Here is a 41877-nt window from a genome sequence, read left to right as displayed (position 1 = left end):
CGGGCTGCTCGGTGCCTTTGCCCGCGGGCTGCGGCGCGATCAGGCAGCCGTCGCCGCGGCGCTTCGGGAACCATGGTCGAACGGGCAGACTGAAGGGCAGATTAACCGCCTCAAGACGCTCAAACGCCAGATGTATGGAAGGGCGAACATCGACCTGCTCAAAGCGCGGCTCGTTCAAGCGCTCTGATCTGAGGGAGGCCGAAGTTGCACCAAAACTGAGTCAGAGCCAATTTTGCACGCCGATTCACAGGATGAGCATTGAAACCGCCCTGCGGCGCGACGCCGCCAGGGAAGGGCATTCAGATCAATATCGACGACCGCGCGGTCACATTGACCGGGCGAGTGCGCACCGAGGCCGAACGGGATGCCGCCCGACGAGCTGCCTGGGCGGTGCCTGGCGTCAGCAGCGTAGTCGACGGTCTCAGCGTGGAACCGTGATCTGCCCAACTCAGAGAAGGTTCGCACAATGAACCGCGCCCATTGGCAGGACTGCGTGAGTTTCACTGCTGGCCTCTGGCTTTTACTGGCACCGCTTGCCTTCCGCATCGACTGGCCTGTCGGCCTTGACCTTACGCATATCGCCATGAACTCCCTGGCATCCGGTCTAGCGGCAGCGGCACTGGCCATGCTGGAAATGTTTGTCTTTCTCAGATGGCTGGAACTGGCCATCATGCTGCTTGGGCTTTGGGTAATCTGGGCGCCTTGGATGCTCGGTTTCTATCTGGTTCCCGCCGCACTGGCCCAATCACTGGTCTGCGGCTCTGTGCTGGCGCTGATGGGAGGCTTATCACTGCAGCAACCTTCTTGGGACGACATGCCCTGACCCTTTTCGCCATCGGGCAGCGGGCCATGGGAGACAATAGCCCGATCAGTCTTGTCAGCAGTCAATGCGCGCTTCGCAAAACCGTTCAAAATAGTTCTGGAGAGGCGAACAGCGAGGATGCCATGCCCGCACCGGACACGATAACCGCACAACATTGACGGGCGTCAACGGCGGAAGCTTCCCGCCTAGAAATATCCCCGTTTCCGCTTATAGCCTCGGCTCAGCCGCGCCGCCATTGACGGCTATCAATGGCCGGTCGCGGGGCGCTTTCCCATCCCGCCATACTGCTTGCGCCAGCGGTAATAAGTCTGCTCGGTGATGCGCACTTCGCGGATCGCATCCACCCGCGCCATCCCTTGCCCGACAAGGGGTCTGTTCCGGTAAGGGGCAGAATAGTACGATAAGACCCAAATTTTCTTGAGTGAAATCCGAAGGAAGTTGCTGCCAACCACCTATCGTTTGGCTACCACTTTGTAGCTCTCCCCCGCTACGCTCAATCACCTACACAACATAGTTGCATGGAGCTCTCTTCTGGCATAGTTTTGAAACATTCGGTACAAAATGGTTGATAACTATGAGGCCAAGAGAATTTGATGAGGGCGCGGTAGTTGACGCAGTCATGCGCACATTCTGGCGCAATGGCTATGCTGCGACTTCCATGAATGATCTGGTGGAAGCAACCGGCCTGTCCCGCAGCACGATTTACAATTCCTTTGGGGGCAAGAAAACGCTTTTTGCGCTTGCACTTAAAGAATATCGACGGGTAACCACCGAGAATGTCGCGATGATCTCCCGGACCGCTGATGTGCGGGGCAGCCTCCGCGCACTGTTGCTGTCCATCGTTGACGACGAGTTGAGCGACCACGAGGGCTTTGGCTGTTTTGCCGCCAACAGCAGCCTGGAGATTTCCGGCCGGGATCCGGAACTCAGTGCGCTGGTCGCGCAGCATTTCGAGCGGTTGGAAAGCGGGTTGCTGCGCCTTTTGAAGTACGGCCAAAAGGGTGGCGAAATTTCGCCTGATCGAGACTGCCAAATGCTATCCAGGTATTTTGTTGCTGTAATACAAGGCCTTAGAGTTGTTAGTAAAGGGCTTCCAGCGGCCTGCCGCAAGCCCTATCTGCACAGTATCGTCGAAGCCTCCATCGAAACGGTGTAACATCAACATGAAGATCTCCCTTTGGTTGTTGACTATTGTGGAATGATTGGTCCACAAGTAGTTTCAGATGCCAACCGTCCAAGTGGATTTGACACTACAGCGGTCGCTTTGACCCAGAAAACAGAGGTTTAACATGACAACTGACGCAATTTTGCCGCCGTCCCGCCCCGTACTACACGTGGCAGTTCTGGGGACTGGACTGATGGGAGGCCCAATGGCCCGCAATATCGCTGCGGCTGGTTGCCAAGTCAGTGTATGGAACCGCTCCCCCGACAAGGCGTTTTCATTGGCAGGGCCAGGTATCACCCCGGCTGCGGACCCCGCCGAGGCAGTTCAGAATGCCAGTGTCATTGTGACCATGCTGAAAGACGCAGGGGCCATTGCCGAAGCCATGTCAGTACTGCCGGATGCGGAGAGCGTGCCCGGGGCACCTGTCTGCTGGCTGCAGATGAGCACAGTCGGGCCGGCCGACATGCCCGGACTGGAGACGTTGGCGGCCCGCAAGGGGCTCACCCTGATCGACGCGCCGGTGCTTGGCACTCGCCAACCGGCAGAGGCGGGCCAGCTTCTCGTGCTGGCGGCCGGACCGGACAGCACCAAGGAAGTTGTGCAGCCGGTGCTGGATGCGGTCGGCAAAGCCACCCGCTGGCTGGACACTGCCCCCGGGATGGCGACCCGGCTGAAACTGGCCTTGAACAGCTGGGTCTTCGCTTTGACACACGGAGCGGCAGAGAGCCTGGCGCTGGCTCGCGGCCTGGGACTGGATCCGGAGCTAGTGGCGGACACTCTGCGTGGCGGGCCATTGGATACCCCTTTCTTTCAAATGAAAGCCCAAGCTATGGCCTCGGGCGATTTCGCTCCAGCATTCACCATCGATAATGCGGTCAAGGACAGTGCTTTGATCGTTGACGCCGCACTGAAAGCCGGGGTGAAGCTGGATTTGGCCGAGGCAGGCCTGAACCGCTACAGGCGGGTGCAGGACCAAGGCCATGGCGGCGCCGATATGGCCGCCACGTTTCTTGCCTAGCAGCACAGCTGCGCCCCAAGCCATTGATCGAAAATTTCAAAATTACAGGATTTAGTCATGAGTAATTTTCTGGGAAAACGGCTGCGCGTCGGTGTCGCCATTCCATCGACTAACACTTCGGCTCAGCCAGAGATGGAGGCCATGCGCCCCTTTGGCGTTACAAACCACATCGGCAGGATGATCATCGACGATGATTCCCTGACCCATGAGGAGGGCTTCAATCGGGTCATTGAAAATATCCGCAGCTCCACCCCGGACGCCATCCGCAGCCTGCGCCATTGCGGCACCGGGGCGATTATTGTTGCGGTATCTCCAGATGGATATTGGGAAGGCCACTCTGCGCATGAGGCTTTGCATGGCCGCCTTGCGAAAGCTGCAGGCGGTGCAAAGATCATCATGAGCGCAGACGCAATCCTGGCAGCGCTAAAAGCGCTTGGCGGTATCCGGAGAATTGGCCTGATTTCTCCTTACCTGGAACTGGGAGATGAACCGGTTTCGCGGTTCTTCACCGATAGCGGGATCGAGGTTGCGGCCATGCATGGTCTTGGCGGACGGACGCCGTCAAACATCTCCGACGTTACCCCAACAAACCTGCGTGACGCTGTGCTGGACGTTGACCGCCCGGAAGTGGAAGCCATTGTCCAAGTGGGGACCAATGTTCCCATGGCGGATTTTGCCGCTGCTGCCGAAACCTGGGTTGGCAAACCGGTGCTGTCGAACAATGCGGTTCTTTACTGGCACGCGCTGCGCAGCTGCGGTGTGACCGACCCGATCTCCGGTCGCGGTCTTCTTTACGAAAACCACTGACTCAGCCCGTAGCGGGCATACCTGCTGCTGGCATCTTTCTGAATAGCAACATACTCACTGTCGGCCTGCTCCGGCGGTGAGTGGCCGCCAGTTTTGTAATGAACATTCCAATACTTGACAGGACATACCATGAGCACCTCAAATTCGCTCCTTTCCAAACCCATTACCAACCGGCCTCAGCAAACCGATATCACCCGCGCGCTGCTGCGCACTGCGTCGGAACGCACCTCGTTGGTTGATATGCTGATGCTACAGGTGCGCTGCCGCGGCGAAGAAATCGCTGTATGCGACGATACCAGCGCGCTGCGCTATAGCGATCTGGCCGAATACGCCGCTCGCCTGGCCGCTCGCCTGAAACGTGCTGGTGTCGGCGCGGGCAGTCGTGTGGGGCTGTTCGCGGACTCCTCCGCCGAGATGATGGCGGGCCTCTGGGGTATTCTGTTCTCGGGCGGTGCCTATCTGCCGCTGGGCACCGATTATCCAGTGGACCGGCTCACTTACATGATCCGTGATGCCGGTATTGAAGTGATCGTCACCCAGGACAAGCTGCAGGGCCGCCTGGCTGAGATGATCCTGCCGGAAGTTACCGTGATTACTTTGGATGCGCTGGATGCGGTTTCTGGCCAGGAAGACAGCGATTGCTTGTGCGGCCCTGCTCTTCTGGAGGACGATCTGGCCTATATGATCTACACTTCCGGCACCACCGGCGCGCCAAAGGGCGTAGGCATTTCCCATGCCGCGATCCTCAACCAGCTGACCTGGCTGCAAACTGAGCAGAAGTTGCGGGTGGGTGAAGTCATTCTGCAGAAAACTCCCGTCAGCTTTGACGCCGCACAGTGGGAACTGCTGGCGGTCTGCTGCGGCGTTCAGGTTGTGATGGGCCGTCCCGGCGTTTACCGTGATCCAGAAGCTCTGATTGAGCAGGTCAAACAGCATGGGGTTACCATGCTGCAGGGGGTGCCAACCTTGCTGCAGGCACTGGTTGACCTCCCGGAATTCGAAAGCTGCACCACCGTCACCAGCCTGTTTAGCGGCGGCGAGGCCCTGACCCGCAAGCTGGCCACCAGGATTTTTGAAGCCCGCCCCGGCTGCCGCTTGGTAAACCTTTACGGGCCGACCGAATGCACCATTAACGCCACCGCCCAGACGGTGGATCCGGCGACGCTGGAAGACGGCCCGGAGATGATCCCGATCGGCCAGCCAGCCGCAAATACAAGCTGCTGGGTGCTGGATGAAAACCTGCAGCCGGTTGCTGAAGGTACGGCGGGCGAACTGTATATTGGCGGCCGCCAGCTGGCAAATGGCTATCACAATCGCGTCGAACTGACTGCCGAACGCTTTATCACCTGGGTCAGCCCGGCTGGCGGCATGCCGCTGCGGCTTTACAAAACCGGAGATATGGTGTGCCAAAATCCCGATGGCACCCTGCAATTCAGGGGCCGCGCCGACAATCAAGTCAAATTCCGCGGCTACCGGATTGAACTGGATGAAATCCGCTTGGCCATCGAGAACCACGACTGGGTCAAGGCTGCGGGTGTATTCATCAAGCCTCATGCCCGCACCGGCCAGCCGGTGCTTGCCGCGGGTATTGAGCTGAACCCGCGCGAAGCACCGCTGATGGATCAGGGCAATGCTGGCACCCATCACCACAGCAAGAAAAGCCGCTTGCAAGTGCGGGCTCAGCTGTCCGGCGCAGGCCTGCGCAGCTCGGCGGAAACCGACGGGCGCAAGACCTATACGCTGACGGGGGGCGATGCGGATGCGGCCCAGCGGAAGCTGGCGTTTGCCCGCAAAACTTACCGTTTCTATGAAGGCGGGGAGGTCTCGGCTCAGGATGTGCTTTCGGTCCTGTCACAGCCGGAACAGCCGGCCTCAGTTGCGGGCGGGCTTGAGGCGCTCAGCACCAGTGATCTGGGTTACCTGCTGCGCTGGCTGGGTCAGTTCACCAGCGAAGAGCGTCTGCTGCCCAAGCATGCCTATGCTTCGCCGGGTGCGCTGAACGCAACGCAGGTCTATGTGGAGCTGGCAAATGTCGCGGGGTTTGAACCAGGCTATTATTATTATCACCCGGCCCGCCATGAACTGGTTCTGACAGCGCCGCGCCTGGCCTCGGCCAAGCCGGTGATGCAGTTGCATTTCGTAGGCAAAATCCCGGCCATCGAGCCGGTCTACAAGAACAACATCCGCGAAGTTCTGGAATTTGAGACCGGCCATATCCTGGGCCTGATGGACCATGTCCTGCCGGCGCATGGGCTGGGCATCGGTACGGGCACTGATGCGCCGGATGCGCTGCCCCATCTGCAGTGCGGCCCGGGTCACATCTATATTGCCGGCTATACGGTCACGGCCCATGCAGACCGGCAGACCGAATTGCCGGTGGACTACTACGTCCAGGCGCATGGCAGCAAGGTCGCGGGGCTGGAGCCGGGGCATTACGCCTACCGTGATGGCGGTTTGCAGCCGTTCTCACGCCACATCATGGAACAGCGCCATGTGATCGCCATCAACCAGCGTGTCTATCAACGGGCCAGCGGCATGCTCTCGATAGTCAGCCGGAACGCAGAGCGCTGGCACGCCTATATCGACCTGGGCCGCAGCCTGCAGCGTATACAGCAGAACAGCTGCCGCATCGGAACCATGTCGTCGGGCTACAGCTCCAAATCCGGTAATGATCTTGTTGCGGCTACCCGCCTCAAGGACATCCTGAACGCGCAGGGCCTCCCCTCTGGCGCTTGCTACAGTGCGGTGTTCGGCAAGATCAGCGCCGAACAGATTGCGCATGAAGGCATGCATGAAGACAGCGTGCATATGGAAGGCCCGGCTGAACTGATCCGCCGCGACCTGCAATCTTCGCTGCCCGACTATATGGTGCCCAGCAAACTGGCACTGGTGCCATCGATGCCCTACAGCGCATCGGGCAAAGTGGATGTGAATGCCCTCAAAGCGTTCCCGGAGTTCGACGATGCCGCAGCCGAGCGCGAAATCATCGCACCCCGCAACAATACGGAAACCCGTCTGGCAGAGATCTGGTGCGCGCAAATGGGCATTGAGGAGGTCTCGGTACGAGACGATTTCTTTGAAATCGGGGGTGACTCGCTGAAAGCCGTCAAACTGGTGCAGGGCATCAACCGGGCCTTTAAAGCCAGCCTGCCGGTTCAGGTGCTGTTCGAAGACACAACAATCGAAGCGCTGGCTAGCCGTTTGGACGGCGGCAGTGCTGGCTCCAGCCTGTCGCGTGCAGTGCCATTGAAGAAAGGCAGGGGCAGCCCGGTATTTTGCTGGCCCGGTCTTGGCGGTTATCCGATGAACCTGCGTCATCTTGCACGGGAACTCGACACGCCCCGTCCCGTCATTGGAGTGCAGGCCTCTGGCGTGAACCTTGGTGAGCAGGTCTGCGGCTCGATCCAGGAAATGGCAGCTCGCGATGCCGAACTGATCCGTCAGGCGCAACCGGAAGGCCCCTACACGCTTTGGGGATATTCCTTTGGCGCGCGGGTGGCTTACGAGACCGCCTATCAGCTGGAGCAGGCAGGCAGTGAGGTGGCGGAGCTGACCCTGATCGCGCCAGGCTCTCCAGAGCTGCCCGGCGGCGATCCCGTGCGCGCGGATAAGCCCGCGCTATTCCGCGACCCGTCCTTCCTGACCATCCTGTATTCGGTCTTTGCCCAGACAATTGCTGCGGACCGGGTGGCTCCGGTGATCGAACAGGTTTCGGATCTGGACAGCTTCGTCGCGTATATCGCCGCCGAAAAGCCGGATCTCGACCCGGGCATGATCGGCCGTATCACCCGGCTGGTGGCACAGACCTATGCGCCCGAATACGGGCTGCAGATGGAACAGCGCCAAGTGGCCGCGCCGGTGCGCCTGTTCAAGGCGGCGGGCGACAATCTCTCCTTCCTGGAGGAAGCCACCCGCATTCTGGCCGCTCCGGCACCAGTCCACACGCTGGCTGCCGACCACTACGAACTTCTCAAACCCGGCGGCGTTGCCGAGCTGGCCGCTGCAATTCGCCGTCACGTTCCGGCATGGCAGCCGGCCCAGCCTGCAATCCGCAACCTGCAACAGACCTGATCCCATGCCCCACGTTATCATCAAGCATTTTGCCGCCACACTGACTGCTGAACAGCACGCAACCCTCTCAGAAGCCATTACCCGGTCGGTCACTCAGGCCTTTGGCTGCTCGGCACATGCGGTCTCAATCGCACTGCGCCCGGTGGCACCGGATGACTGGCACGGCAGCGTCTTTGTTCCGGACATCGAAACCCGGCCCCAAGAACTGATCAAATCGCCGGATTATTCGGCGGTTTGACCTTCCAGACGTCTCATCGAAAGGATTTCCCATGACCACACGCATCGCCAAAGCGTCACCAGCATTACTGCTGGTCGCGATATTCCTGATCTCACTGAACCTGCGCCCTGCAGTTGCTGCCATCGGCCCGCTGGTGTCGCAAATCCTGGGCGAAACCGGCGTCAACTCCACCATCATCGGCTTCCTGACTATGATCCCGGTGTTCCTGATGGGTATTGGCGCCATCTATGTGCGCCAGCTGCGCGCGGCCTTGGGCGAGCGCGGCGGCATCACTCTGGGCGCACTGATCATTGCCGTGTCCTGTGCCGCCCGCATGTGGCTGCCCACAGGTCCCGGCCTCCTCGTCACCGCCGCGGGGGCGGGGATCGGCATTGCCATGGTGCAATCACTGATGCCGGGTTTTGCCAAGCGCAACTTCGGTGCCGCAACCGGCCGGGTGATCGGCCTCTACTCCACCGGGATCGTGGCCGGCGCATCCATTGCAGCGGGCACAGCTGCAGGGCTTGCGTCCTCGCTGGAATGGACCGGCACTCTGGCCGCTTGGAGCCTGCCTGCGGTTCTCGCGGTTCTGATTTGGGCCATGGCTGCGCGCAACGCCGACAGTGAGCGCACAGCGCCTGCCCCCGCGGCGGGCACAACGCCGCCGCAGTTCTGGCGCAGCGCGCGTTGCTGGTCGCTGATGCTGTTTTTCGGGGTCGGCACCGGCGCCTTCATGCTGGTGATGGCCTGGATTCCGCCCTTCTACCTCGAACAGGGGCAGGATCAAGGGACCGCAGGCCTGTTGTTGTCTGCATTGACGGTGATCGAAGCTGTTACGGCCTTGGGCGTTGCAGCCTTTATCCATCATTTCCCGGATCGCCGCGGCCCCCTGGTCTTTGCGCTTGTCCTGACAGCTTTGGGTTTCGGCGTGCTGTACACCGCCCCGATTGATATGTCCTTCCTGGCAATGGCGTTGCTGGGTGTCGGCATTGGCATTCTGTTCCCGCTGTCAATCATCGTGGCCATCGATCACGTGGACGACCCCACAACCGCAGGCAACTTCACCTCTTTCGTGCAGGGCGGCGGCTATATTCTGGCCAGCTTCGTGCCATTGTCCGCTGGCGCCGTGCGGGATGCAATGTCGGACCTTAGCAATGTCTGGCTGGTTATGGCGGCAGGTTCTCTCCTGATGATCTTCCTTGCTGTTCGCTACTCTCCTGAAAGCTACAAACGTTTCTCCACCATGCTGCGCAGCGTTTCCCTGGACCGCGGACTGCGCGCAGCCGGCTAACACCAGTTCCTCCCCAAGCAGGTTCTCTCCTGCCGCGCTATCCCCGTTGCAAAACGGGGATAGCATTTGTTGTGCTAATGCTGATGCTTTATATGTACCTAGATAGAAGGTCAGCTCTGGTACCGCTTCAAGGTTCTGTAGACGGTGGGGCGCGACACTGAGAAAACTTCAGCCAGATCGTTGATCGAGTATTCGCCGGTGCCGTGCATACGGCACAGTTCTTTTTGTTGCCTCTCTGTCAGCTTGGGCTGCTTGCCACGCAGCTTGCCCTTAGCGCGAGCGATGGCCATGCCCTCTCTGGTACGCATGCGGATCAGGTCGGCTTCGAATTCGGCAAAGGTGGCGAGGATATTGAAGAACATCTTGCCCATCGGATCTGTCGGATCATAGACGGATGCGCCGAGGGCTAGCTTGACCCCTTTCTCCTGGAGCTGGTCGGAAATAGCGCGGGCATCGGGCACAGAGCGGGCCAGCCGGTCGAGCTTGGGCACGACAAGGGTGTCGCCTTCCCGCACAGCTGCAATGGCCTGATCCAAACCGGGCCGGGCGCGATTGGTGCCGGTCAAGCCATGATCCGTGTAAATGCGATCCGGGGCCACGCCGAGCTTTTGCAGTGCTTGTTTCTGCGCGGTAAGGTCCTGGCTGTCGGTGGAGCAGCGGGCGTATCCGATAAGTGTGGTGTTCATGGCCGAACTGTACGAATAAGGCCCCTTCATTGCAATTTATATCGTACTGCCTATATGAGACACTCACTCAGTCAGTTTTGTTGAAGGGATGTCGCGGCGGAAAAACGTCCGTTGAACGATCCTCTTACGGACAAGCCCCCCTCACGCATTGGAAACAGAATTGCCAAGACGCCAGATTTTGAGCGACCGACAGCGGGCAGCGTTGTTTGATCTTCCAGCCGATGAAGCAACCTTATTGCGGCACTACACGTTGGCTGATGATGACATCGAACACATTCGATCCCGCCGCCGGTCACACAATCGCTTCGGATTTGCTTTACAACTCTGTGTCTTTCGCTATCCGGGTCGGTTGTTGCAGCCGGGGGAGGTCATTCCATCCGAGATTACAGAGTTTCTGGCGGCACAGTTGGGCATAGCGCCTGAAGACTTGATAGATTACGCGCACCGGGCCGAAACCCGACGCGAACACCTTGCCGATCTGCGAGAGATTTACGGCTACAAGATGTTCTCGGGCCAGGGGGCACGTGATCTGAAAACATGGTTGGTACGGGAAGCGGAAACAGCACGGTCAAATTTGGATTTGGCGCGGCGGCTCGTGGAGCAATGTCGCCAGACGCAAACAATCCTGCCCGGTGTCTCCGTTGTTGAACGGCTTTGCGCTGATGCCCTGGTTGCCGCAGAACGGAAGATCGACAGCCGTATTGCGGAGCGTCTCAATGAACCCATGCAAGCCCAACTGGATTCATTGCTAACGGAACTGGTCGATGAGCGGGTCAGCCGATTTGTCTGGCTGCGTCAGTTTGAGGTCGGAAAAAACTCGTCCGGTGCCAGTCGCCTTCTGGATCGGCTGGAATTCTTGCAGGCGCTCGGAATTCCGAGAGAAGTTCTGGACGATGTGCCACCTCATCGGATTACCCGGTTGCGCAGACAGGGTGAACGGTATTTTGCGGACGGGTTGCGGGACATTTCCAGTGACCGGCGCCTAGCCATTCTGGCGGTTTGCACCGTCGAATGGCAAGCGGCCATCGCTGATGCTGTTGTCGAAACCCATGATCGGATCGTTGGGAAGACATGGCGCGATGCCAAGAGTTTGTGTGATACCCGCGTTGACGACGCAAAGGCCGCTGTGCAGCAAACCCTGCGCTCCTTCACCGAGTTGGGAACCGCCTTGCTTGCTGCACATAGCGATGGTGTATCCCTCGAAACCACTGTTTCGGACACACCCGGATGGACGGCTCTCGAAGAGCTGGTTGCGACATCGGCGCAGCTGACCAAGACCATGGCAGCGGATCCACTTGCTCATGTCATACAAGGACATCGCCGGTTCCGACGCTATGCCCCGCGCATGCTGAAATCGTTGGATATCAAGGCCGCCCCAGTCGCTATTCCCTTGATGAATGCCGCTGAGTTAATTGGCGGAAAAAGCGACCGGGTAAAACCGACAGATTTTCTGCGCAAAAACTCGAAATGGCATCGGCACCTTAAAGCGCAGCCGGAGGATGACCTGCGCCTCTGGGAGGTTGCAGCGCTGTTTCATCTGCGCGATGCCTTCCGATCCGGGGATATCTGGCTGCGGCATTCAAAACGCTGCGCTGATTTGAAGCAGGCCCTTGTGCCAATCTCCGCTGTTCCCGCCATCCCCAGATTGACCATGCCTCTTGATCCGGTCACTTGGCTCTCGGATCGAAAGGCGCGGATCACCGACGGCCTGAACCGTTTAGCACGTGCTACCAGGCACGGAGCCATCCCCGGCGGCTCTATTGAGCACGGCACACTGAAGATCGAGCGCCTAACAACCGTCGTCCCTGACGAGGCGGAGGCTCTCGTCCTCGATCTCTATCGGCAACTACCAGATATCCGCATCACCGACCTGCTTCTGGAAGTGGATGAGGCCACTGGATTCACAGACGCCTTTACCCATCTGCGAACAGGTGCGCCTTGCAAGGACAGGATTGGGCTGCTGAATGTTCTGCTGGCCGAGGGCTTGAACCTTGGACTGAGCAAGATGGCCGAGGCCACCAACACCCACGACTACCTCCAATTGTCCCGCCTGTCCCGATGGCACATCGAAAGCGAGGCCATCAACCGGGCATTGGCCACAGTCATTGACGCACAATCCACATTACCGATGGCAAAGTTCTGGGGTGCTGGTGTCACCGCGTCCAGTGATGGTCAATTCTTCCCGGCGGCGCGTCAGGGCGAGGCGATGAACCTAATCAACGCAAAATATGGCAATGAGCCGGGGTTGAAAGCCTATACCCATGTTTCCGACCAGTTCGGGCCATTCGCCACCCAGAACATTCCGGCGACGGTAAGCGAAGCGCCCTACATCCTCGACGGTTTGCTCATGAATGAAACCGGCAAGCGGATCAAAGAGCAATATGCCGATACGGGCGGCTTCACTGATCATGTCTTTGCTGTTTCGGCTCTGTTGGGCTATCGGTTCATCCCGCGTATTCGGGACCTACCATCCAAACACCTGTATGTGTTCGATCCCTCAACAGCCCCCAAAGAACTGCGCGGCCTGATTGGCGGCAAGGTCCGGGAAAATCTGATCGCCCAGAATTGGCCGGACATATTGCGTGCCGTTGCGACAATGGCGGCTGGTATCATGCCTCCCAGCCAATTGCTGAAAAAGTTCGCGTCATACCCGCGCCAGCATGAACTTGCAGTAGCGCTGCGGGAGATCGGCCGCATCGAGCGCACCCTGTTCATAATCGAATGGTTGCTGGACACCGACATGCAGCGCCGCGCCCAGGTCGGTTTGAACAAGGGTGAAGCGCATCACGCCCTCAAAAATGCTCTGCGTATTGGCAGGCAAGGTGAAATCCGGGACCGCACGGCTGAAGGTCAGCACTACAGGATGGCTGGCCTGAATCTATTGGCCGCGATCATCATCTATTGGAACACGGATCATCTCGGGCGCGCGGTTACGGCAAGATTGCACGATGGTCGAGATTGCCCGCCAGAGCTCCTGTCGCACATCTCACCACTCGGTTGGGCTCATATTCTGTTGACGGGCGAGTATAGGTGGCCAAAACGATGACCACTCCGGCTTAGCGTACTATCCTGCCCCCTACAGGAGCAGACCCCGACAAGCACCTCAACCTGCCGCAGCTTCGTGACAATTTCTTCGGGTTTGTGCCGCTTCGTTCCCATTCTGATCCTCCGTTTTCCTAAACATAACGGCGGACCACTTCACTGGGGGAGGATCACCTTCGCCGAACAGCAACGATCAATGCCCAAAACCTCGATGTCCATCAGACGCTCTTCTCCCCATCTATGCCCGCAACAATAGCGGCGGTTTGGTGGGAAGGCAGTTCAACCCATTAGCTCAACCAAGCACACGGCCCAATTCTCATGGGCGGATTGTCGGGGTGGGCATATTTGGCTAAAGTTGGTAGTCAATAAAACGGCACCCGAAGGTGCCGCAAACTTAAAACTATGAACTTTCGGTAGCCACCACTCACATAACATCGCTACCGGACTGCAGCAGAGATTAAGGAACTCCCCTCAAGTGTCAACATGAGACTTCCTTGATTTCTGTTGCAAGCTTTCAAAAACGAAGCAAGAATTCCAAGCAGTTGAACTTTAACCGGTGCCAAACATGAGTGAAATTTCCAAACTCGCAGAGCTGCGAAAAATGCTGTTGGGGATGGAGCAAGCTCTGGGGTTGGAGAATCTGTCAGCAGTGGAGCGGGATATTTATTATGCCGCCTGCGATATATCAGACAGCCAGGATGATTTTCGCACAATCGGATTACAGAAACATTCGCTAGTCGCCGGGATCTCGCGGCCGACCTTCTTCCGTGCGCTGAAGTCTCTGGTACAAAAAGGGTACCTGTCGCCAAGCGACACCTCCGACCGGGGCAAGTATGTCGTGAAACATCCTTCTGCCAAGAACTGACTTTCCACATGAGTGCCCGGTGGCTGATATGGGTCCGAGAGACCCTCACGGTATCTGGGCTATACATAGCGGCGTTCTGGTTGACCTCTTTGGTTTGGATGCCGATTCAAAATCTGTTCTTTGCAGAGTTCGTTCATTTTGCCAGCCTCTTGTATCTGCCGTTCGGTGTCTATGTTCTGACGGCCTGGTTGTTGGGCTGGCGTTCGGCGCTGGCGATACTGCCGGGTGTAATTTATGCCTTCTGGGTTTTGGGCGGGATGAACATCCTTCTTCCGAGCCGGATTATTTCTATCGTCATTGTTATTTGTGTTGCTCCGGCCGTTTTCCACCTGCTGGCACTAATCGGTTTGGACATTCGCCCGAAGGCGGGCAAACAGTCCTGCTGGATCTGTTTAATGACCGCAGGCATTTTGATCTCTGTCATTAAGTCCGTCCTGGTCAACAACGTATTGGGCAGCACTCCCTCGGAGTATGTTGCCTACATGATTGGCGATGTGTCGGGGCTGTTCTTCTTGATGTTGGCCCTGATGCTGTTCTTCCGCAGCATGCGCTCCGCCGGCCATTGAGGTGGGCACACCGGCACTCGTTGAGCGCTTCGGCAATGGCTCTAAGGGTCATCCCTTGTTTTGGAAGTGGGCGAACATGCTTTGAGACCTCCCGAGCGTTCCGCCGGAACATAAACCTTTCACCAACGAACTTCCTGCATAAAGTAAATGAGCGTCCTGCTGGCAGGCTCTGTGGCGCTCTGTTTCCTTCAGTGTCAGCGGGTGCCTTCGGGCGCCCGCTTTCCTTTTCGCCCCCAAGTCGCGTAATATCCAGTTGACTTCGACATAATACTCGAAGCCGCAGCCCATACTACCGAATGCTGCGTTTGGTCCGAACGGCAGCGGTGTTCGTCAGACCTACAGCATGCCCAGCCTGATCAATCGGCTGGTTGCGTTCACTTTTGCCGTGCAGCATCGTTTCTATCGCAGTTCGTCAAAATGGAACCGATCCGTGATACTTCCTCAATAAGCAGGTCGAGGTCCTCGCGCCTTGTGCGATGGTTGCAAATTGCCGCACGAAGGCAGTGATGTCCGGCAACATAGGTGTCGGAAACCGCGGCGATGCCGGTTTCCTGCATCCGCAGCATGATCTCCGTGTTCAATTCACGCAGCTCGGCCTCTTGCATTCTTCCGGGAGAGTACCGGAAACAGACGATGTTGATTTCCGTTGGCGCCATCAGTTGCAGATCTGGCGCGCGCTCGATCAAGCCACTGAGATAGCGGGCCTGCGCAATGTTTTGGTCTATTAGCCGGCCAAATTTCTCTACGCCATGCTCCTTAAGCGTCAGCCATACTTTCAACGCCCGAAACGCACGGGAGGTTTGGAGATTGTAATCATGCAGATACTCGGTCGCCGCGATACCGCGCGGTTTTTCCTCAAGATACTCTGGATGCACGGCAAACGTATTCCGATGCGTGGTTGCGTCCCGGACCAGCGCACAACCGGCTTCAAAGGGCACGTGCAGCCATTTGTGCGGATCGAGAGCCATTGAATCGGCCACTTCCAGCCCTTTGACCAATTGCCGGTTCTCCGGCGCGATTGCGGCCAGCGCGCCGATACAGCCGTCCACGTGGAACCAAAGTTTCTCAGCTTTGCAAAGGGCGCTGATCGCCGACAGGTCATCAATGGCACCGGTATTCACCGTGCCAGCGGTCGCAATAACGCAGGCAGGACGGTGGCCCGCCTCCCGGTCCTCGGCGATCATCTGCTTCAGAACACTTACATCCATGCGGTAATCCGGCCCTGTGGGCACCCGCCGTAAGGCCTTGTTGCCCAGTCCCAAGAGCTCAACCGCCTTTTGATGGCAGCTGTGTACTTGATCGGAGCCATAAAAACGCAGCTGTTGCGGGATAGCAGCCACCCCTTCGGCCCGAACGTCGACGCTCGCCATTGCGTTGCGCGCGGCAGTCAGCCCGATGATATTGGCCATGGAGCCACCGCTGACCAAAGTCCCCCCTGCGTTCTGAGGAAAGCCCATCATCTGTTTCAGCCAGTCCACGACCTGGCGGTCCATCAAGGCTGCGGCGTTGTTACCGCCGCCAAGATTGGAACCATCAATGGCCGCAATGAACTCAGCCAACGCGCCGCTGAAACTGCCCGCCCCCATGTACCACATCCAAAACCGCGGATGAATGTTGCCCATCGGATAGGGCATCAGCAACTCCTGAAGGTCCCGATAAACTTCGGAAATCGGGTGCGGTTGGTTTGGCAGCGGTGCCGCAAACGCTTCCCTTACGTGAGTGGGCATATCTTTCCAGACCGGACGGTCCCGCACCTCCCGAATATGCGCAATAGCATCGTCAATGACCTGATGTGCTAGCCCTTGCAGCGCCTCCCAGTCGCACGGGTCCAGAGTTTCTTCGGCCGAATCCTGACGTTGAATGTCCATCGCTGCCCCTCCACAGTCGCTAACCAATTTTTTTGTCATCAGTCACAAATCCTTGGATCCAGAATAGCACAATTGCGCGTTATGAGTGCTAGCGGCCAAAATGGCAGTTCAGAAACATTGCGTTCGCTCAGCCCATAGGAGTGAGTGGCGGTTCCTTTTCCTTTCTGAATCCCATTTTCTGCTTTGCAGGGAGCTCACTTTCAACGGTCTGTATCAACCCGGAAAGCTAGGGGCACAGGATCTAACATGAGAAAGTGTGGGCCGTTGTCGGGGCTGGCATGTTGACCCTACTTGCGCTAGAAAATTTCCTGAGGTCAGCGACTTCAGGAGAAACCAGCCACTCGGCCATCCACATTTAGGAGCTGTTTTCATAGATATACTGGGTCATGTGACCGGACATATGAAAACGCGCTCCGGCAGCTTGCTGCGTGGGGTGTGGGACAAATCTGAGGCCTCCGGGCCGAAACCGGCGCTCCAAAGCACCCGGTAAGCCATTCAACAGACTGGCTTTCCCGCCTGCGGTGTGCAGAGCGGATTTGCGCATGGCTGTCTTCCATCTCTGCTTCAGGAAAAATTCCGCGCCGCTTCCCGGGAAGCGGCCAGGAGAAGCAGGGAAGCAGCATATTTCAGGAAGGAAATCCGTGTCACATTCCAGGCGAGCATGCCATTTGATTAACTGCTGGGGCGCAGCGGGATGCCACGGGAAGTCTACCAGAGAGAGTGAAACCAGTTGCGTTTCCCAGGCGGGATGTCTCTCTACCTTTCAATCTCCACGATTAGCAGTGCGGCACGGGATCTACTCGGAATGATCGACCTGCAGCTCAATGTCGGTGATGTAATTGGCGCCCATAAAGCGCCTGAAGCGGTCATGAAACCCCCGGGTGTGCGCATGTGCCAGCGCGTCCGCGCGCTCCACGTCGCGTGCTTCTATTGCGTCAATCATCTCATGATGCTCAGAACCGAGAAGCTCGTCTTCAGTGGACTCCTGAATGTAGTCGAAAAGCATGTGGAGAATGCGCCGCCCTTCATCCAAGAGCATCCCGTAGGACCGGGTGAAATACGGGTTGCGGCCGGCTTCGGCGACGGCCATGTGGAAATCCTTGTTCGTGGCCGACATTTTCAGATGGCCGCCGTTCTTGCAGGCAACGTCAAAAGCTGCCGCCTTTTTCCGCATCCGTTCAATGTCCGCGGGCTGGCGGTGCTGAGCGGCCAACCGCATGGTGATGCGCTGATTAAGATCCAGGGCCTCAACGTAGCGGGGGAAATCCGCGAGGTTCACCGGCGATACTAACGTTGACCGGTTCGACAGCATTTCCACCAGCCCTTCTGCCGACAGGCGTATCAGAGCTTCGCGGATCGGGGCGCGTGACATCGTAAACCGCTGCGCCAGAGAGGTTTCATCCAGGGGCACACCCGGTTTCAGGTCCAGCGAGAGAATCTCCGTCTTGAGCACATCATAGACATGTTTTCCGCCGCCTCCCTTTGCTGGCTTGGCGGGCTGCTTGGCCTCTGCGGCGGTCTTTGCGCTCATGAATCGGCCTTTCTTCAACAGGTTCCGTGGTCCAGCAGATAGCGGAAACGGTGCTTGAAACAAATCTATTGACTTGTCGCCACTGTGTCGACAACAATCATGTCAACAAAATGTCGACAACGGTGGAGGATAGTATGGCGACGAACATGAAATGGCTTGGAGCAGCGGCTGGCGGTGTGTTGACGCTGGCGGCAACCGGTGCGGCCGCGGAAGGCCGCCTTGGCACAGTCCTGGAGAGGGGATCGCTCTTGTGTTCAGGTCACAACGGGTCGTTCCTTGGCTTTGCGGAAGTGGATGACCAAGGCCAGTGGAAGGGGGTCGATATCGACCTTTGCAAAGCTCTGGCAGCCGGACTCTTTGGCAAGTCCGAAGGGCATTTGGAGATTGTGCCAATCAGCTGGGCGCAGCGCTGGCCTGCGCTTCAGTCAGGCGACATCGATGTGGTGATCAAGGTTTCCGGCTGGACCCAAAGCCGGGATACCGAGCTGAACCTTTCTTATTCCACCCCCTACTTCATCGGCGCGTTTCAAGCGATGGCGAAAGCTGACTTGGGGGCGGAACGGATTGCCGACCTCGACGGCGGTTCGCTTTGCGTGGCCGCCGGCACTTCTACCGAGCGCGCGCTGGCGACCTTCCTTGAGACCAACAATATCGAGGCCGAACTGCTGACCTTCGAAAATGGCGACGAACTCCGGAATTCCTACTACGAAGGCCGTTGCGATGCGATGGTGGAGTGGGCGCCCTCGCTTGCCGCAGGCCGGGTCGACGCACCGGACGGTGCCGACAACCACGTTATCCTGCCTGATGTCATCGCGCTGGAAGCTGAGGGCATAATCGTGCCCGAAGGCGACCCGGACTGGCTGGATGTGCAGAACTGGATGCTGTCTTCTCTGTGGTTCGCTGAGGTGGAGGGCATCACTTCCGAAAATGTGGACGAGTTCAAGGCCAACCCGCCGTCGGAAACAGTGGCCAAGTTCCTTGGCAATACGCCTGGCTATGGTGACCGCCTGGGGCTGTCCAACGACTGGGCCTACAACATGATCAAGGAAGTCGGCAACTTCGCCGAGATTTATGACCGCAACATCGGCGAGGGCTCCCCCTACGGACTGCCGCGCGGCGTGAACTCACTCTACAATGCGGGCGGTGTCTTTTATCCGTTCATCATCGACTGATGATCCCCTGGCCCGGCTCACGGCCGGGCCCCCTCCCTTTAATCCGCCGTGTGGAAGGAGCAGGCTATGGCTGCCATCCTCAAGGACAGGCGCGTACGGGAAACCGTGCTGCAAGGCGCCTTTGTCGGATCCATCATCCTGGTTGTAGTTGTTTTCGCCGTGACCGCTCGAGCTAATCTCGAAGCGCAAGGGCTTACTTCGGGCTTCGGGTTTCTCGAGCGCTCGACCGGCTGGCGGATCAGCTTCTCGTTGATCGAATACTCAACCTCCTCGCCTTACTGGAAAGCAATTCTGGTTGGCATACTGAATTCCTTGTTCCTAGGTGCCATCGCTCTGCCCCTGGCTACGATCCTTGGTGTTACCGTCGGTGTGATGCGCACTTCCGGCAATGGAATGGCAGAACTGGTCGGTGCTACTTTTGTTGAGCTGTTCCGAAATGTGCCGCTGATCCTGCAATTGCTTTTCTGGTATGCGCTTCTTCTGGCGCTGCCCTCGCCACGCGACGCCGAGCCGGTGCTGGGAAGTATCGCCCTGACCGGGCGGGGTATTTATGTTCCGGGCCTCAACGTCGCAGGGGGGGCAGTCTTTGCCGCAGCACTTATTCTGCTCCTGGCGTTCGGTCTTTCGCTTTGGCTCAAAGCGAAGCGCTGGCCCAATCTTCACCTTAAAGACGCTGGGCGCGAACGCGGTGGCCTGTGGGTGCTGGCACTGCTGGCCGTGGTTGCAGCTTTTTGGCTGGGCCGCCTTCCTGAAACCCCTTTCCTCAGCGTTCCAGAACCAAAGGGTCTCAACTATCGCGGCGGCATCCGCATCTCTCCGGAGCTCATGGCCTGTGTCATCGCCATTTCGATCTATGGGGCTGCCTATATAGCCGAGATTGTGCGCGCCGGGTTCAATGCCGTCCCTAAGGGGCAAGGCGAAGCCGGGCACGCCTTAGGCCTGACGAACTGGCAGATCTTCAGCCGCATCCGTCTGCCGCTGGCGATCCGTATCGTCATGCCGACGCTGATCAACCAGTATGTATGGCTGTTCAAGGCCACCACGATTGGCATTGCCATCAGCTTCACTGACTTCTTCATGGTGATTTCGACCGCAATCAACCAGTCGGGCCAGACGCTCGAACTGATCGCCATCCTGATGAGCGGCTTCCTGATTATCAACTACTCCATTGCCTGGGTGCTGAATCGCGTCAACGCCGCGATCAAGCTCCGCGGCACCCAGCTGAGGATCTGAGGCCATGCCGGCACATCATCCTGTCATACCCGCCGAACTGCCGCGCCAGAATGTGCTGACCTGGCTTCGCAGCCGCTACTTCGCAACCCGCCGCGACGCCGCTGTTACAATCGTTTTCGCAGCCTTTGTGGCGTGGATCCTTTGGTCGCTGATCGGATGGGCACTGCTTGATGCAACATTTGCGCCGAATGCGGGCGAAGTCTGCCGTGAAGACCTGCATGGAGGTGCCTGCTGGTCGGTCGTTTCCACGCGCTGGCGCATCGTCCTGTTCGGGCTGTACCCGTTCGAAGAACAATGGCGTTCGGCCATCGCCTGTATCGTCATGGTTATCGTTGCTGTCCTGTCCTGCCTGCCGTGGTTCTGGTCGGCCAAGCGCCTGCCTCTGCTTTGGACTGCCGGCTTCGCCATTTTCTATGTGCTGATGCGCGGCGGCTTCTTCGGCTTGGCCGAGGTGACCGAGCAGAACTGGGGCGGACTGTCGCTGACAATCTTCATCTTTGCCGCCGTCAGTCTGCTGGGCATGCCGCTGGCCATCGTTTTCGCACTCCTGCGCCGTTCCAGCCTGCCCTGGATCGCACGGACCATGGCGCTTGTGATCGACGTGATCCGCTCGCTGCCGCTTTTGTCGATCATGTTTACCTTCGCCATCGTGCTGCCCTTTGTGCTGCCGGAGGGGCTGACGGGCGACAAGCTTTACCGTGTTATCGTCGGCTATGCGCTTTTCTTTGCCTGCTACCAGGCTGAAATCATCCGCGGAGGTATGCAGGCGCTGCCCGCCGGTCAGGAGGAGGCCGCAAAGGCGCTGGGGCTCGGTTACTGGCACCGGATTGGCTATATCATACTGCCGCAGGCCTTCCGCAACGCCTTGCCGCCGACGATCAACCAGTTCGTCATAACCTTCAAGGAAACCTCGTTGGTCACCATCATCGGTTTCTTTGACGTGATGGCCTCCGGCCGCGCCGCGTCCGGCACCGCCGATTGGAACTTCGCCGTGGTCGAGATGTACGTCTTCGTCGGCCTGATCTTCTTCGTCTTCGTCTTTTCCCTGTCGCGCTACGGCGCCTATCTCGAACGCCGCCTTGGCGTCGGCCGCCGGTAAAGGAGGCATCCCATGACCGAACCCGCCATCCGCATCGCCAGCATGCATAAATACTACGGCAGCTTTCACGCCCTCAAGGATATCAACCTGGAGATCGCCAAAGGCGAAAAAGTAGTGATCTGCGGACCGTCAGGCTCCGGCAAATCCACCTTGATCCGCTGTATCAACCGGCTGGAAGAACACCACTCCGGCGTCATCGAGGTGAACGGGACACCGCTGGATGACAATGTCGATAATATCGACGAAATCCGCCGCGAGGCCGGCATGGTGTTCCAGAACTTCAACTTGTTCCCGCACATGACCGTTCTGGAAAACTGCACGCTTGCCCCCGTTCTGGCCCGCAAGATCGATCGCGGCGCGGCCGAGGAAACCGCGATGCGCTATCTCGCGCGGGTCAAGATCCCGGAGCAGGCGCACAAATATCCCGGCGAATTGTCCGGCGGTCAGCAGCAGCGGGTGGCGATCGCCCGGGCGCTGTGCATGGCGCCGGAAATCATGCTCTTTGACGAGCCGACCTCGGCATTGGACCCGGAGATGATTTCCGAAGTGCTCGATGTGATGGTCGGGCTGGCAGAGGAAGGCATGACCATGGTCTGCGTCACCCACGAGATGGGCTTTGCCCGCCAAGTTGCTGACCGGGTGATCTTCATGGCCGAGGGGCAAATCATTGAGCAGGCGCCGCCTGATCAGTTTTTCGACAATCCGCAGAACGAGCGGACCCGCACTTTTCTCAGCCAGATCGTGGGGCACTGAAGCCGTGGACAAGCCGAATATCATCCTCTTCATGGTCGATCAGCTCACGTCTTTTGTGCTGAACGCCTATGGCGGCAGCGTTTGCAAGACGCCCAACATCGACGCGCTGGCCGCCCGCGGCACAGTGTTCGAGCACGCCTATTGTCCCTATCCGCTGTGTGCTCCGTCGCGGTTCGGAATGATGGCAGGGCGTCTGCCTTCGCGCATCGGTGCCTATGACAACGGGGCCGAATTCACCGCCTCCACCCCGACCTTCGCCCATTACCTGCGGGCAAACGGCTATTACACCTGTATCTCCGGCAAGATGCATTTTGTCGGCCCCGACCAGTACCACGGGTTCGAAGAGCGCCTGACAACCGAAATCTACCCCGCCGATATGTCCTGGACGCCGGACGCCGATTTCCGCGACTACAATAAGGACGAGGAGCGTACCTATACCTTTGGCGTTTCCACCATCGACACCGTGCGTGATGCCGGACCTGTCGCCCGGTCGATGCAAATCGACTATGACGAGGACGTCATCCATCATGCCGTGCGCGAGCTCCATACCCGCGCGCGCAGCGACGACACCCGCTCCTTCATGATGACGGTCTCACTGACCCATCCGCATGATCCCTATGTCACCACACAGGAATACTGGGACCGCCACCCTGAGGAAGCCATTGACGCCCCGAAGGTGCCGTACATCCCGGTAGAGGAGCGCGACCCCCACAGCCAGTCGCTATTCTACCACTACGGCCAGGATAGATGCGCTCTGGATGACCAGGACTACAGCAACGCGCGGCGCGGCTACTACGGGATGATTGCTTATGTCGATGACCTGTTCGGCCGCCTGATGCAGGCACTGAAGGACAGCGGCTACGCGGATAACACTGTGGTGCTGTTTGCCTCCGACCACGGCGACATGATCGGCGAGCGCGGTATGTGGTTCAAGAAGACCCTGTTCAACCCTGCTATTCAGGTCCCGCTGATCATCGCTCACCCTGAACACGCCCCGGGGCGGGTGGGCGAACCTGTCTCGCTGCTGGATATCTTCCCGACCCTCCTGGACATCGGTGGCATTTCCGGCAGCGCCATCAAGACACCTCTGGACGGCCGCAGCCTGGTGCCCGCCCTGCGCGGAGAAGCCCTAAGCGGCCCGGTCTTCGCCGAACACATCGACGGCGGCACCTCCGCGCCCCGCGTCTGTGTACGTGACGGCGAGAAAAAACTGGTGCTCTCCCGCGCTTACCCGCCGCAGTTTTATGACCTCGCGGCCGACCCCCTGGAGATGGTCAACCTGGCAGGTCAAGGCAGCCAGGATGAGGCCCGCCTGACAGAGCTCGCCGAACAGACCTGGCCGCTCGATACCATGCTGGAAGACGTGATTGCCAGCCAGGTGAAGCGCAAACTGATCGACAGCGCCCTTTCCACCGGCCGCGAAGAAATCTGGGACTTCATACCCCGGCCTCTCACCCAGAACACCAACTATGTGCGCCGCGGCGATGCGTTCCCGGAAGTGGAGCAACGCGGCTATCTCCCCTACAAGAATGGAAGGACCTTCTCATGAGCTACAACGTCAAACTTTCGGGTGTCATGCCGGCCCTCGTTACGCCCTTTGGCGCGGATGGCAAAATCGATTTTACCGCGTTCGAAAAACTGCTGACCCATTTTCGCGAAGCGGGAGTGACCGGATGGGTGCCGAACGGATCGACCGGAGAATACTTCAGCCAGTCCAATGACGAGCGCCGCCAGGTGCTGCAATTCGTCAAGGATTTTTCGAATGACGACGAGATCCTGATTGCAGGCACCAACGCCGCGGCCACCCGCGAAGTGATCGAACAAACCGCCATGGCCAAGGAAATTGGCTATGACAATGTGCTGCTGGCACCACCTTTCTACACCCGCCCGACCCAGGAAGAACTGATCAGGCACTACGAGACAGTTCTGGCAGAGGTCGACGTGAATCTGGTGCTGTACTCCTACCCGGCCAAGGACGGTGCCGACATCAGCTTTGAGCTGATGGATCATTTTGCCGACAATCCGCGGGTTATCGGTATCAAGGAAAGCTCCGGTGTGCTGCAGCGCGCCATCGATATCGCAACGCGGTATGAAGGCAAGATCCAGCTTGTGTCCGGCTCCGACGACATCGCGCTCGACTTCATGCTCTGGGGCGCTGACAGCTGGATCTGCGGTCCGTCCAATTTCCTTGCCAAAGCGTGCTGCGATCTGGATCGTGCTTACAAGGCCGGTGAACTGGACCGCGCCAAGGAAATTATGGCCAAGCTGTATCGTGTCATGAATATCCTGGAATCCGGCAAGTTCGTGCAAAAGATCAAATACGGCTGCGAGCTTCAGGGTCTGCCTGTGGGCGAATGCCGTGCGCCGCTTGGCCCGCTCACGGATGAGGAAAAGGCTGCGTTGAAAGAGGCGCTGGAGCCGGTACTGAATCTGTAATCTCTCCCCGACTGGGGGCGGCCCTGAGGCTGCCCCCGCCTCTTTCGGATGCGACACACATGAACAAGACTGTGATCATAGGCGCGGGGATTATCGGGTCCGCGCTGGCATATGAGCTGCAGAAACGCGGACGCCGTGTCACACTCATCGACCCGGAAGAACCCGGGTCGGGGGCATCGTTTGGCAATATGGCCTCGATCGCGGTGAGTGAGTTTATGCCGGTCGCCCGCCCGGCGGTGTGGCGGCAGATGCCGGGCTGGCTGATGGATCCCGAAGGTCCGATCAGAGTACGTCCTGGTTACATGCCGCATCTGATCCCCTGGTTTGCCAGATTTATGACAGCCAGTCTTCCTTCCCGCGTGCGCGCTTTGGAACAAGCCGGGGCGGCATTGTGCCACCAGTCCTTGTCCGACACGGAGGCACTCTTGTCCGAAATCGGGCTGGCGGGTCACATATCAGAAACGGGCTGCCTGACACTTTATGCCGATGAGGCAGAATTCCGGGCAGATGCCGAGCGGATCGCCATGCTCGACCGCCACGGGTTCGGTTACGAAATTCTGGACAGAAAAGCACTTGAGGCGCTTGAGCCTGCGATTGATGCGAAGATCAGTAAAGCCATCCTTTTACCCGACAACCGCACGGTGCGCGATCCCTTCGCCATCGTCATGCGGTTGATTGAGCGGTTCACAGCGGCAGGCGGGGAGGTTCTGCGCGCCGCTGTAACCGGCTTCGGGCGATCCAGCCGGATCAATTCCGTGCAGCTCGATGACGGCACATCTGTTGCAGCGGATGAGGTGGTGCTTTGCGCAGGCGCTTTCACGGCGCGGCTTTCGAAACTTCTGGATGAGCCGATGCCGCTGGAGACCGAACGGGGCTACCATACCCAAATCATGGAGCCAGGCCTGACGCTCCGGCACTCGGTTATCTGGCCTGCCAAAGCCTTTATGGTGAGCCCAACCGCAGGCGGCATCCGCGTCGGCGGAACCGTCGAAATGGCCGGGCTGGATGCGCCGCCCGACTACAGGCGCGCAAAAATCACGGTGAAGCGCGCCAGGGAAGCCTTGCCTGGATTGCAGCTGAAAACCACCAGTGAATGGATGGGGCACCGGCCGGCGTTTCCCGACACCGTGCCCCTGATGTCGGCCTCGGCCAAAACGCCCGGCGTGTTCTATTCCACTGGCCACGGCCATCTTGGCTTGACCTATGCCGCCACCAGCGCGCGGCTGATGACGGATCTGATCACGGGGGCGGCGCCTGCGCTCGACATGTCCCCCTACAGCATCACCCGCTTTTGAGGAGATACCGGAATGAGCGATAGAGTTTGCATGATCGTAGGGGGCGGCCGCGGAATGGGAGCGGCGGCTGCCCGCGAAATGCACGGACGTGGCTACCAGTTGGCTCTGATGTCACCGTCAGACAGCTGTGAGAAACTGGCAGCAGAACTGGATGGTGTCGCGTGCCGGGGTGTCGCCGAGAATGCCTCGGACACCCAGGCATTGTTCGATATGACGATGTCCGCCTATGGCCCCATTGATGCGGTGCTGATCCATGTCGGGGGGCCGCCTAAGGGCGATCTGCTGGAAATTACCGAAGAGGATTGGGACAAGGCTAATGACATGGTGCTGAAGCCTGTCATCCGCATGGCCAAGCTGGTCACTCCGGTCATGGAACGGCAGGGTGGCGGTTCGATCGTCTGCATCACCACCTATTCCGCTTTCGAGCCCAGTCTGATGTTCCCGACATCCAGCGTTTACCGCGTGGGTGTTTCGTCTTTCGCCAAGCTTTATTCAGACCGTTACGGCGTCTCGAACATCCGCATGAACTGCCTGCTGCCCGGCTTTACCGACAGCCTCGACCTTCCGGAGAAGTTCGCCGGGCTGTCCTCTTTGAAACGGCTGGGCCGGGCCGAAGAACAGGGAAAGGCAGCAGCGTTCCTGCTGTCTGACGACAGCAGCTATATCACTGGCCAAAGCCTGCGGGTGGACGGCGGTGTAACGCGCAGCATGTAAGGACAGATCAATGAAGAACCAGCTTTTCATCAATGGCAAATGGACCGCTGCCGCCTCGGGCGAAATTTTCGATGTGGTGGATCCCTCGAACCGCGAGGCATTTCACCAGGTTGCGCGGGGGGCTGCAGCAGACATTGATGCAGCCGTCAAAGCGGCCCGTGCGGCCTTCGACACCGACCCCTGGCCGCGGATGAGCGGCGCCGAGCGCGCTGCGATCCTGCGCAAGATGGGCGATGAAATCACCCGCCGCACCGATGAACTCGCCCGTCTGGAAGTCCGTGACAACGGCAAGCCCCTGCCGGAGGCGGTCTGGGATATCGAAGACACCGCCGGCTGCTTCCACTTCTACGCGGGCCTGGCCGAGCGGCTGGACAACAGCGCCGAACAGGACATCGAACTGCCGATGGCCGAATTCACTGCCAAGGCAGTCAAGGAGCCGGTAGGCGTTGCAGGCGCCATTATTCCCTGGAATTTCCCGATGCTCATGGCTTCGTGGAAGGTAGCCCCGGCGCTGGCTGCAGGCTGTACCATGGTGCTGAAGCCCTCCGAATTGACCCCGCTTACGGCGCTGGAACTGGGCGAAATCGCCACTGCAGCAGGTTTGCCCGCAGGGGTTCTGAATATCGTTACCGGCTTTGGCCCTGAGGCCGGCCAGCCGCTGACCGAACACCCCGGTGTGGACAAGCTGGCGTTTACCGGATCTGTGCCCACGGGTGCCCGCATCATGGCCACGGCCGCCCAAGAGATCAAAACCGTCAGCCTGGAGCTGGGAGGCAAGTCTCCGATGGTGGTCTTCGGTGATGCGGATATCGACGAAGCCGTGGAATGGATCATGTTTGGTATCTTCTGGAACCAGGGCGAGGTGTGCTCTGCCACTTCCCGGGTTTTGATCGAGGAGGCCATCTATGAACCGCTGATGGCCCGGCTCAAGGAAGAGGCGCAGAAGATCAAGATCGGCCACGGGCTGGAGAACGGTGTACTGCTGGGGCCGCTTGTCAGCCAGGGCCAGCACGAGAAAGTGCTCGCCGCCATCGAACGCGGCAAGGCTGAGGGCGCCAAGCTGGTTTGCGGCGGCGGCGTGCCTGCGGGGCTGGAGCACGGCTGCTATGTGGAACCCACCGTCTTTGCCGATGTGGCAACGGAGAGCTGGATCTGGAACGAAGAGATCTTCGGTCCAGTCGTTTGCATCCGCCCCTTCACGACCGAGGAGGAAGCAGTCGCTTTGGCAAATGACTCCCGCTTCGGGCTGGGCGCAGCCGTCATGTCCAATGATCTGGAGCGCGCCAACCGCGTGGCCCGCGCCTTCCGGGCCGGAATCGTCTGGGTCAACTGCTCGCAGCCCACATTCACCGAAGCGCCCTGGGGCGGCTACAAACAATCCGGCATTGGCCGTGAGCTGGGCGAATGGGGGCTGAACAACTACCTGGAAACAAAGCAGATTACCGCCTACGACCGCTCCAAGCCCTGGGGCTGGTACATCAAGGACTGATGCAATGCGCTGGACACGTACCTTGCAAACCGTTGACGTTCATTGTGCGGGCGAGATCGGCCGCGTGGTCACCGGAGGCGTCCTGAATATCCCCGGGGCCACCATGGCGGACAAGCTCGACTATCTGAACAAGACGGACGACAGTCTGCGCCGGTTCCTTTGTTCCGAGCCGCGCGGAAACCCGGCGGGCTCTTTCTGCCTGCTGCTGCCCGCTACCACGCCCGAGGCGGACGCGGGGTTCATCGTGCTGCAGCCGGATCAGGCGCATGCGATGTCTGGCTCCAACGCTATGTGTGCGGTGACGGCCATCCTGGAAACCGGCATGAAAGAGATGGCGGAGCCGGAAACCGTGGTGGTACTCGATACCGCAGCGGGGCTGGTGCGTGCTGTGGCCGCTTGCGAAGGCGGCAAGGTCACCCGGGTGGCGCTCGATATGCCGCCCTCCTTCGTCGCCAAGAAGAGCGCAGTGATCGTGACCCCGGAATGGGGGGCGGTTACCTATGACCTCTGCTTTGGCGGCGTCTTCTACGCGCTGGTGGATGTGGAGCAAACCGGTCTCACGATCACACCGGAAAACGCCCGCGACCTGGCCGTGAAGGGTGTCGCCCTGCGCAATCTGATTGCAGAGGTGGAAGACCCGGCTCACCCCACTGTTCCTGCGCTTAATGGCCTGGCTTATGTCATGTTCCGCTCCATTGATCCCGACGGGGTGATCCGCACTTGCACCACGCTCCGGCCCGGGCGTGCGGACCGCTCGCCCTGCGGGACCGGTTCGAACGCCAACATGGCTGTGCAGCAGGCGGATGGCCGCGTGAAACCAGGCGACGTGCTGACCTCCCGCTCGATCATCGGCGGGGAGTTCACAACCGAATTTCTCGGCGAAACCGCGGTTGGGCCCTATGCAGCTATACAAAACCGTGTGTCCGGACAGTGCTGGATCTATGCCATCAGCCAAATCGGCCTGGATCCGACTGACCCCTTCCCGCAAGGCTTTACTCTGTCCGACACCTGGGGCGGTTGAGCTGCCGGTCGGACAGCAGCGGGCAGGGCATAAGCAGAAAGGAGGCCAAACGCCATGAAACTCGGCTTCATAGGAACCGGTGTCATAACCGAGGCCATCGTAACCGGCCTTATAGCGGCTGAGTACCCGGCTGCCGAGATCATTGTCTCGGAACGCAGCCGCGAGGTTTCCACCCGCTTGGCTGCGGCATCGGGCCGGGTGCGCGTTACCTCGGACAATCAGCAGATTGCGGACCAGGCCGATGTGGTGTTTCTCGCGGTGCTGCCCCAGGTAGCGGAACAGGTCCTGCGTCCGATACGGTTCCGCAACCGGCAGAAGGTGGTCAGCCTGATTGCAACCTTGACTCATGATCGCCTGCACAGCTGGATCGGTGACGGGGTGGAGATCACACGTGCCATCCCGCTGCCGGCAGTTGCAGAGCGGCGCGGTGTGACAGTGCTTTACCCGGCATCCGGCCAGATCTCCGGCCTGTTTTCCTGCCTGGGCACCGCCGTCACGGCTGACAGCATCGCCGAGTTTGATGCCTACGCCTCCGCAAGCGCCCTGATGGGCACCTATTTCGGGGTGCTTGAAACAGCAACAGGCTGGCTCTGCGCGCAAGGCTGCGGCGAACAGGATGCGCAGGCTTATCTCACCGGTGTTTTCCTGGGCCTTGCCCGGCGCGCGGAACAGGACACAGGCAGAAGCTTCAGTGAGTTGCGCGTGGCACACTCCACTCCCGGAGGGCTTAACGAGCAGATGTATGGCGAATTTACCGGTGCAGGTGGCACCAGCGCGCTGACAGCGGCGCTCGACAGCGTCGCCGCGCGGTTGCTGGCGGCAAAACCTCCGTCTTGTCCTGATGAAGAGCTCTGAAATGCAAACGCTTTCTGGAAAGACTGTCCTCGTCACTGGCGCCACCGGCACAATCGGTGCGGCAATCGCGAGAGAGCTGTCCGCGGAAGGAGCCCGGCTGATCCTGCATTTCGGCCGCAACCGCGCCGCAGCGGAAACTTTGGCGGAAGAGCTGGGCAACGGCGCATTCTGTGCCGAGGGCGATCTCTCCACCAAAGAAGGGCCTGATGTGATGTGGCAAGAAGCCCTCGCCAAGGCCGGTGAAATCAACGCTCTGGTCAACAATGCAGGCATCCTCTCCCACATAAAAGTCGACGACCCGCTGGAGGACTGGCACACGATCTGGACGCGGGAGATGCAGGTGAATTTTCATGCCGCTGCGGAACTCTGCCGGGCGGCCATTCTCCACTTCCGCACCATTGGAGGCGGCAGGATCGTCAATATCGCCTCCCGCGCCGGGCAGGGCGGATACCGGGGGGATGCGATGCCCTATGGCGCCTCCAAGGCTGCGCTCATCAATCTGACGCAGTCCATCGCTGGCAGCTTTGGCGGCGAGGGGATTAGCGCCGTGGCCATCGCGCCGGGCTGGGTCCGTACCAGCATGGCCGAGGCCTATATTGCCGAACATGGCGCTGAGGCCGCTTTAGGGGGCATCCCTATCCGCAAAATGGCGGAACCAGCGGAAATTGGCGAACTCGTTTCCTTTGTGCTGCGAGGCTCCCAGCACTCCCTAACCGGCGCCGTTCTCGATGTGAACGGCGCAAGCCAGATGAGGTGATCATGGCAAACCGTTTCGAAAACAAGACTGTCATTGTGACCGGCGGCGCCGGGGGGATCGGCGATGCAATCTGCCGCCGTTTTGCATCCGAAGGCGCCTTCGTGTGGATTGCCGACAGTAACGCCGTTGCTGCTGAGGCATTGGCTGCGTCGATCCGGGGCACCGGCGCACAGGCAGATATCCGGGCATTGGATCTGTGCGATGCGGACGCCATCCACGATTTCGTGGCCGAAATCACCAATGCGGGTCAGACCATCGACGTGCTGTGCAATAACGCGGGGATCAACCGGCGCGGCGCCCTTATGGAGCTGACGCCACAGGACTGGTCCCGGTCGTTTAAGGTCAATGTCGACGCCATTTTCCATATGTGCCAAGCTGTGGTGCCCCATATGCAGCGGCAGGGCGGCGGCGCCATCGTCAACACCGCCTCGCAATGGGGACTGCATCCCGCACCCGGGCATATCGCATATAACACCACCAAGGCTGCTGTGGCCGCTTTCACACAGAACCTTGCCCGCGACTATGCCAAGGACAAGATCCGGGTGAATGCAGTCTGCCCGGGGGAAGTCCGCACGCCAATGCTTGAAAGCAACTTGGCGCGCACTGGCCGGTCTCTGGAGGAGCTCAATGCGCTGGTGCCCTTCGGGCGTATCGGCGAGCCGGAAGAAGTTGCCGCTCTTGTCGCCTTCCTGGCATCAGACGAAGCCCCCTATCTTTGCGGTTCGCTGATAGAAATCACCGGTTCGCAAGCGGTAGCCTGACGAAAACAGCATTCATCTGATACTGGTTACGGGCAGACTTTTTATCCGGATCAGGCTGAGAAACACCGGGATCGGCCGGATAACAAGTGGAGTCGCGGTCTCAATAAAATGCCTACGGGCATTGGTGGCTGCGCGGCGAACGTGTGTGCGGCCTCGTACAGAAACTATCTCATGCCGGTGGCGCGGTGATTTGAGGGGTGAAACTGCTCTTAACAAAGGATGGCGTTTGCGAAACGTTGCAAGTCCCGCGAATACCAGCATGAGGGAGTGTCCTGAAGTCTGTGTATCTGGCCCGGCCCATGCGGTTTCAAATACTCAAGCGTCGAAGCGCTCGCCGAACATTTTGGCGAACTGATTGCGGGCCGCAAACCATTCCCGGACGTTCCGGCCATCCTTCTCAAATTTTCGTATGGCGAGGTAGATCAGCTTGGTCGCGGCTTCATCGGTCGGGAAGGAGCCACGCGTCTTGATTGATTTCCGGATCACGCGGTTCAGGCTTTCGATGGCATTTGTAACCGGTTTGAAGATCCCGGTGCCGATGTTCGGCCACGATTCTTGGATCAGGGTGTATACTGCGAGCATCCGGAACAGAGGCACCGGGAGCACGAAGGTGCGGGCAGGCCGATGCATTCGATGAGCTGCGAGCTCGAGTTAGTAGCTGGCCGCCTCTGCGACTCGCCCGGTTGCGCCGAGAGCGCGAATCCGTAGTTGTCGTGTCGCCCGCCGCTCCCGCTTTTTGTCACTGGCAAGGGAGGCGCGCATGCGACGCGTGATTGGCATCGATATCCACCGCACCTTCGGGGAGGTGGTGATCTGGGAGAATGGCTTAAGCCGTCACGAAGGCCGGGTCGAGATGACCCGTACGGCCCTGGAGGGGTTCGGCCGGCAACTGAAGAAGACGGACGAAGTGGTGATCGAGGCGACCAGAAACTGCATGGCGGTGTCCCGGATCCTGTCGCCCTATGTGAAGCGGGTGGTGATTGCCAATCCGCTTCAGATCAAGGCGATCGCCCATGCCCATGTGAAGACCGACAAGGTCGACGCCGGGACGCTGGCCAGCCTGCATGCGGCCGGCTACCTGCCGGAAATCTGGACCCCGGATGCGGCGACGGAACGGATGCGCAGACTGGTGGAGCGCCGCTATCAGGTTGTCCGGCACCGGACCCGGATCAAGAACGAGGTGCATGCCATCCTGCATGCGCATCTGATCCCGAAATGCCCGCATGCCGATCTCTTCAACAAGCGCGGCCGCGACTGGTTGGCGCGTCAACCGATGCCGGAGGATGAACGGGCCGCGATTGCGCGTTATGTCCGCGAGCTTGACCGGCTCGGAGAAGACCTTGCCCAACTCGACCGCGGCATCGCCCAGGACGCCTTGGAGGACGAAGAGATCCAGCGCCTCCTGACAATCACCGGGGTCAATCTGGCGGTCGCCGCGGGGCTGATGGCGGCGATTTGCAGCATCGAGCGGTTCAAATCGCTGCAGAAACTGGTGAGCGATTTCGGGTTGAACCCGCGTGTGCGCCAGTCCGGTCTGGGGCCTGCCCACCATGGCCGGATCAGCAAGGTCGGCCGCAGCCATGCCCGCGCCATGCTGGTCGAGGCGGCCTGGGCCGCGGCGAAAGCACCGGGTCCGCTGCGGGCATTCTTCATTCGTATCAGGGCGCGGCGCGGACATCAGATCGCTGCCGTTGCCGTGGCCCGAAAGCTCGCCACGCTGTGCTGGCACATGCTGGCCAAAAAGGAAGACTATCGCTGGGCCCGTCCGAGCCTGGTCACCCACAAACGCCGCGCCATGGAACTGGCAGCCGGACAGCCACAGAAGAAGGGTAACCGTCGCGGACCGAGCTAAGCATACAACGTGAAGGAACTTCGCCACTAGGAAGCCAAGATCGCCGAGCATGAGGAAAAGAGCTACGAGCACTTTGTGCCGCGTGGCGGACGCGTCCACCTGGAAAGGGAGGAGGGTGTGCGGCCGCCTCAAACCGGCAGGGACTGAATAGGCTGCCCGGTGACGCTTCCAGCCGGTACGCCACGCTTCGCCCCGAGGTCGACCGCACTGCCAAAGAATAGAGGGTTCCGGCGGAAAAGTCTTGTCGATCTCATCCGTCGAATGCAATTTCGTCGGATGCTGTTGGGGAAAGGTCATGTAGGCCAGCACGCCCTCCTCGGCATCGTCCATCAACCCGGAGAGCCTAGGCAGCTTGCCCCGCATCTGGTCGGCGACGTTGCGCCATTGGGTTTTCGACGCCGCATGGTCCGGCTGTGCGAAGGCAGTGGCGATAAAGGCGGAGACGACGCGTCGACTGCTCTTGCCCGCATTCGCAAGAGCGTTCCTCTGGAAATGCACCCGACAACGCTGCCAGGTCGTGTTCAGCACGCGTGCGACTGAGGCCTTGATGCCTTCATGCGTTTCCGCTCCTCTCCCAGCCGGGGATTCTCTGCGGAAAACTCTAATCAAAAACGGGGGCGTTTTCGCGGATCATATCACCTTCCGGACCAAGGCGCATTGGCAACCGTCAGCTAAATAAGGAGCACGTTTGCCAAGGCGCCGGTCACGCACGGGCTGGCAGACTTTTGCTCCGCACAGTGGTCGGATTTTGCTCCGCCGTTGACACAAGGGCGACTTTTCGCGTGGCGCCGTTTAGAACGACTGTCAGCCCATCAGCGTCAGCCGTGATGTCGCCATCGACCAGACCGATGCCGATATTCCTGTTCAGACGGGGCGAAAAAACCATCTCAGTGATGATGCCGACTTCTGTTTCCCCGCGCAGAAGAGGGTGCTGGTTCTCGCTGCCGGTGATCGGGTTCCCTGATATCACGAACCCAGTGTAACGTCGTCTGGCGCCTTCCGCCTTGATCCTTGCAAGTGCGTCGCGGCCGATGAAATCCTTACCGCTTTCAAGATCAACTAGTTTGCCGAGACCCAGCTCGAAGGGATTGGCCGGAAAACTGATGTGCCGGGCATCCGATCCATAAGAAAGCAGCCCGCTTTCGACCCTCTCGACATCATTCGGGGCTCCTGGACCAATTCCATATTTGGAACCCGCGTTTTTGACTATATTCCACAACTCTCCACCGCGTGACTCGTCGGTCAGATAGAGTTCAAACCCACCCTGTTTGGACCATCCAGAGCGCGCCAGGACTAGGGGAATCCCCTGCAGTTCAGTTTCGCGGAACCAAAAATATTTTACATCTCGCACCCATTCGCCAAAAAGTTCGGCGACTAGGTCTTCGGCCTTGGGTCCCTGAACCGCCATTGGCGATACGTCTGGTTCAAAAACTTCCACGTCATATCCGCGCTCATGCGCAACCGCCTTGACCCAAAGTTCCATGTCACTGTCCGCAATGGAGATCCAGTAGCGGCTGTCGGAAAGCATCAGGAGTACAGGATCATTGATTAGATTGCCTTCGTAGTCGCAAAGCGGAACATAGCGCCCTTGACCGATTTTCGTTGTGCTGACATCGCGCGCGGTCAAATACTGCATCAATGCCATGGCATCCGGGCCGACAATTTCGACCTGACGCTGCGCTGCGACGTCCCACATCGCAACACCTTCTGTCAAACGTTTGTATTCGGCCGCTGGGTCGCCAAAATGAGCCGGGATATACATATGATTATAAACGGAAAAACACGACACGCCGTCCGCGACCGTTGCCTCGAAATAGGGGGATTTGCGGATATTTGATCCGATACCAACAAGAAAATCCATCTGCATCTCCGCAAGCTATTCAACACTGTTTCCATGTGACGCTAGCCGAAATCGGATGGTGGTTGCGGTCAAAATAACCGAATATACGGTGAAAATCACCACTGCCCCCATGCAAAAGGAGTTTCTGATGGATCGCCTGGACATCCGCATCCTTGATGCATTGCAAGACGACGCATCCCTGACCCAAGCAGAACTGGCGGAAAAAGTGGGATCGACACCTTCCACCTGCATCAGGCGCGTTAACGCTCTTCGGCGCGGTGGGTACCTTGAAAAATCCGTATTTCTGGCGAGTTCCCGAAGACTGGAGCGTCGCCTGAAAGCCATCATTTCCGTGGCCACCAATAGCCACGGGGCAAACAAGATGGCCGACTTGGTTGCACGCATGTTGGAAGAACCGGCAATCAATGCCACGTTTGGCACCACCGGTGACGTCGACGCAATCGTGATCGGAAATTTCGTTGACCTGGAGGATTATCATGGCGTTTGTGAAAGGTTGTTTGACAACGATCCCTATATCGAACGCTACACGACCTACTTTGTGGTGAAGGAGTTCAAGAACTCCACTAGGATTTCCACGGATGAGCTTGCTCGAAAAACCTCTGAAACTGCGTAGGGTCAGGATCTGTAATTTATAGGGCTTGGCGATGTTCGTAAGCGCCACGCCGATCCCCTCCTGCCGCGTTGATGCTGGCTGTGCGAGTCCTACTGTCGAAGTGAGACAGGATAGGACGGCAAAATGGACGTCTCTTTGGACGGCTCAACGTATGGCTGCGCGGGCAGGATGGAAGTTTTTGAAGGGCGGTCGGGCCGGCGTCTCCGAAGCAGGCTGTGCGGGCACGGATTGCTGCGGAAAGCAAGGTGCCCGGAATGAAGGTTGCAGATGTTGCGCGCCGACATGCGGTAACCCGCTGGCAAGTATATGATTGGCGCAAGAAGCTGATGGCCGGCGCGCTGGCTCTACCCCCAGAGACGGCTGACGAACCGATGTTCGCGGCGATTGTCGTGGAGCCGAAGCCGGCGCGACTTGAGCCCAGCCCGAAACGGCGTGCTGCGCGGTCTGCATGCCATTGCGCTGTTGTCGCGCGATATTCAAAGCCCCCTGAGCGTGTCGCTGCATTCCGTCGAAGTTCCCGGGAAACGGTCGAGGCGGATCGTCCAATCTTCTTTGCAATCGCACAGACACCGAAGCCTTGCGCTCTGTACAAGGCGACCTCTTCGCGCTCAGCAAAACACAGATACCGGCCGGAAAGCGGCTGAGATGCATTTGCAAACTTGGATGGCGGCATGCCTCCGGCCTCCCGAAACCAACGACTGCCAACTGGGGCAGACGCGCCAGCTTGCACACCAGCTTCTTCGCTGGAAACGCCTTGCTTGATGAGTTGCCAAAACATGACTTGCTGGGTACGCAGTGCCGCCCGTGGCCGCCCCGGTGAATGCAGTTTACCTCGTGTACTGCGCTCTGATGCGCGTTTGCGGTTTGTCATCACAACCTCCAATTCGGAACCGTTGCGACGACCGTTTGAGTCCGCCTTGGCTGCCGCGGTCGGAGTGATGAACAAGCCCCATCGCCTTTGTCGGCTGCCGCTCGTGAACAGCCTGTTCCAGGGCGTCGAGAACGTACCCGGCATGCGCCGAGGTGCTGACACGCCAACCAACGATCTTGCGGGCATAAGCATCGATAACGAAGGCGACATAGGCGAACTCTTTCCAGGTGGCGACATCGGTGAAATCGCTGACCCAGAGCATGTTGGGCACGGGTACACGGAATTGCCGGTTTACCTTGTCCAGCGGGCACGGGGCCCTTTTGTCGGGCACCGTGGTTTTTGTGCGGCTTGCCCCGGATGATGCCTTGAATACCCATGCTCTTCATCAGCCGGGCGACCGTGCAGCGGGCAACAGTGAAACCCTCCCGCTGCAATTGCCGCCAGATCTTCCGCACGCCATAGACCCGCCAGTTCTCTTCGGAAACACGCAGGATCTCGGGCCGCAATGCCGCGTCACGCCGGGCACGGTCCGACAACCGGGCCGGATCGGCCCGCTGCGCCAGATGCTCGTAATACGTGGAAGGGGCAATCGGCAGGACAGTGCAGATCGGCTCGACCCCATGCTCCGCGCGATGCATGTCTATAAATGACACCATCACTTCGACCGGCGGTCGAGCTCCGCCATCGCTAAATACGCCGATGCCTTGCGGAGGATCTCGTTCGCCTGGCGCAGCTCGCGGTTCTCCCGCTCAAGCGCCTTCATCCTGTCGGCGACAACAGTTGGAACACCCGCCCGCTTGCCGCTGTCGACTTCCGCCTTCTTCACCCACTCATTCAGCGTGTGCGCCGAACGGCCGATCTTCGCGGAGATCGACATGATTGCCTGCCAGCGGGAACTGTGCTGGCCCTGGTTGTCCAGCACCAGACGCACCGCACGCTCGCAGACCTCAGGAGAGTACTTGTTTGTTGTCTTGCTCATTGTGACTTCATCCTGCTCAGGAGTTGAAGCCTCCGGCAAACCCGGTGCGGTTCAGATCTCGCCGCAGCCTGTGGGCAAAGGCACCGAGCAGCCCGTCCTCCGCTTCATTCAGCCATCCTTGCAGCGCGTCTTCGCGAGCATTGCGTACCATGTCCGTAAACCGGCCGATCAGCCTTCGGGCTGCCGCGAGGGCTGGCAACGAAGCTTCGATCCTTGCGACTTGGATGGCACCCGCCTTGCACAGATGATCCCGACCCAGGGTCAATAGGCTGGCAATCTTGCGCGCGGGCGGCGATTTTTCTGCTCCCTATGGCACGGCCCGTTCGGCACGGCGCTGGCGCGTGGCCCATTCCCCAACGACACGGAGGCTGCTCTGGAAACCATCGACCCGCAGCCGGAGCCAGAGTTCGGCGCCGTTTCTGCAGCCGCCCGCCCACTCCCGCTCCAGCCGCGGCAGCCAAGGGGTCAGACTGCTCTCGCGGATGCGGATAACATCCTCGCGTTCCCCGCGCAAAATCTGCTGGACGAGCTTGCGGCTGAGCCCTGTCCGGCGAACCATCCGGTTGGTTTGCTGGCGGCGCAGATAGCCTTCGTATTGCAGCTTTTCAGCGGCCGTCAGCAGCTTTGGATCCAGTATCTTTGCTCCGATCGCTTTGCGGATGGCAGGCATGTTACGCTGTACAGCGGCCAGGGAAGCCGTGCTCGCGTTTTCTAACAAGTGCCAGCGGTCGGCAAACTGAACCGCTTTTGGCAAGGTCCGTGTGGTGGCATCGCCATGGCCTCCGTAGCAGTCGCAGGCGACGACCTTAATCCCCGGACGGGCCCCGCAGCTAGGCTTCGACCGTGGCCGGTTCCTGGTCTGACAGGAGATCAATGACCCGGCGCCGCTCCAGATCACAGGTCACAGATCACAGATCACAGATCACAGATCACAGATCACAGATCACAGATCACAGAGCCGTATCGCTGTCCCTTTCGCCAAGCCCAATCGTCAATACCTATATCGCGGTGATCACTGCTGGAGGCCACCGCCGCGTCCCGGATACTGCAGAGGAAAGTATCCTTGCTGACTGCAGCAGGAGCCGTGCGGCGAGCGCCTGTGCCGGACGCCCGCCAAGTGCCTGGCCGAGGTGCCGGACCAGTCCTTGAAGACGGGAGGCACGCCGCGCATGCGGCCGGGTCACGTCCGGCGGAAACCGCTCTGCAAATATCTTGGCTGGGCAACGCAGAGAACGGCAGCGAAAGCGGCGAACCAGCAGGACCAGTTCCACCTTCCGGCCATGCGCAGGAAGATCGGCAGGCCGACGGCGCTACCTGCTGTGGACATAGCGTGAAAACGTGCCGCAGCGCGGGCACGCCACTGCAGCTTTGGCGGCACGGGAGTGGATCCGGATCGTGTTCCCAACAAGCTCGACCCGATCGGCTCTGAGACCTGCTGGCAGGAAATCCCGCCGTTAAAATTGTTACGCCATCGGCAACCTCCTCCAAAACCTGCCGATTTACAGCGCTTAGCATGTTGGACTGCACCAAATCTGCTTCAAAGCCATTTTTGGACGCAGGTTGACAGGCATAGCACTTGCAAGAGGCCGGCGAAAGCCGGGAGGCGGAGCTTGCCTGACCAGGACTGTCAAAAGCCCGATTCAGAACTGTCATCGATCTGATAACTTGACGCACTACGCAGTCCAGTAAGCAAATCAGCTGGGGTGTGCCAAATGAAATACCGCACCATCTTTCTGTCGGACATTCATCTTGGCACACCAGGCTGCCAGGCAGAGCTGCTGCTGGATTTCCTGAACACCTATGAAGCCGAGAGCTATTACCTTGTTGGCGACATCATCGATGCCTGGAGGATCAAGCGCAAAGGCTTCCTGTGGCCGCAGGCCCATAACGACGTGGTCCAGGCGCTGCTGGCCAAGGCGCACGACGGCGCCAGCATCTACCTGATCCCAGGAAACCACGACGAATTCCTGCGCTCCTACCTGGGCACCCATTTCGGCGGCATCGAGGTGCTGAGCAAGGCCGATTTCACCGCCAGTGATGGCAAGCGTTACCTGGTGACTCATGGCGACCAGTTCGACTCGGTCGTGATGCACGCCAAATGGCTCGCCCATCTGGGCGACCGGGCCTATGATTTCATGCTGTGGCTCAACACCCGGCTGAACCGCGCGCGCAGCCTGTGGGGCGGCCAGTACTGGTCGCTGTCCAAATGGGCCAAGCAGCAGGTCAAGCAAGCGGTCAACTTTATCAGCGAATACGAAAAGGTGCTGGCGGCAGAGGCACGCCGCGGCGGCTATGACGGGGTAATCTGCGGCCATATCCACAGCGCCGCAGTCCGCGACATGAACGGTATCACCTATGTCAATACCGGCGACTGGGTGGAAAGTTGCACAGCTGCCGTGGAATTGGACAGCGGCCGGCTCGCCTTAATCGATTGGGAACGCTCCGCCCGTGAAGCCCGCCACCGGGTCCGCGCACGGCGCGCCCGTACCCGCCAGAAACGACTCGAAAACGTATGACAAAGGCTATAAGCGATGAGTAGCACAGCCCAGGCGCAGCTAGATGCTGCCGTTCTGCAGCAAGGCGATGCCGCAACCGGCCGCCTGGAACGTCTGTTTTCCCGTCTGTTTCTGGGGCTGGTCTACCCGCAAATCTGGGAAGACCCGGTGGTGGACATGGAGGCGCTGGAAATCGCGCCGGGCGACAACCTGGTCTGCATCGCATCGGGCAGCTGCAATGTGCTGTCCTACCTGACCGCGAGCCCGGCCTCAGTGACCGCAGTCGACCTGTCGCCCGCCCATGTGGCGCTGGGGCGGCTGAAGCTGGCCGCAGCGCAAACCCTGCCGGACTACGCCGCTTTCTACCAGTTTTTCGGCCATGCAGGCATGGCTGGAAATGCGGAGCTGTATGACCGTTATGTCCGGTCCGGCCTGGACGGCAGCACCCGCGCTTTCTGGGACAGCAGGCAGCCATTCCACCGCCGGATCTCGCTGTTCGGTAAAGGTTTCTACCGCTACGGCCTGCTCGGCCGGTTTCTGGGGGCGGTGCACCTGATTGCCCGGCTGGGGCGGGTGGATTTCGCACCACTGCTGACGGCCCGCAGCCTGGCAGAGCAAACAGCATTTTTCGATACCCGCATCGCGCCGCTGTTTGATATGTGGCTGGTGCGCAAACTGGCAGGTTTCCGGGCGTCGCTGTTCGGCTTGGGCATCCCGCCCGCACAGTACGACAAGCTGGCGGCAGATGGCAACGGGGACGTGCTGCCGGTGCTGCGCGAGCGGGTCCGCAAGCTGATGTGCGATTTCCCGGTCCGGGACAACTACTTTGCCTGGCAGGCCTTTGCCCGCTGTTACGACCCGGCGCCGGACGGATCCTTGCCGCCCTACTTGCAGCAGCGGAACTTTGCGGCGCTTCGGAACAACGCGGACCGTGGACGGATCGAGAACCGCTCGCTGACCGGTCTGCTTGCAGATCAGGCCAAGGGCTCGAAGCATGGCTATGTGCTGTTGGATGCGCAGGACTGGATGAACGATGAACAGCTGAATGCGCTGTGGCGGGAAATCACCCGGACCGCAGCCCCCGGCGCCCGCGTGATTTTCCGCACCGGCGGCACCGAGGATATTCTGCCGGGCCGGGTGCGGCCGGAAATTCTGGCCCGCTGGGCTTATGACGCAGAAAAGTCCGCCAGCGGCACCGCGCAAGACCGCTCCGCCATCTATGGCGGCTTTCACCTTTACCGCTTCCAAGGTTAAGACCGATGCTTGACAACGCCTCCACCACCCACGCCGTGCTGATGGACCAGACTTACCGGCGCCAGCGGCTGATCTATGACCTGACCCGCAAGTACTATCTGCTCGGCCGCGACCGGCTGATTGACGGGCTTGCCCCGAAAGAAGGCTCGCATGTGCTGGAAGTTGCCTGCGGCACTGGCCGCAATCTGAAAAGGGCATCACGCAAGTATCCGCACTCCGCATTCTACGGTCTGGATATCTCCACTGAAATGYTGACCTCGGCCCGGAACAAAGTCGGAGCCTATGTGCAGCTTGCCCAGGCTGACGCCTGCAGATTTGATGGAGCCCGGCTTTTCCGGCGCAGCAAGTTCGACCGGATCTTCATTTCTTACGGCCTCTCGATGATCCCTGACTGGCAGGCCGCCTTGCGCATGTCCT

34 protein-coding genes, 7 pseudogenes and 1 other annotated feature are annotated in these 41877 nt (G+C 59.4%); of the genes and pseudogenes, 31 read left to right on the top strand and 10 right to left on the bottom strand.

Annotated features, from left to right (window positions below; genetic code table 11):
* From A9D60_RS14930 to A9D60_RS14925, 3 genes are all read left to right on the top strand, one after another.
* A partial coding sequence (locus A9D60_RS14930) for a transposase (RefSeq protein WP_141117935.1) occupies nucleotides 1-187 on the top strand: 187 nt, incomplete at its 5' end.
* A gap of 71 nt (nucleotides 188-258) precedes the next feature.
* Nucleotides 259-438, top strand: a complete 180-nt coding sequence (locus A9D60_RS27365; protein WP_083194218.1) for a BON domain-containing protein — start codon at nucleotides 259-261, stop codon at nucleotides 436-438.
* Between the two features lie 28 nt (nucleotides 439-466).
* Nucleotides 467-823 carry an SPW repeat domain-containing protein gene (locus A9D60_RS14925; protein ID WP_065268320.1) on the top strand — a complete coding sequence of 119 codons (357 nt, stop codon included), beginning with the start codon at nucleotides 467-469 and terminating at the stop codon, nucleotides 821-823.
* A 245-nt stretch (nucleotides 824-1068) separates the two neighbouring features.
* Here A9D60_RS14925 and A9D60_RS27360 read toward each other — a convergent pair whose 3' ends face one another.
* Nucleotides 1069-1176 carry a transposase gene (locus A9D60_RS27360; RefSeq protein ID WP_254656705.1) on the bottom strand — a complete coding sequence of 36 codons (108 nt, stop codon included), beginning with the start codon at nucleotides 1174-1176 and terminating at the stop codon, nucleotides 1069-1071.
* A gap of 266 nt (nucleotides 1177-1442) precedes the next feature.
* Here A9D60_RS27360 and A9D60_RS14915 point away from each other — a divergent pair, with 266 nt between their 5' ends.
* From A9D60_RS14915 to A9D60_RS14890, 6 genes are all read left to right on the top strand, one after another.
* Complete coding sequence (locus A9D60_RS14915; protein ID WP_175392970.1) at nucleotides 1443-1979, top strand: TetR/AcrR family transcriptional regulator; 537 nt, start codon at nucleotides 1443-1445, stop codon at nucleotides 1977-1979.
* Nucleotides 1980-2112: 133 nt separating this feature from the next.
* Entirely contained in the window at nucleotides 2113-3006 is an 894-nt protein-coding gene (locus A9D60_RS14910; protein ID WP_065268317.1) for an NAD(P)-dependent oxidoreductase, read from the top strand.
* 57 nt (nucleotides 3007-3063) lie between these two features.
* The gene (locus tag A9D60_RS14905; protein ID WP_065268316.1) at nucleotides 3064-3813 is read left to right on the top strand and encodes a maleate cis-trans isomerase family protein; all 750 of its coding nucleotides are present in this window, start codon (nucleotides 3064-3066) and stop codon (nucleotides 3811-3813) included.
* 129 nt (nucleotides 3814-3942) lie between these two features.
* A complete protein-coding gene (locus A9D60_RS14900; protein WP_083194217.1) occupies nucleotides 3943-7884 on the top strand; it encodes an amino acid adenylation domain-containing protein in 3942 nt (1313 codons plus the stop codon).
* A 4-nt stretch (nucleotides 7885-7888) separates the two neighbouring features.
* Complete coding sequence (locus A9D60_RS14895; RefSeq protein ID WP_065268315.1) at nucleotides 7889-8122, top strand: tautomerase family protein; 234 nt, start codon at nucleotides 7889-7891, stop codon at nucleotides 8120-8122.
* Between the two features lie 31 nt (nucleotides 8123-8153).
* Entirely contained in the window at nucleotides 8154-9392 is a 1239-nt protein-coding gene (locus A9D60_RS14890) for an MFS transporter (RefSeq protein ID WP_083194216.1), read from the top strand.
* Nucleotides 9393-9502: 110 nt separating this feature from the next.
* On the opposite strand, the gene A9D60_RS14885 is transcribed toward A9D60_RS14890, so the two are convergent.
* Nucleotides 9503-10078, bottom strand: coding sequence for a recombinase family protein (locus tag A9D60_RS14885; RefSeq protein ID WP_065268314.1), 576 nt, complete (start codon nucleotides 10076-10078; stop codon nucleotides 9503-9505).
* A gap of 160 nt (nucleotides 10079-10238) precedes the next feature.
* On the opposite strand from A9D60_RS14885, the gene A9D60_RS14880 reads away from it, so the two are divergent.
* The 3 genes from A9D60_RS14880 (at nucleotide 10239) to A9D60_RS14870 (ending at nucleotide 14551) form a co-directional block, all read left to right on the top strand.
* Nucleotides 10239-13124 (top strand): Tn3 family transposase, encoded by a 2886-nt coding sequence (locus A9D60_RS14880; RefSeq protein ID WP_065268313.1) that lies wholly within the window; start codon nucleotides 10239-10241, stop codon nucleotides 13122-13124.
* Nucleotides 13125-13685: 561 nt separating this feature from the next.
* Nucleotides 13686-13985, top strand: coding sequence for a hypothetical protein (locus A9D60_RS14875; protein WP_065268312.1), 300 nt, complete (start codon nucleotides 13686-13688; stop codon nucleotides 13983-13985).
* A gap of 8 nt (nucleotides 13986-13993) precedes the next feature.
* On the top strand, nucleotides 13994-14551 hold the full coding sequence (locus A9D60_RS14870) for a hypothetical protein (RefSeq protein WP_065268311.1): 558 nt from the start codon (nucleotides 13994-13996) through the stop codon (nucleotides 14549-14551).
* Between the two features lie 374 nt (nucleotides 14552-14925).
* Here the strand turns inward: A9D60_RS14870 and A9D60_RS14865 are convergent, their stop codons facing one another.
* Together A9D60_RS14865 and A9D60_RS14860 are read right to left on the bottom strand one after the other, a co-directional pair.
* Nucleotides 14926-16419, bottom strand: coding sequence for a pyridoxal phosphate-dependent decarboxylase family protein (locus A9D60_RS14865; protein WP_065268310.1), 1494 nt, complete (start codon nucleotides 16417-16419; stop codon nucleotides 14926-14928).
* 796 nt (nucleotides 16420-17215) lie between these two features.
* Entirely contained in the window at nucleotides 17216-17950 is a 735-nt protein-coding gene (locus A9D60_RS14860; RefSeq protein ID WP_065268309.1) for a GntR family transcriptional regulator, read from the bottom strand.
* Nucleotides 17951-18084: 134 nt separating this feature from the next.
* On the opposite strand from A9D60_RS14860, the gene A9D60_RS14855 reads away from it, so the two are divergent.
* The 13 genes from A9D60_RS14855 to A9D60_RS14795 all read left to right on the top strand — a co-directional run bounded on the left by A9D60_RS14855 (nucleotide 18085) and on the right by A9D60_RS14795 (nucleotide 31535).
* On the top strand, nucleotides 18085-19122 hold the full coding sequence (locus A9D60_RS14855) for a transporter substrate-binding domain-containing protein (protein ID WP_217434199.1): 1038 nt from the start codon (nucleotides 18085-18087) through the stop codon (nucleotides 19120-19122).
* 66 nt (nucleotides 19123-19188) lie between these two features.
* Nucleotides 19189-20355 (top strand): amino acid ABC transporter permease, encoded by a 1167-nt coding sequence (locus A9D60_RS14850; RefSeq protein ID WP_083194215.1) that lies wholly within the window; start codon nucleotides 19189-19191, stop codon nucleotides 20353-20355.
* A 4-nt stretch (nucleotides 20356-20359) separates the two neighbouring features.
* Nucleotides 20360-21454 (top strand): amino acid ABC transporter permease, encoded by a 1095-nt coding sequence (locus A9D60_RS14845; RefSeq protein ID WP_065268308.1) that lies wholly within the window; start codon nucleotides 20360-20362, stop codon nucleotides 21452-21454.
* 12 nt (nucleotides 21455-21466) lie between these two features.
* Nucleotides 21467-22207 carry an amino acid ABC transporter ATP-binding protein gene (locus tag A9D60_RS14840; RefSeq protein ID WP_065268307.1) on the top strand — a complete coding sequence of 247 codons (741 nt, stop codon included), beginning with the start codon at nucleotides 21467-21469 and terminating at the stop codon, nucleotides 22205-22207.
* 4 nt (nucleotides 22208-22211) lie between these two features.
* Nucleotides 22212-23756 carry a choline-sulfatase gene (gene betC / locus A9D60_RS14835; protein WP_141117934.1) on the top strand — a complete coding sequence of 515 codons (1545 nt, stop codon included), beginning with the start codon at nucleotides 22212-22214 and terminating at the stop codon, nucleotides 23754-23756.
* Nucleotides 23753-24643 (top strand): 4-hydroxy-tetrahydrodipicolinate synthase, encoded by an 891-nt coding sequence (gene dapA / locus A9D60_RS14830; RefSeq protein ID WP_065268306.1) that lies wholly within the window; start codon nucleotides 23753-23755, stop codon nucleotides 24641-24643. Before betC ends, dapA begins: the two co-directional genes overlap by 4 nt.
* A 59-nt stretch (nucleotides 24644-24702) precedes the next feature.
* Entirely contained in the window at nucleotides 24703-25938 is a 1236-nt protein-coding gene (locus A9D60_RS14825) for an NAD(P)/FAD-dependent oxidoreductase (RefSeq protein WP_065268305.1), read from the top strand.
* Between the two features lie 12 nt (nucleotides 25939-25950).
* Nucleotides 25951-26652, top strand: coding sequence for an SDR family oxidoreductase (locus tag A9D60_RS14820; protein WP_065268304.1), 702 nt, complete (start codon nucleotides 25951-25953; stop codon nucleotides 26650-26652).
* Nucleotides 26653-26662: 10 nt separating this feature from the next.
* On the top strand, nucleotides 26663-28141 hold the full coding sequence (locus A9D60_RS14815) for an aldehyde dehydrogenase family protein (protein WP_065268303.1): 1479 nt from the start codon (nucleotides 26663-26665) through the stop codon (nucleotides 28139-28141).
* Nucleotides 28142-28145: 4 nt separating this feature from the next.
* Nucleotides 28146-29162, top strand: coding sequence for a proline racemase family protein (locus A9D60_RS14810; RefSeq protein ID WP_065268302.1), 1017 nt, complete (start codon nucleotides 28146-28148; stop codon nucleotides 29160-29162).
* 54 nt (nucleotides 29163-29216) lie between these two features.
* Nucleotides 29217-30017 (top strand): pyrroline-5-carboxylate reductase, encoded by an 801-nt coding sequence (locus A9D60_RS14805; RefSeq protein ID WP_065268301.1) that lies wholly within the window; start codon nucleotides 29217-29219, stop codon nucleotides 30015-30017.
* Nucleotides 30004-30774, top strand: coding sequence for an SDR family NAD(P)-dependent oxidoreductase (locus A9D60_RS14800; RefSeq protein ID WP_065268300.1), 771 nt, complete (start codon nucleotides 30004-30006; stop codon nucleotides 30772-30774). Before A9D60_RS14805 ends, A9D60_RS14800 begins: the two co-directional genes overlap by 14 nt.
* Before the next feature lie 2 nt (nucleotides 30775-30776).
* Complete coding sequence (locus A9D60_RS14795) at nucleotides 30777-31535, top strand: SDR family NAD(P)-dependent oxidoreductase (RefSeq protein ID WP_065268299.1); 759 nt, start codon at nucleotides 30777-30779, stop codon at nucleotides 31533-31535.
* 315 nt (nucleotides 31536-31850) lie between these two features.
* Here A9D60_RS14795 and A9D60_RS14790 read toward each other — a convergent pair.
* Nucleotides 31851-32048: pseudogene (locus A9D60_RS14790) on the bottom strand (transposase); the annotation flags it as partial.
* 265 nt (nucleotides 32049-32313) lie between these two features.
* Here A9D60_RS14790 and A9D60_RS14785 point away from each other — a divergent pair.
* Nucleotides 32314-33488, top strand: a pseudogene (locus tag A9D60_RS14785) (IS110 family transposase); the annotation flags it as partial.
* Between the two features lie 139 nt (nucleotides 33489-33627).
* Here the strand turns inward: A9D60_RS14785 and A9D60_RS25555 are convergent.
* Together A9D60_RS25555 and A9D60_RS14775 are read right to left on the bottom strand one after the other, a co-directional pair.
* A pseudogene (locus A9D60_RS25555) lies at nucleotides 33628-33954 on the bottom strand (transposase); the annotation flags it as partial.
* Between the two features lie 136 nt (nucleotides 33955-34090).
* A complete protein-coding gene (locus A9D60_RS14775) occupies nucleotides 34091-35248 on the bottom strand; it encodes a glycine cleavage T C-terminal barrel domain-containing protein (protein WP_065268322.1) in 1158 nt (385 codons plus the stop codon).
* A 127-nt stretch (nucleotides 35249-35375) separates the two neighbouring features.
* Between A9D60_RS14775 and A9D60_RS14770 the strand changes: the two genes are divergently transcribed.
* Nucleotides 35376-35861, top strand: a complete 486-nt coding sequence (locus A9D60_RS14770; protein WP_065268321.1) for an Lrp/AsnC family transcriptional regulator — start codon at nucleotides 35376-35378, stop codon at nucleotides 35859-35861.
* Nucleotides 35862-36076: 215 nt separating this feature from the next.
* Nucleotides 36077-36262: pseudogene (locus tag A9D60_RS27245) on the top strand (transposase); the annotation flags it as partial.
* Between the two features lie 26 nt (nucleotides 36263-36288).
* On the opposite strand, the pseudogene A9D60_RS26135 reads toward A9D60_RS27245, so the two are convergent.
* The 3 pseudogenes from A9D60_RS26135 to A9D60_RS27465 all read right to left on the bottom strand — a co-directional run.
* A pseudogene (locus tag A9D60_RS26135) lies at nucleotides 36289-36732 on the bottom strand (helix-turn-helix domain-containing protein); the annotation flags it as partial.
* Nucleotides 36731-37711, bottom strand: a pseudogene (locus A9D60_RS14765) (IS3 family transposase); the annotation flags it as partial. The pseudogenes A9D60_RS26135 and A9D60_RS14765, both read right to left, overlap by 2 nt.
* Nucleotides 37314-37430: a sequence feature (AL1L pseudoknot), on the bottom strand. It overlaps the preceding pseudogene by 117 nt.
* 55 nt (nucleotides 37712-37766) lie before the next feature.
* Nucleotides 37767-39153: pseudogene (locus A9D60_RS27465) on the bottom strand (ISL3 family transposase); the annotation flags it as partial.
* 270 nt (nucleotides 39154-39423) lie between these two features.
* Between A9D60_RS27465 and A9D60_RS14750 the strand changes: the two are divergent.
* The 3 genes from A9D60_RS14750 to A9D60_RS14740 form a co-directional block, all read left to right on the top strand.
* A complete protein-coding gene (locus tag A9D60_RS14750) occupies nucleotides 39424-40227 on the top strand; it encodes a UDP-2,3-diacylglucosamine diphosphatase (RefSeq protein WP_065268295.1) in 804 nt (267 codons plus the stop codon).
* A gap of 15 nt (nucleotides 40228-40242) precedes the next feature.
* Entirely contained in the window at nucleotides 40243-41460 is a 1218-nt protein-coding gene (locus A9D60_RS14745) for a DUF3419 family protein (protein ID WP_065268294.1), read from the top strand.
* A 5-nt stretch (nucleotides 41461-41465) separates the two neighbouring features.
* On the top strand, nucleotides 41466-41877 hold a 412-nt coding region (locus A9D60_RS14740; protein WP_141117933.1), incomplete at its 3' end, for a class I SAM-dependent methyltransferase.

Origin of the sequence: Leisingera sp. JC1, from assembly GCF_001679925.1 — a bacterium.
GTDB lineage: Bacteria > Pseudomonadota > Alphaproteobacteria > Rhodobacterales > Rhodobacteraceae > Leisingera.
This window is presented reverse-complemented; position numbering and strand designations above follow the sequence as displayed.

Coding starts and splice junctions, on each gene's coding strand:
- A9D60_RS14895 (WP_065268315.1), top strand. CDS start 7,889: ATGCCCCACGTTATCATCAAGCATTTTGCCGCCACACTGACTGCTGAA.
- A9D60_RS14915 (WP_175392970.1), top strand. CDS start 1,443: ATGCGCACATTCTGGCGCAATGGCTATGCTGCGACTTCCATGAATGAT.
- A9D60_RS14815 (WP_065268303.1), top strand. CDS start 26,663: ATGAAGAACCAGCTTTTCATCAATGGCAAATGGACCGCTGCCGCCTCG.
- A9D60_RS14840 (WP_065268307.1), top strand. CDS start 21,467: ATGACCGAACCCGCCATCCGCATCGCCAGCATGCATAAATACTACGGC.
- A9D60_RS14845 (WP_065268308.1), top strand. CDS start 20,360: ATGCCGGCACATCATCCTGTCATACCCGCCGAACTGCCGCGCCAGAAT.
- A9D60_RS14850 (WP_083194215.1), top strand. CDS start 19,189: ATGGCTGCCATCCTCAAGGACAGGCGCGTACGGGAAACCGTGCTGCAA.
- A9D60_RS14820 (WP_065268304.1), top strand. CDS start 25,951: ATGAGCGATAGAGTTTGCATGATCGTAGGGGGCGGCCGCGGAATGGGA.
- A9D60_RS14770 (WP_065268321.1), top strand. CDS start 35,376: ATGGATCGCCTGGACATCCGCATCCTTGATGCATTGCAAGACGACGCA.
- A9D60_RS14875 (WP_065268312.1), top strand. CDS start 13,686: ATGAGTGAAATTTCCAAACTCGCAGAGCTGCGAAAAATGCTGTTGGGG.
- A9D60_RS14905 (WP_065268316.1), top strand. CDS start 3,064: ATGAGTAATTTTCTGGGAAAACGGCTGCGCGTCGGTGTCGCCATTCCA.
- A9D60_RS14795 (WP_065268299.1), top strand. CDS start 30,777: ATGGCAAACCGTTTCGAAAACAAGACTGTCATTGTGACCGGCGGCGCC.
- A9D60_RS14885 (WP_065268314.1), bottom strand. CDS start 10,078: ATGAACACCACACTTATCGGATACGCCCGCTGCTCCACCGACAGCCAG.
- A9D60_RS14750 (WP_065268295.1), top strand. CDS start 39,424: ATGAAATACCGCACCATCTTTCTGTCGGACATTCATCTTGGCACACCA.
- A9D60_RS14805 (WP_065268301.1), top strand. CDS start 29,217: ATGAAACTCGGCTTCATAGGAACCGGTGTCATAACCGAGGCCATCGTA.
- A9D60_RS14910 (WP_065268317.1), top strand. CDS start 2,113: ATGACAACTGACGCAATTTTGCCGCCGTCCCGCCCCGTACTACACGTG.
- A9D60_RS14925 (WP_065268320.1), top strand. CDS start 467: ATGAACCGCGCCCATTGGCAGGACTGCGTGAGTTTCACTGCTGGCCTC.
- A9D60_RS14855 (WP_217434199.1), top strand. CDS start 18,085: ATGGCGACGAACATGAAATGGCTTGGAGCAGCGGCTGGCGGTGTGTTG.
- A9D60_RS14810 (WP_065268302.1), top strand. CDS start 28,146: ATGCGCTGGACACGTACCTTGCAAACCGTTGACGTTCATTGTGCGGGC.
- A9D60_RS14870 (WP_065268311.1), top strand. CDS start 13,994: ATGAGTGCCCGGTGGCTGATATGGGTCCGAGAGACCCTCACGGTATCT.
- A9D60_RS14800 (WP_065268300.1), top strand. CDS start 30,004: ATGAAGAGCTCTGAAATGCAAACGCTTTCTGGAAAGACTGTCCTCGTC.
- A9D60_RS14900 (WP_083194217.1), top strand. CDS start 3,943: ATGAGCACCTCAAATTCGCTCCTTTCCAAACCCATTACCAACCGGCCT.
- A9D60_RS14865 (WP_065268310.1), bottom strand. CDS start 16,419: ATGGACATTCAACGTCAGGATTCGGCCGAAGAAACTCTGGACCCGTGC.
- A9D60_RS14890 (WP_083194216.1), top strand. CDS start 8,154: ATGACCACACGCATCGCCAAAGCGTCACCAGCATTACTGCTGGTCGCG.
- A9D60_RS27360 (WP_254656705.1), bottom strand. CDS start 1,176: ATGGCGCGGGTGGATGCGATCCGCGAAGTGCGCATCACCGAGCAGACT.
- A9D60_RS14745 (WP_065268294.1), top strand. CDS start 40,243: ATGAGTAGCACAGCCCAGGCGCAGCTAGATGCTGCCGTTCTGCAGCAA.
- dapA (WP_065268306.1), top strand. CDS start 23,753: ATGAGCTACAACGTCAAACTTTCGGGTGTCATGCCGGCCCTCGTTACG.
- A9D60_RS14860 (WP_065268309.1), bottom strand. CDS start 17,950: ATGAGCGCAAAGACCGCCGCAGAGGCCAAGCAGCCCGCCAAGCCAGCA.
- A9D60_RS14775 (WP_065268322.1), bottom strand. CDS start 35,248: ATGGATTTTCTTGTTGGTATCGGATCAAATATCCGCAAATCCCCCTAT.
- A9D60_RS14825 (WP_065268305.1), top strand. CDS start 24,703: ATGAACAAGACTGTGATCATAGGCGCGGGGATTATCGGGTCCGCGCTG.